The organism is Kiloniella laminariae DSM 19542 (assembly GCF_000374005.1).
Taxonomy (GTDB): Bacteria; Pseudomonadota; Alphaproteobacteria; order Kiloniellales; family Kiloniellaceae; genus Kiloniella; species Kiloniella laminariae.
This window is the reverse complement of record NZ_KB893137.1, coordinates 57,672-114,246: the sequence shown is the minus strand read 5'-3', so window position 1 is coordinate 114,246 and position 56,575 is coordinate 57,672. Positions and strand designations below refer to the sequence as shown.

Annotated in this window: 62 protein-coding genes and 1 riboswitch (2 of these 63 only partly in view); of the genes, 32 read left to right on the top strand and 30 right to left on the bottom strand. The window is 52.0% G+C overall.

Going from position 1 to position 56,575, the window contains the following annotated elements; all coding sequences use genetic code 11:
* From B152_RS25235 to B152_RS0108720, 7 genes are all read right to left on the bottom strand, one after another.
* Positions 1–239 carry the 5' portion of a 4Fe-4S binding protein gene (locus B152_RS25235; protein ID WP_020592033.1) on the bottom strand. The gene continues 502 nt to the left of window position 1, outside the view, so the window shows 239 of its 741 coding nt (coding positions 1–239); its start codon is at positions 237–239; the stop codon falls past the left edge of the window.
* A 278-nt stretch (positions 240–517) separates the two neighbouring features.
* Complete coding sequence (locus B152_RS0108745; RefSeq protein WP_020592032.1) at positions 518–1,507, bottom strand: ABC transporter ATP-binding protein; 990 nt, start codon at positions 1,505–1,507, stop codon at positions 518–520.
* Positions 1,504–2,481: an ABC transporter ATP-binding protein gene (locus B152_RS0108740; RefSeq protein ID WP_020592031.1), complete on the bottom strand. Its 978-nt coding sequence runs from the start codon at positions 2,479–2,481 to the stop codon at positions 1,504–1,506. The genes B152_RS0108745 and B152_RS0108740 overlap by 4 nt, the downstream gene beginning before the upstream one ends.
* A gap of 13 nt (positions 2,482–2,494) precedes the next feature.
* The gene (locus B152_RS0108735; RefSeq protein WP_020592030.1) at positions 2,495–3,394 is read right to left on the bottom strand and encodes an ABC transporter permease subunit; all 900 of its coding nucleotides are present in this window, start codon (positions 3,392–3,394) and stop codon (positions 2,495–2,497) included.
* Positions 3,394–4,314 (bottom strand): oligopeptide ABC transporter permease OppB, encoded by a 921-nt coding sequence (gene oppB, locus B152_RS0108730; RefSeq protein WP_020592029.1) that lies wholly within the window; start codon positions 4,312–4,314, stop codon positions 3,394–3,396. The genes B152_RS0108735 and oppB overlap by 1 nt, the downstream gene beginning before the upstream one ends.
* 80 nt (positions 4,315–4,394) lie before the next feature.
* On the bottom strand, positions 4,395–5,993 hold the full coding sequence (locus tag B152_RS0108725) for a peptide ABC transporter substrate-binding protein (protein WP_026261405.1): 1,599 nt from the start codon (positions 5,991–5,993) through the stop codon (positions 4,395–4,397).
* 351 nt (positions 5,994–6,344) lie between these two features.
* Entirely contained in the window at positions 6,345–6,692 is a 348-nt protein-coding gene (locus B152_RS0108720; RefSeq protein WP_020592027.1) for a RidA family protein, read from the bottom strand.
* 148 nt (positions 6,693–6,840) lie between these two features.
* A riboswitch (TPP riboswitch) is annotated at positions 6,841–6,957 on the top strand.
* Positions 6,958–7,036: 79 nt separating this feature from the next.
* Between B152_RS0108720 and thiD the strand changes: the two genes are divergently transcribed.
* Genes thiD through B152_RS0108700 form a run of 4 tightly spaced genes read left to right on the top strand, consistent with a single transcriptional unit; the run spans position 7,037 to position 10,388 of the window.
* A complete protein-coding gene (thiD, locus tag B152_RS0108715) occupies positions 7,037–7,852 on the top strand; it encodes a bifunctional hydroxymethylpyrimidine kinase/phosphomethylpyrimidine kinase (RefSeq protein WP_020592026.1) in 816 nt (271 codons plus the stop codon).
* Positions 7,849–8,649: an ABC transporter ATP-binding protein gene (locus B152_RS0108710; RefSeq protein WP_020592025.1), complete on the top strand. Its 801-nt coding sequence runs from the start codon at positions 7,849–7,851 to the stop codon at positions 8,647–8,649. The genes thiD and B152_RS0108710 overlap by 4 nt, the downstream gene beginning before the upstream one ends.
* Positions 8,646–9,398, top strand: coding sequence for an ABC transporter permease (locus B152_RS0108705; RefSeq protein WP_020592024.1), 753 nt, complete (start codon positions 8,646–8,648; stop codon positions 9,396–9,398). Before B152_RS0108710 ends, B152_RS0108705 begins: the two co-directional genes overlap by 4 nt.
* A gap of 30 nt (positions 9,399–9,428) precedes the next feature.
* A complete protein-coding gene (locus B152_RS0108700) occupies positions 9,429–10,388 on the top strand; it encodes an ABC transporter substrate-binding protein (RefSeq protein ID WP_020592023.1) in 960 nt (319 codons plus the stop codon).
* Between the two features lie 83 nt (positions 10,389–10,471).
* Here the strand turns inward: B152_RS0108700 and B152_RS0108695 are convergent, their stop codons facing one another.
* From B152_RS0108695 to fdhD, 3 genes are all read right to left on the bottom strand, one after another.
* The gene (locus B152_RS0108695; protein WP_020592022.1) at positions 10,472–11,785 is read right to left on the bottom strand and encodes an MFS transporter; all 1,314 of its coding nucleotides are present in this window, start codon (positions 11,783–11,785) and stop codon (positions 10,472–10,474) included.
* 122 nt (positions 11,786–11,907) lie between these two features.
* Positions 11,908–12,549 (bottom strand): molybdenum cofactor guanylyltransferase MobA, encoded by a 642-nt coding sequence (gene mobA / locus B152_RS0108690; RefSeq protein WP_020592021.1) that lies wholly within the window; start codon positions 12,547–12,549, stop codon positions 11,908–11,910.
* On the bottom strand, positions 12,546–13,514 hold the full coding sequence (gene fdhD / locus B152_RS0108685) for a formate dehydrogenase accessory sulfurtransferase FdhD (RefSeq protein WP_020592020.1): 969 nt from the start codon (positions 13,512–13,514) through the stop codon (positions 12,546–12,548). Before fdhD ends, mobA begins: the two co-directional genes overlap by 4 nt.
* A gap of 236 nt (positions 13,515–13,750) precedes the next feature.
* Here fdhD and B152_RS0108680 point away from each other — a divergent pair, with 236 nt between their 5' ends.
* The 11 genes from B152_RS0108680 to moaA all read left to right on the top strand — a co-directional run bounded on the left by B152_RS0108680 (position 13,751) and on the right by moaA (position 24,461).
* A complete protein-coding gene (locus tag B152_RS0108680) occupies positions 13,751–14,455 on the top strand; it encodes an ABC transporter permease (RefSeq protein WP_020592019.1) in 705 nt (234 codons plus the stop codon).
* Complete coding sequence (locus B152_RS0108675) at positions 14,452–15,168, top strand: ATP-binding cassette domain-containing protein (protein ID WP_020592018.1); 717 nt, start codon at positions 14,452–14,454, stop codon at positions 15,166–15,168. The genes B152_RS0108680 and B152_RS0108675 overlap by 4 nt, the downstream gene beginning before the upstream one ends.
* A 65-nt stretch (positions 15,169–15,233) precedes the next feature.
* Positions 15,234–16,049, top strand: coding sequence for an ABC transporter substrate-binding protein (locus B152_RS0108670; protein WP_211212171.1), 816 nt, complete (start codon positions 15,234–15,236; stop codon positions 16,047–16,049).
* Between the two features lie 300 nt (positions 16,050–16,349).
* Complete coding sequence (locus B152_RS0108665) at positions 16,350–17,324, top strand: ABC transporter substrate-binding protein (RefSeq protein WP_033405937.1); 975 nt, start codon at positions 16,350–16,352, stop codon at positions 17,322–17,324.
* Positions 17,325–17,471: 147 nt separating this feature from the next.
* Complete coding sequence (locus B152_RS0108660) at positions 17,472–18,368, top strand: ABC transporter permease (RefSeq protein WP_020592015.1); 897 nt, start codon at positions 17,472–17,474, stop codon at positions 18,366–18,368.
* A gap of 1 nt (position 18,369) precedes the next feature.
* The gene (locus tag B152_RS0108655; RefSeq protein ID WP_020592014.1) at positions 18,370–19,164 is read left to right on the top strand and encodes an ABC transporter ATP-binding protein; all 795 of its coding nucleotides are present in this window, start codon (positions 18,370–18,372) and stop codon (positions 19,162–19,164) included.
* Between the two features lie 5 nt (positions 19,165–19,169).
* The gene (locus tag B152_RS26530) at positions 19,170–19,991 is read left to right on the top strand and encodes a M23 family metallopeptidase (RefSeq protein WP_020592013.1); all 822 of its coding nucleotides are present in this window, start codon (positions 19,170–19,172) and stop codon (positions 19,989–19,991) included.
* 103 nt (positions 19,992–20,094) lie between these two features.
* The gene (locus B152_RS0108645) at positions 20,095–21,507 is read left to right on the top strand and encodes a mechanosensitive ion channel family protein (protein ID WP_020592012.1); all 1,413 of its coding nucleotides are present in this window, start codon (positions 20,095–20,097) and stop codon (positions 21,505–21,507) included.
* Between the two features lie 76 nt (positions 21,508–21,583).
* Positions 21,584–22,432 (top strand): C40 family peptidase, encoded by an 849-nt coding sequence (locus B152_RS0108640; protein WP_020592011.1) that lies wholly within the window; start codon positions 21,584–21,586, stop codon positions 22,430–22,432.
* 5 nt (positions 22,433–22,437) lie between these two features.
* The gene (locus B152_RS0108635) at positions 22,438–23,304 is read left to right on the top strand and encodes a hypothetical protein (protein ID WP_020592010.1); all 867 of its coding nucleotides are present in this window, start codon (positions 22,438–22,440) and stop codon (positions 23,302–23,304) included.
* Between the two features lie 110 nt (positions 23,305–23,414).
* Positions 23,415–24,461 (top strand): GTP 3',8-cyclase MoaA, encoded by a 1,047-nt coding sequence (gene moaA / locus B152_RS0108630; protein WP_020592009.1) that lies wholly within the window; start codon positions 23,415–23,417, stop codon positions 24,459–24,461.
* A 54-nt stretch (positions 24,462–24,515) separates the two neighbouring features.
* Here the strand turns inward: moaA and B152_RS23060 are convergent, their stop codons facing one another.
* Positions 24,516–25,754: an MFS transporter gene (locus B152_RS23060; protein WP_020592008.1), complete on the bottom strand. Its 1,239-nt coding sequence runs from the start codon at positions 25,752–25,754 to the stop codon at positions 24,516–24,518.
* 59 nt (positions 25,755–25,813) lie between these two features.
* On the bottom strand, positions 25,814–26,284 hold the full coding sequence (locus B152_RS0108620) for a hypothetical protein (RefSeq protein ID WP_020592007.1): 471 nt from the start codon (positions 26,282–26,284) through the stop codon (positions 25,814–25,816).
* A 193-nt stretch (positions 26,285–26,477) separates the two neighbouring features.
* On the opposite strand from B152_RS0108620, the gene B152_RS0108615 reads away from it, so the two are divergent.
* Positions 26,478–27,272 (top strand): NAD kinase, encoded by a 795-nt coding sequence (locus B152_RS0108615; RefSeq protein WP_083921846.1) that lies wholly within the window; start codon positions 26,478–26,480, stop codon positions 27,270–27,272.
* Positions 27,273–27,544: 272 nt separating this feature from the next.
* On the opposite strand, the gene B152_RS0108610 is transcribed toward B152_RS0108615, so the two are convergent.
* Complete coding sequence (locus tag B152_RS0108610; RefSeq protein WP_020592005.1) at positions 27,545–27,781, bottom strand: DUF1127 domain-containing protein; 237 nt, start codon at positions 27,779–27,781, stop codon at positions 27,545–27,547.
* A gap of 142 nt (positions 27,782–27,923) precedes the next feature.
* On the opposite strand from B152_RS0108610, the gene B152_RS0108605 reads away from it, so the two are divergent.
* Both B152_RS0108605 and B152_RS25225 read left to right on the top strand, forming a co-directional pair.
* Positions 27,924–28,901, top strand: a complete 978-nt coding sequence (locus B152_RS0108605) for a transcriptional regulator GcvA (RefSeq protein ID WP_020592004.1) — start codon at positions 27,924–27,926, stop codon at positions 28,899–28,901.
* A gap of 696 nt (positions 28,902–29,597) precedes the next feature.
* Entirely contained in the window at positions 29,598–30,119 is a 522-nt protein-coding gene (locus B152_RS25225) for a gamma-glutamylcyclotransferase family protein (RefSeq protein WP_157230993.1), read from the top strand.
* 104 nt (positions 30,120–30,223) lie between these two features.
* Here B152_RS25225 and B152_RS0108595 read toward each other — a convergent pair whose 3' ends face one another.
* The 6 genes from B152_RS0108595 to B152_RS0108570 all read right to left on the bottom strand — a co-directional run bounded on the left by B152_RS0108595 (position 30,224) and on the right by B152_RS0108570 (position 34,767).
* Positions 30,224–30,559 carry a PilZ domain-containing protein gene (locus B152_RS0108595; RefSeq protein ID WP_020592002.1) on the bottom strand — a complete coding sequence of 112 codons (336 nt, stop codon included), beginning with the start codon at positions 30,557–30,559 and terminating at the stop codon, positions 30,224–30,226.
* A gap of 324 nt (positions 30,560–30,883) precedes the next feature.
* Positions 30,884–31,612 carry a competence/damage-inducible protein A gene (locus B152_RS0108590; RefSeq protein WP_026261393.1) on the bottom strand — a complete coding sequence of 243 codons (729 nt, stop codon included), beginning with the start codon at positions 31,610–31,612 and terminating at the stop codon, positions 30,884–30,886.
* Between the two features lie 10 nt (positions 31,613–31,622).
* A complete protein-coding gene (locus B152_RS0108585) occupies positions 31,623–32,093 on the bottom strand; it encodes a YtoQ family protein (protein ID WP_026261392.1) in 471 nt (156 codons plus the stop codon).
* Between the two features lie 136 nt (positions 32,094–32,229).
* Positions 32,230–33,597, bottom strand: coding sequence for a PepSY-associated TM helix domain-containing protein (locus tag B152_RS0108580; RefSeq protein WP_020591999.1), 1,368 nt, complete (start codon positions 33,595–33,597; stop codon positions 32,230–32,232).
* A 61-nt stretch (positions 33,598–33,658) separates the two neighbouring features.
* Entirely contained in the window at positions 33,659–34,072 is a 414-nt protein-coding gene (locus B152_RS0108575; protein WP_157230992.1) for a hypothetical protein, read from the bottom strand.
* A gap of 140 nt (positions 34,073–34,212) precedes the next feature.
* Positions 34,213–34,767 carry a hypothetical protein gene (locus tag B152_RS0108570; protein WP_026261390.1) on the bottom strand — a complete coding sequence of 185 codons (555 nt, stop codon included), beginning with the start codon at positions 34,765–34,767 and terminating at the stop codon, positions 34,213–34,215.
* A gap of 257 nt (positions 34,768–35,024) precedes the next feature.
* Between B152_RS0108570 and sfsA the strand changes: the two genes are divergently transcribed.
* The 4 genes from sfsA to B152_RS0108550 all read left to right on the top strand — a co-directional run bounded on the left by sfsA (position 35,025) and on the right by B152_RS0108550 (position 37,911).
* The gene (gene sfsA, locus B152_RS0108565) at positions 35,025–35,726 is read left to right on the top strand and encodes a DNA/RNA nuclease SfsA (protein ID WP_020591996.1); all 702 of its coding nucleotides are present in this window, start codon (positions 35,025–35,027) and stop codon (positions 35,724–35,726) included.
* A gap of 63 nt (positions 35,727–35,789) precedes the next feature.
* Complete coding sequence (gene map, locus B152_RS0108560) at positions 35,790–36,599, top strand: type I methionyl aminopeptidase (protein ID WP_020591995.1); 810 nt, start codon at positions 35,790–35,792, stop codon at positions 36,597–36,599.
* A gap of 38 nt (positions 36,600–36,637) precedes the next feature.
* Positions 36,638–37,321, top strand: coding sequence for a RadC family protein (gene radC, locus B152_RS0108555; protein ID WP_020591994.1), 684 nt, complete (start codon positions 36,638–36,640; stop codon positions 37,319–37,321).
* 50 nt (positions 37,322–37,371) lie between these two features.
* Entirely contained in the window at positions 37,372–37,911 is a 540-nt protein-coding gene (locus B152_RS0108550; protein ID WP_020591993.1) for a cysteine hydrolase family protein, read from the top strand.
* A gap of 11 nt (positions 37,912–37,922) precedes the next feature.
* Here B152_RS0108550 and B152_RS0108545 read toward each other — a convergent pair whose 3' ends face one another.
* From B152_RS0108545 to B152_RS25220, 6 genes are all read right to left on the bottom strand, one after another.
* Positions 37,923–38,645: an ABC transporter ATP-binding protein gene (locus B152_RS0108545; protein WP_020591992.1), complete on the bottom strand. Its 723-nt coding sequence runs from the start codon at positions 38,643–38,645 to the stop codon at positions 37,923–37,925.
* Positions 38,626–39,390 (bottom strand): ABC transporter ATP-binding protein, encoded by a 765-nt coding sequence (locus B152_RS0108540; RefSeq protein WP_020591991.1) that lies wholly within the window; start codon positions 39,388–39,390, stop codon positions 38,626–38,628. The genes B152_RS0108545 and B152_RS0108540 overlap by 20 nt, the downstream gene beginning before the upstream one ends.
* Positions 39,387–40,259, bottom strand: a complete 873-nt coding sequence (locus tag B152_RS0108535) for a branched-chain amino acid ABC transporter permease (RefSeq protein ID WP_020591990.1) — start codon at positions 40,257–40,259, stop codon at positions 39,387–39,389. Before B152_RS0108535 ends, B152_RS0108540 begins: the two co-directional genes overlap by 4 nt.
* Complete coding sequence (locus B152_RS0108530) at positions 40,256–41,116, bottom strand: branched-chain amino acid ABC transporter permease (RefSeq protein WP_020591989.1); 861 nt, start codon at positions 41,114–41,116, stop codon at positions 40,256–40,258. Before B152_RS0108530 ends, B152_RS0108535 begins: the two co-directional genes overlap by 4 nt.
* Before the next feature lie 84 nt (positions 41,117–41,200).
* Entirely contained in the window at positions 41,201–42,349 is a 1,149-nt protein-coding gene (locus tag B152_RS0108525; protein ID WP_020591988.1) for an ABC transporter substrate-binding protein, read from the bottom strand.
* A 290-nt stretch (positions 42,350–42,639) separates the two neighbouring features.
* Complete coding sequence (locus tag B152_RS25220) at positions 42,640–43,386, bottom strand: hypothetical protein (RefSeq protein ID WP_157230991.1); 747 nt, start codon at positions 43,384–43,386, stop codon at positions 42,640–42,642.
* A 362-nt stretch (positions 43,387–43,748) separates the two neighbouring features.
* Between B152_RS25220 and purB the strand changes: the two genes are divergently transcribed.
* A complete protein-coding gene (gene purB / locus B152_RS0108510) occupies positions 43,749–45,140 on the top strand; it encodes an adenylosuccinate lyase (RefSeq protein WP_020591985.1) in 1,392 nt (463 codons plus the stop codon).
* 164 nt (positions 45,141–45,304) lie between these two features.
* Here the strand turns inward: purB and B152_RS0108505 are convergent, their stop codons facing one another.
* Together B152_RS0108505 and B152_RS0108500 are read right to left on the bottom strand one after the other, a co-directional pair.
* The gene (locus B152_RS0108505) at positions 45,305–45,628 is read right to left on the bottom strand and encodes a DUF1476 domain-containing protein (RefSeq protein WP_020591984.1); all 324 of its coding nucleotides are present in this window, start codon (positions 45,626–45,628) and stop codon (positions 45,305–45,307) included.
* A 231-nt stretch (positions 45,629–45,859) separates the two neighbouring features.
* Positions 45,860–46,180: a DUF1476 domain-containing protein gene (locus tag B152_RS0108500; protein ID WP_020591983.1), complete on the bottom strand. Its 321-nt coding sequence runs from the start codon at positions 46,178–46,180 to the stop codon at positions 45,860–45,862.
* A gap of 228 nt (positions 46,181–46,408) precedes the next feature.
* Here B152_RS0108500 and B152_RS0108495 point away from each other — a divergent pair, with 228 nt between their 5' ends.
* The 9 genes from B152_RS0108495 to B152_RS0108455 all read left to right on the top strand — a co-directional run bounded on the left by B152_RS0108495 (position 46,409) and on the right by B152_RS0108455 (position 53,111).
* A complete protein-coding gene (locus tag B152_RS0108495; protein ID WP_020591982.1) occupies positions 46,409–47,173 on the top strand; it encodes an NRDE family protein in 765 nt (254 codons plus the stop codon).
* A gap of 207 nt (positions 47,174–47,380) precedes the next feature.
* On the top strand, positions 47,381–48,127 hold the full coding sequence (purC, locus tag B152_RS0108490; RefSeq protein WP_020591981.1) for a phosphoribosylaminoimidazolesuccinocarboxamide synthase: 747 nt from the start codon (positions 47,381–47,383) through the stop codon (positions 48,125–48,127).
* A gap of 106 nt (positions 48,128–48,233) precedes the next feature.
* A complete protein-coding gene (gene purS / locus B152_RS0108485) occupies positions 48,234–48,476 on the top strand; it encodes a phosphoribosylformylglycinamidine synthase subunit PurS (protein WP_020591980.1) in 243 nt (80 codons plus the stop codon).
* Between the two features lie 94 nt (positions 48,477–48,570).
* Entirely contained in the window at positions 48,571–49,260 is a 690-nt protein-coding gene (purQ, locus tag B152_RS0108480) for a phosphoribosylformylglycinamidine synthase subunit PurQ (RefSeq protein WP_020591979.1), read from the top strand.
* A 12-nt stretch (positions 49,261–49,272) separates the two neighbouring features.
* The gene (purL, locus tag B152_RS0108475; RefSeq protein WP_020591978.1) at positions 49,273–51,462 is read left to right on the top strand and encodes a phosphoribosylformylglycinamidine synthase subunit PurL; all 2,190 of its coding nucleotides are present in this window, start codon (positions 49,273–49,275) and stop codon (positions 51,460–51,462) included.
* A gap of 150 nt (positions 51,463–51,612) precedes the next feature.
* On the top strand, positions 51,613–51,849 hold the full coding sequence (locus B152_RS0108470) for a BolA family protein (RefSeq protein WP_020591977.1): 237 nt from the start codon (positions 51,613–51,615) through the stop codon (positions 51,847–51,849).
* 43 nt (positions 51,850–51,892) lie between these two features.
* Positions 51,893–52,234, top strand: coding sequence for a Grx4 family monothiol glutaredoxin (gene grxD, locus B152_RS0108465; RefSeq protein ID WP_020591976.1), 342 nt, complete (start codon positions 51,893–51,895; stop codon positions 52,232–52,234).
* A gap of 95 nt (positions 52,235–52,329) precedes the next feature.
* Positions 52,330–52,692 (top strand): hypothetical protein, encoded by a 363-nt coding sequence (locus B152_RS0108460; protein ID WP_020591975.1) that lies wholly within the window; start codon positions 52,330–52,332, stop codon positions 52,690–52,692.
* An 80-nt stretch (positions 52,693–52,772) separates the two neighbouring features.
* Positions 52,773–53,111, top strand: coding sequence for a hypothetical protein (locus B152_RS0108455; RefSeq protein ID WP_020591974.1), 339 nt, complete (start codon positions 52,773–52,775; stop codon positions 53,109–53,111).
* A 100-nt stretch (positions 53,112–53,211) separates the two neighbouring features.
* Here B152_RS0108455 and rpsD read toward each other — a convergent pair whose 3' ends face one another.
* The 3 genes from rpsD to cimA all read right to left on the bottom strand — a co-directional run.
* Positions 53,212–53,829, bottom strand: coding sequence for a 30S ribosomal protein S4 (gene rpsD, locus B152_RS0108450; RefSeq protein WP_020591973.1), 618 nt, complete (start codon positions 53,827–53,829; stop codon positions 53,212–53,214).
* Between the two features lie 305 nt (positions 53,830–54,134).
* On the bottom strand, positions 54,135–54,932 hold the full coding sequence (locus B152_RS0108440) for an RNA methyltransferase (protein ID WP_020591971.1): 798 nt from the start codon (positions 54,930–54,932) through the stop codon (positions 54,135–54,137).
* A 69-nt stretch (positions 54,933–55,001) separates the two neighbouring features.
* Positions 55,002–56,575, bottom strand: partial view of a citramalate synthase gene (gene cimA / locus B152_RS0108435; RefSeq protein WP_020591970.1) — the 3' portion only. It continues 25 nt past the right edge of the window; the window shows 1,574 of its 1,599 coding nt (coding positions 26–1,599); its start codon lies off the right edge, out of view; its stop codon occupies positions 55,002–55,004.

Sequence of the window (56,575 nt, the reverse complement as noted above, 5' to 3'; positions counted from 1 at the left end):
TGCCAGATCCAGAGGCTGTCTTCTGTAATCGGAATGGCAAAACAGGTAACGACAGATTCCTGATAAGGCCGCATTTTCTGCGCAGGGCTCGTCGGCATCTCGTCAATGATTTCCCCGGACAACCTAAAACTTCCCACTTCTGCATTGGGAATTACCCCGATCAATGCATCGACGGCATGTTTAAATTCTGGATGGAAATCCTGCAGACCTGCTTCCTGTTGTCGAATCAACCAGGTCATGGATTGGCATGTCTCGTCTCAGGAAAAGACATATGAGGAAAAAATATATGTAAAATTAGATACATGATAAGCAATGCCCCACCCAATCCAATAAACATTGGCTCCGAGTATAACTGCAATCCACTTCAACACAAACATAAATTGTATAAATAATATAAATACAACTTTAAATTAGAAAATTTAATTTTAAGTATCAGGCGGCCTGTTCCTCCATAAAAAAATGGCTGCCTCACAAGGAGGCAGCCATTTTTTTACCTAATCCTGCCCCGCAGCAGGAATCAGCCCTCGACAAAGTGGCAGGCCGCTTCCCGTTTGCCGTCATATACCTTGAGCTCAGGTACATCGGTTGCACAGATCTCCTTGGCAAAAGGACAGCGTGTCCGGAAAACACAACCCGAAGGCGGGCTGAGCGGACTGGGAAGATCCCCCTTCAGGGCAATATGCTCCTTGTTCCTCTCCACCTTGGGATCAGGAATGGGTACAGCTGAAATCAGCGCCTTGGTATAGGGGTGAAGCGGTTCACTATAGATCTGGTCCCGGTCTGCCAGTTCCATCATTCGGCCAAGATACAGCACCATAATACGGTTGCTGATATGCCGGACAATACTCAGGTTGTGCGAGATAAAGATCAGACTGAGATGAAACTCTTTTTGCAGACGCATCAGCAGATTGACAATCTGGGCCTGAATAGAAACATCCAGCGCACTGACCGCTTCATCACAGACAATCAGCTTGGGTTCCAGAATCATCGCGCGCGCGATACCAATCCTTTGACACTGCCCGCCCGAGAACTCGTGCGGATAGCGGTTCAGTTGATCAGGTAGCAGACCAACCTTCGCCATGATCGCCTTGACCGCCTCCTTGACCTCTTCCTTCGAAAGATGAGGCTTATGGGTAATCAGCGGCTCTGCAATAATCTGCCCGATGGTCATGCGCGGGTCGAGAGATGCAAGTGGATCCTGAAAAATCACCTGAAGATCAGCCCGGGCATTTCGCAGGGTTTCGGATTTCATCCCGCCCATATCCTGTCCCAGCCAGGCGACCTGCCCGGCTGTTGGTTCCAGCAACCTCAAAACTGCCCGGCCCAAAGTGGACTTGCCACAACCGGACTCCCCCACAACACCGAGTGTTTCACCCGCACGGACCTGAAAGGACACGCCGTCAACAGCCTTCAGCAACCTGGCTTTCTGAAACATTCCGCGACCAGGAATGGAAAAATGAACCTTGAGATCTTTTACATCCAGAAGGACATTATCTGATATCGTCATGACCAACCCTCTTCCATATGGCAGGCATTGAAGCGATCAGGCAAAGCCTGATGCAGGGCAGGCCTTTCCCCAAGACAACGATCCCTTGCGTGAATACAACGCGGAGCAAAAGAACATCCTTTGGGCAAGCGCTGTAAATTGGGCGGTTGCCCCGATATGGTTACCAGCTCGTTATCATGAATTTTTTCATCAAGACGCGGGGTCGAAGCCAGAAGCCCCTGACTATAGGGATGACGGGGTTCGTCAAAGACGAAGTCCACTGGCGCCCGCTCGACAATCCGTCCAGCATACATAACGTTGACGGTATCACAGAGACCGGCCACCACGCCGAGATCATGGGTAATCATGACAATCGCCGTATTGAACTCGTCTTTCAGTTCCCGCATCAGATCCAGAATCTGGGCCTGAACAGTAACGTCCAGTGCTGTTGTCGGTTCATCCGCAATCAGCAAAGCTGGCTCACAAAGCAGCGCCATAGCAATCATGACCCGCTGACGCATCCCGCCGGAAAATTCGTGCGGGTACATGTCAAACCGCTTTGCTGCTTCTGGTATCCCCACGCGGTCCAGCATATGCAGCGCCTGTACCCTTGCTTCTTTCTCGGTTGCCCCCTTGTGCTGGACCAGAACTTCGGTCAGCTGCCGGGAAACCTTGAGATAGGGATTAAGCGAGGTCATAGGGTCCTGGAAGATCATCGACATTGTATGACCACGGATCTTGTTGATCTCGTCCATACTCAGTCCGATCAGCTCCTGCCCCAGCAGCTTTGCACTGCCGGTTGTCGTTCCATTCGTGGCCAACAGCCCCATGATCGCGAGGAATGTCTGGCTTTTGCCTGATCCTGACTCTCCGACGACCCCCATGGCTTCACCGGCACGAATGGTAAAGTTGAGATTATTCACCGCGTTAACCGGCCCCTCTGGTGTCGAGAAGCTGGCGCAGAGGTCCTTTACTTCAAGAATAATATCACTCATGAATTTGACCTCCCTAGCGATCACGCGGGTCAAGCGCATCACGCAGACCATCGCCGATAAAGTTGAAACAAAACAAGATAATCGCCAGCGCACTCGCCGGGAACAACAGAGCCCAGGGCGCAGATTCCATTTGTTGGGCGCCTTCGGAAATCAAAACCCCGAGACTGGTCATCGGCTCCTGTACCCCCAGACCAAGGAAAGAGAGAAAACTCTCAATCAGAATTACCTGTGGAATGGTCAAGGTCACATAGACAATAACCGGTCCCAGGGCGTTGGGAATGATGTGGCGACGGACGATATTAAAACCGCTGACACCTGCAGCTCGGGCGGCTTCAACAAATTCCCGGTTTTTGATCGAAAGGGTCTGCCCCCGGACAATTCGGGCCATAGTCAACCATTCAACGGCCCCAAGAGCTGCAAAGATCAGAAAAATGTTCCGCCCGAAAATCACCATCAGCAGGATGACGAAAAACATGAAAGGCATGGAGTACATGATATCGACGAAGCGCATCATGAGATTATCTGTGGTCCCGCCAACATAGCCGGCAATTGCCCCGTACGTAACCCCGATCAACAGGGAAACACCGGTCGCAACCAGACCGACCAGCAAGGAAACTCTAATGCCATAAAGCGTCCGCACATACAGATCACGGCCATTGGTATCCGTACCAAAATAGAACCCTGCCTCCACATCAGGTGCAGACTGGATGTAATCCCAGTAAACTTCATCAAAGGGATGAGAGTGCAACAACGGGCCAATAAGAGCGATGAGAACAATCGTGATCAGTACAACAAAACTTGCGACTGATGCCTTGTTATTCAATAGGCGGCGAAAAGCATCCTGCCACAGACTGCGTCCCTTGACTTCAGGCTCGAGATCCATGGCGCTTTTTATTTCCATATCGATCGCCATTATCCCATCCTCACTTTTGGATCCAGCATGCCGTAAACGATATCAACGATCAGGTTAAAGACAATGATCAGGGTTCCGTAAAAAATCACCACCCCCATCACCAACGTATAATCGCGGTTCAAGGCCCCCTGGACGAAATAACGCCCGATCCCGGGAATGCTAAAGATCTGCTCGACAACAACAGAGCCGGTAATAATGGCTGCAGAGGCCGGGCCGAGATAGGAAACGACTGGCAGCATCGCAGCCTTCATTGCATGGCGTGTCAGCATGACCCTTTCAGGTAATCCCTTGGCCCGAGCTGTCCGAACAAAGTTCGACCGCAAGACCTCGATCATGGATCCCCGGGTCAGGCGCGCAATATAGGCAATTTGAGGCAAAGCCAGAGCCACCACGGGCAGAATAGCCTGGGACACACCATCACCCCAGCCGCCAACAGGCAACATGCCAAGATAGACGCCGAAGACCAGCGTCAGCAAAGGCGCCATGACAAAGTTGGGAATAGTGATCCCGGTCATGGCTGTCGCCATCACCGCATAGTCAATGGCCGAGTTTTGCCGGAGTGCAGCAATCGCGCCAAGGGACATACCGATTGTGATCGCAAAAAAGATCGCCGTCAGACCAAGCGTCAGGGATACAGGAAAACCGGATCCAATCAGATCAGTTACCGAAAAGTCCCGGTACTGGAAAGAAGGCCCGAAGTCTCCCTGGATGACATTGAACAGATAGTGTCCGTATTGTTCATAGAGTGGCTTGTCCAGATGATATACAGCATTAAGATTTGCCTGAACCTCTGGGGGAACTGTCCGTTCCTTGTCGAACGGGCCGCCTGGTGCCGTACGGATGAGAAAAAAAGCCAGGGTAATGATAATAAACAGCGTCGGAATAGCCCCGGCAAGACGCTTGAGAATAAACGAAAACATTACATTTTGTCCTGATAAAGAGTCCGGCGCGTCATCATCCTGACAACGCGCCGGTCTATTATAGGGAAGCCAGGGGCTTCCTACTTCTCAACAGTAATGTACTGAGAACGAATGTGATCCATAACGTTGCTCTGCCAGCCTTTTACATAAGGCTTGACCATACGCTTGGTCACATAGTGATAAATCGGCGCAACAGCGTTGGACTCAAGGAAAATACCTTCAGCCTTCATCAGGAGCTCTTTACGCTTTGGCGCATCCTGTTCCAGCGACGCCTGTTTCAGGAGGCTGTCAAATTCCGGATTGTTAAAACCGGTATCATTCAGGCCTGAGTCAGACAACCACAGCTCAAGGAAGGTATTCGGATCGTTATAATCGCCGATCCAGCCTGCACGGAAAGCCTGGGTTACTTCTTTCTGCTTACGGGTTTCAAGGAAAACCTTGAACTCTTCATTAACCAGATTCACTTTGGCACCAAAAACCTTTTTCCACATGCTGGAAATCGCAATGGCAATTTTCTTGTGGTTGTCGTTGGTGTTGTAACGCAGTTCAATCTCTAGCGGCTTGTCTTTGGAGTAACCGGCTTCTTCATAAAGCTTGAGAGCTTCAGCATCACGGTCAGCCTGAGTCTGATCTTTAAAGTCAGCATAGACCGCATCATAGGCTGTTACACCCGGAACCACGAAAGCATAGGCAGGAACTTCACCAGCGGTCACGATTTTCGATGTCAGAATGTCGCGATCAATCGCCAGCGAGAAAGCTTTACGCAATTTTGGATCGTTGAACGGAGGCTTGGTCAGGTTAAAACCATAATAGTAGGTACCAAGATAGTTGGATACATGGAATTCATCGCCCATGTTTTCCTTGATCCAGCTGATCTGGTCATTTGGTACTTCATAGGTCCAGTCCAGCTCACCTGCGCGATAGCGTTTCAGTTCTGTCGTCGTGCTTTCAGTCGGATAGTAGACAACCTTGTCCAGCTTGACGGAATCCTTATTCCAATAACTATCTGATTTAACAGCAACAATACGGGATTGCGGCGTCCATTCAATCAGATTGAACGCTCCGTTCGACACCATATTTTCCGGACGTGTCCAGGCTTCTCCATGCGCCTCAACTGTTGCTTTGTGCACAGGATAGGCTACAGAGTGTGTCAGCATTCCCAGGAAATAAGGTGCAGGACCTTCGAGTTGAACTTCGAGTGTCTTGTCATCAAGTGCTTTGACACCAAGTTTGGAAAGGTCCTTTTCTTCGCCATTTGCGATCGCCTGGGCATTCTGCAGCGGATAAAGCAGGAAAGAATACTCGGAACCTGTTGTCGGGTTCACACCACGCTGCCAGGAATAGACAAAATCCTGTGCCGTGACCGGATCACCATTACTCCAGACAGCATCACTGCGGATTTTGAAAGTATAGATCAGACCGTCCGGGCTGACCGTCCAGCTTTCGGCCTGGCCAGGAATGAGCGAACCATCCGTGAATTCAGCCGTCAGCCCCTCAAACACATCACGAAGAATGGTTGAGGAGTTTACGTCCTCGGAAATTTGCGGGTCAAGACTGCCCGGCTCTGTGCCGTTGCCCCGGTTAAAAACCATTTCCGCCATGGCAAGGGACGGCGCAACCAGTGCGGATGTGCCTGCGAGAAGTGAAACCCCAAGTGCAACAGCACGTGTTGTCTTCACAAACGTTCCCTTCGTGAGGAAACGAGAAATACCTGTTGAGAACTCCATAACTTTTTCCCTGTCGTTATCGTTCGTTGTGCTCGCCGAAGCCTTATACACCTTCGCGTGCAAACACGGAGAGTGGCCTTCTTTTCGCTCAATGACAAGAGGCGGTCTTTGCTTTAGATCAACTGCGCAATAAATTAAGGAAAACAGCCATTTTTCATTACGGAAGTGATCAAAACAGGCGAGCATCGCGATAGTATACTTTAACGAAAGGTCCGAATCCAGCCTAACTCATTTAGGACACAAAAAAACTGTCCGGCAGGCGACACCGGACAGTTTGATAACACCATTTCTCTCTATAAAAGCCTATTTTGCAGCTGTAATAATGATCTCGACATTATAATCAGGAGTCGCCAGACGTGCTTCACCAGTCGCCCGCGCCGGGCTGTGACCTGCGGGTACCCAATCATCCCACACCGCGTTCATATCCTGGAAGTGTTTCATGTCATCAAGCCAGATGATTGCCTGAAGGATTTTGGTTTTGTCACTGCCCACCGTCGCCAACAGGCGATCGATATTAGCCAGAATAACCCGTGTTTGTTCGACAACCGACGCGCCAGCGGTTCCAACCTGACCAGCAAGATATACCGTGTTGCCGTGAACAACTGCCTGGCTCATGCGAGGGCCAGTTTCAAATCGCGTAATTTCGCTCATAATAACCTCATTCTGTTTTCTGAAATATGATCCTGATAAATAGCGGAAACAGAGAGCTTCCGAATTTCGACACATCATCTATAGAGCAGCCCACAACAAAGTAAACTTTCCCTCTTGTCAATTCGCCAAAGCCCTCCATAATCCCAGCGGAATCTCGTCGGGGTGCCCTTCCTTCACCGGAACCGGGGCTGAGAGGCTTGCAACAGCCAACCCGTTGAACCTGATCCGGTTAATACCGGCGGAGGAAAATGAGATGCAAAGGGTACTTCTTCTGTTCCTGAAACCTGGACAGCTCCCCCAATTGCATTGATCTTGCCTCCGCAATTTTTAAAAGGGAGGCAAGAATGGCAGTACCTATCGCTCTTACCATCGCAGGCTCTGACAGCGGCGGCGGCGCAGGGATACAGGCAGACATCAAAACCCTGTCGGCACTTGGTGTGTATGCGGCCTCTGTCATCACCGCACTGACAGCCCAAAACACCCGCAAGGTACAAAGCATTTTCCCGGTTTCTCCTGATTTCATTCAAGACCAGATCCATACCGTTTTTGAAGACCTTGATATCCGCGCCATAAAAATCGGCATGCTGGGAGATACAACAGTCATCGAAGCCGTGGCCACGGCTCTGAAACTATACCCCTCTGTCTCCATCGTGCTCGATCCGGTCATGGTCGCGAAAAGCGGCGATAAACTGTTACAGCCCGATGCCATTGACAGCCTGCGGGAACAACTTCTGCCCCTGGCCACTATTCTCACACCTAATCTTCCTGAAGCAGCCGTTCTCGCTGGACAGAATGAACCTCGCAACCTCGTCGAGATGAAGGATCTGCTCGAAAAGCTGATGCAACCGAACGGTCCGGCTATTCTGTTAAAAGGCGGGCATCTTGCTGGCGCAAGCAGCGACGATCTCTTCTTTGACGGGCAAGAAACGATCTGTCTGGCCAGTCCCCGCATTGAAACCAGGAACAGCCACGGAACTGGCTGTACTCTCTCTGCCGCCATTGCCGCAGGGCTGGCGAAGAACCTGTCTCTCTATGAAGCTGTAACAACAGCAAAAGAGTATCTGACCAAAGCCTTGCAGGGCGCAGATAGTCTTTCAGTAGGGAAAGGACATGGCCCGGTTCATCATTTTCACGCCTTCTGGGAAAGTCCGGGAAAGTGAGCTCTCTCGAAAAAGCTATGCATCGAACCGAAGCATTTCCTCCCCCTCTCATTCAGTTTCGGGATTTCTCTTTTTCCTATAAAGGGCAGGAGCTGTTTGACAAACTTGATCTGGATTTGACGACAGGCTGCTGGAATCTGTTACTCGGTCGGAGTGGCGTCGGCAAAACCTCCTTGCTCAAAGCTCTCGCCGGGCTTCTTCCCGATAAAAATTACAGTGGTGAGATCCTTTTTGGTGGCAAAAAGCTTGCCCCCGATCAGGTAAGCTGGATGACCCAGGATGATTTATTGCTTCCCTGGCTCTCGGTACTGGAGAACAGCCTGCTTGGTAATCGTTTAAGAGCATGGAACAGATCCCCTTCCCCGCCGATTGCCATACAAGAGGCTGAAGCGCTACTCTGGAACCTGGGATTGGGGAGGCATCTTGATAAACGCCCCGCCGAACTTTCGGGCGGCATGCGACAGCGCGTCGCTCTTGCCCGGACCCTGCTGGAAGACCGCCCCGTCGTTTTGCTGGATGAACCCTTCTCGGCTCTTGATGCCCTGACCCGCAACGAGATGCAGAATCTGGCTTACGAGCAACTGATGCACAAGACAGTGATCATGATCACACACGATCCACGAGAAGCGCTCCGTCTGGGTCATCACATCTACCTGCTCAAGGGCTCGCCCGTTCAACTTACCCGGATCATCCCCCCGGAAGAAGCCCCTCCGCGCGCAGGGTTCTCCGCAGAGCTGCAATCCTGCGAAGACCAGATCATCGCAGAACTGACTCTTTCCGGAGAAACAGCAAAATGAAGATACTCCGAAGTCTTCTGGTTATGTTCGGACTGACAGCAGGTTGGCAGTTCCTTGTCACTCTCACAGAGGTTCCTCCCTATATTTTGCCCGGACCTGTTGTCGTTGCTGAGGCACTTCTGACCCGCTTTTCCACCTTGTTGCCCCATGCAGCCTACACCCTGGGCGAGATCCTGCTTGGCTTCAGCCTGGGCGCTCTCCTCGGTATGATTTCGGCGTTGCTACTCGCAACGGTCAAACCCCTGCAGGTTTGGCTGAGTCCGATCCTGATCATGACTCAGTCACTGCCTGTTTTTGCCCTGGCTCCCCTGCTGGTGCTCTGGCTTGGATACGGCCTTGCTTCCAAAATCGCTATGGCCGTTCTCATTATTTACTTTCCTGTGACCTCAGCCTTTTATGACGGATTGCAACGCACCCCAAAAGACTGGCTCGACCTTGGCCGGGTCATGAAAGCAAGCAGACTGGCTTTCCTCTGGCATGTCCGTATTCCTTTTGCTTTGCCCTCCCTCGCATCCGGATTGCGGGTTGCCATGGTCAGCACCCCGATCGGGGTCATTGTCGGGGAATGGGTCGGCTCTTCACAAGGACTGGGATACCTGATGCTGCACGCCAACGGGCGAATGCAGATTGACCTGCTGTTTGCCGCCCTTGTCATTCTGATGACCATGGCTCTGGCTCTCTACCAGATCACGGACCTACTCCTGAAACGTCTGCTCAGGCACTTCTCGCTCGAAGAACACAAAACCTGATACTCCCTTCTCAACCTGAGGATTTTATAAATGAAGAGACTCACTTTCCGGCTTGTCCACCTGGCCCTGCTTGCAGGTCTGGCTGGCACAACACTCTCCACCCCAGCCATCGCGAACGACAAAATGACCGTTCTGCTTGACTGGTTTGTCAATCCGGATCACGCCACTCTGGTCATTGCCAAGGAAAAGGGCTTTTTTACTGCTGAAGGCCTCGATGTCACCCTTGAAGCTCCGGCAGACCCCAATGCCCCGCCAAAGCTGGTCGCTGCCGGACAGGCTGAACTTGCCGTGTCGTATCAACCGCAGCTTCACATCCAAGTTGCCGAAGGCTTGCCTCTCAGCCGGGTTGGAACACTGGTGGCTACACCGCTGAATTCTCTGGTCGTACTCAAAGACGGTCCGATCCATTCCCTCGCAGATCTCAAGGGCAAGAAGGTTGGCTATTCTGTCGGCGGCTTTGAAGATGTCATCCTTGATGCCATGTTGGAAAACCATGGCCTGAGCGTAAAAGATGTTGAGCTGATCAATGTCAACTTCTCGCTCTCGCCTTCCCTCGTTTCCGGTCAGGTCGATGCCGTGATCGGTGCCTTCCGTAATTTTGAACTCAATCAGATGGATATCATCAAACAGCCGGGACGGGCGTTTTATGTCGAGGAAGAAGGTGTACCGAGTTACGACGAACTGATCCTCGTGGCCCACAAAGATAAAACAGGGGATGAAAAAATCTCCCGCTTTCTGCGGGGGCTGGAAAAAGCCACGACCTATCTGATCAACCATCCTGATGAAAGCTGGGCCCTGTTCATTCAGGCTTACCCGGATCTTGACGATGAACTTAACAAACGCGCCTGGCGGGACACCCTGCCCCGTTTTGCCCTGCGTCCTGCCGCCCTGGACCAGCGGCGCTATCGTGAATTTGCAGACTTCCTGCACAGCAGAAAATTGATCGAAAGCACCGGTGTCGTTTCCGACTATGCAGTGGAAGTAAAATAATCCGTTCTGGACTTACAAGGCAAAAAGGGATGCCTGTGCCTTCACACACGCATCCCTTTCTATTGTCAACAACGTTGTGGTTCTCAGCTGCCGAACTTCTTTTCCCGGGCAAAACAGATCAAGACAGCCGCCAGTAACAGCCAGACGATCATCGGGATAAAACCAACCTGAAATGTCGTGAGGTCGTAGACCCTTGTACCATTATCAAGTTTACCATCCCAGTTCACGTCAATCAAAAACCCCGTCAGAGGTTGCAAGATCATGGGACCGATCATCACCCCCATATTGCACCAGCCCAGCGCTGTTCCCTGTAGTCGCCGAGGCACGGACTCCCGGGCCAGTGACAAACCGACAATCATAATGCTGCTGCCAGCCGCGGCAACAACAAGGGCAAGATACAGCAGCCAGTGCGGCAGATCCGCAATCTGGGTGACCACCGCCCAACCGAGCGCAGCAACAAGAGCACCGACAATGAAAGGAACTTTACGTTTGCCCGACTGATCGGACCAAAAGCCAAGAAGTACCCCGCTCCCGGCCCAGACCAGAAGCATGATCGTCGTAATCGTCGCAGCCTCCGGACTGGAAAAGCCATAGGCCGTGCGCAGAAAAGGAACACCCCAGAGGCCACCAAAGGTCAGGGCTGACCCTGCCGCAGCCCCACAAGCCAGTGTCAAAAGCAGAACATTTCGATGACAGATCGCATCTTTCATCGTCGAAAGCACCGAGCCATGGGGTTCGTGCCGCGCTCCCTTGAGGTCATAACTTTTATAACCAAGATCTTCGGGATCATCCCGAACCCAGATCCAGGTTGCGACCGCGAGCACTCCCGTTAGAGCAGCCAGCCCCAGCAAGACAGGACGCCAGCCGATTTCCCCGATCAGAAACTGCAACGGCACCCCGGCACCAACTGCGCCAAGATTTCCCGCCAGAAGCCCCAATCCAGTCAGAAGCGAGAACTTTTTCAGATCAAACCAGTGCTGGGCAATTTTCATCATTGTGACAAAAGCGACGGCAACAGCACCGCCAATCAGCAGTCGCCCCAATCCCAGCATCCAATAGTTGGTTGCCATAACAAACAGAACGGTCCCAAGGGCGGTTATTGCCGCGCCACAGGTCAGCAGTTTTCTGGGGCCAAAGCGGTCGGCCATAATACCGACCGGCACCTGCATGGGCATATAGCTGTAATAATAGAAACTTGCCAGGGTCCCAAGTGTCGTCGCGGTCAAGGCGAACTCCATGCGCAAGGGATCTCCCATCACTCCGAAAGCGATCCGGTGGAAGAAGCCGATCAAAAACAGCAGCCCCCCCAGAGTCCACATCAGCCAGGCAAGGCTGGCTGGCGGATGTTGCAAATCCTGCTCGACAAGATCGTCATTGGAAGAAACCGAAACTGACACGATAATATTTCCCGATACAGAAATAAGAAAAGCACACTTGCGACACCCAGATCAGGATGCCGTCAGAAAAGCAAGCATAGTGGGCAACAACTATGGCAAAGGCAAAGCCTATTCCCACACAATCAGGTGAGCAAAAATGCCTCGATCTCGGTCAAATCACCAGGCTTGTTTGCATTGAAAAAAGGATCAACCTTTTGCCCGGCAATATCCAGATCTTCGAAACTGGCTTCCGCAACACCGTGCCGTGCAGTCCAAAGATCTACTTTACGCAACTCATCCTCGACCATTGCCCGGCGAAGGTCTGCCCGCAGATCAACGGACCAGAGCCCGACAACAGGATGATTTCGCCCTCTTGAAACGGCACAAGCCAGAGGTAACTTTTCCCGTCCAGCAGCTGATTTTAATTGCCGAACCAGATCAAGCGGAATCAAAGGGGCATCACAGGGAACAGAAACGAGCCATTTTATCTCGGGATGATGTTCTGTAACCCACTCCATACCTGTCAATATCCCTGCAAGAGGACCAGGGTTTCCCTCAAGCACGTCCGCAGCCACGGGCAGATCATTATCCGCAAAGCGTGACGGATCCCCATTGGCATTGATGGCCAAAGGACCAATTTGGGGCCTGATCCGATCCAAAACTCTTTGCAGTAATGTCTGTCCCGCAAGTAATTTGAGACTTTTATCTCCGCCCCCCATACGGCGGGCCAGCCCGCCTGCCAGAATGATTCCAGCCACATCACCGTGTTGCCCCAGCTTGATCATGACTTTTCCGATCCGCGACTGGCTGCCCGTTGATGGCGACTGTCTTCTTCTTGCAGATCATTTTCATCATGATCAAAAATAATCCGCTCCTGTCCGGCCAGCGCTGTAAACCGCCGTCCCTTCGCCCGTCCGATCAGGGTCAGTCCGGCCTGACGCGCCAGATCCACCCCCCAGGCCGTAAAGCCGGAGCGGGAAACCAGTATCGGTATACCCATATGAACGGTCTTGATCACCATTTCCGAAGTCAGGCGCCCGGTGGTATAAAAAATCTTGTCTTCCGCAGAGATCCCCTTGAGGAACATATAACCGGCGATCTTGTCCACCGCATTGTGACGGCCAACATCCTCGACATAGATCAGGGGTTTGTCGCCATGGCACAGAACACAGCCGTGAATGGCCCCCGCCTCCAGATAAAGACTGGGCGCAGCATTGATCTTGCGGCTGAGGGTATAGATCCAGGAAGTATGAATACGTGCCTCTGCAGAAAGCACAACATCCTCGAATTTTTCCATCAAATCCCCGAAAACTGTTCCCTGGGCACAGCCAGAGGTTCGGGTTTTCTTTTTCAGCTTTTCTTCATAGTTGGTCGCCCGCTCGGTCCGCACAACCACCAGATCAAGTTCTTCATCGACCTCAATCGCCGTGATTACGTCATCTGGCTTGAGCATATTCTGGTTCAGCAGATACCCCAAAGCAAGATAATCAGGGTAATCCCCGATGGTCATCATGGTGACAATTTCCTGACCATTGAGAAAAAGCGTCAGAGGCTTCTCGACCACAACCGGTATTTCTAGCGTCTTGCCATCCTGATCCGTTCCCAGCACACGTTCAGTCAAACCGCTGTTCTGCGGGTCTGGTCGCAACAGAAAATCTTTCAACAGGGCAGGATCAGCCTTGGCAACACCCCGTTTAACCAGGGATGTTTCAGGCTTTGCATTCTGGGGAACAGCAGGTTTTTTGGTCATCAAGATCTCTAAAAAATTCTCACAGCCTGGGTATGTCTCCTTGGTATTTGATAAAGGAAACTCATACAACAAGATAGAATCACTATGTCTTCTGCCAGAAGATCAAACAAGAGTGGCTCTATTCGCGAAAAGCTATCTGATATTAGAAAATTCCCATAAGGCTTTTCTCTGCGGATATAGTAGACAGGCACGCACCATTTAACCCCTTCAAAAATTTAGGGACTGTCCATCCGCGAATGAACGATTTTTCCCAGGCATTCAGTCTCTCTCTCGATCTGATTTTTTCGCTCGACGCCCGTCTGGCCGAAATTGTCCTGCTCAGTCTGCGGGTCAGTCTTTCCGCAGTGCTCATTGCAACCCTTATCGGCCTGCCTCTGGGTGCCGCACTGGCAACATTGCGTTTTCCCGGTCGGCGTACAGTGAATGCCTTTCTCAGCTCGCTCATGGGTTTGCCCCCGGTGGTTGTCGGTCTTGTGGTCTACCTGCTTCTTTCCAGATCCGGTCCTATGGGGTCCCTGGGATTACTTTTCACCCCCACAGCGATGATCATCGCCCAGAGTCTGCTGATAACCCCCATCATTGCCAGCCTTGCCCGTCAGGTCAGCGAAGATCTCTGGGGCGAATATCGCGACCAGTTGACCTCGCTGGGCTGTGAACCCTTACGCGCGGTTCCGACAATCCTCTGGGATGGACGCTATCGCCTGACTACAGCCGTTTTGGCCGGGTTTGGCCGCGCAACAGCAGAGGTCGGCGCTGTGATGATCGTCGGTGGCAACATTGATCATGTCACCCGAGTTATGACCACGACCATTGCCCTGGAGACATCAAAAGGGAACCTGTCACTGGCACTGGCATTGGGCATGATCCTGATTACCCTGTCCCTGACCATCAATGTGGCGACCTTTATGATCCGTGACCAGGTGAAGGGAGAAAGCCTGTGACTTTGCCCGGCTCCATTCTTCCTCTGAAACTGGTCGATTTGACCTATGCCGTTGATGGTCAGAAGCTGGTGCACAACCTGTCACTGGAATTTATCCAGGGGCCCAAAACCCTGATCCTTGGTCCAAACGGTGCGGGTAAATCCCTAACCCTGCGCATGGCGCATGGTCTGCTCAAGCCAACCTCCGGCAAGGTCCAGTGGCAACAACGTCACCCCCAGCGTCATCAGGCCATGGTATTTCAGCGCCCGGTCATGCTCCGAAGATCCGCTGCTGCAAACATCGATTACGCCCTGAACCTGAAAGGTCTGGGGAAAGCCGAAGCAGCGGAGCTTCGCAACGAGGTTCTTGCCAAAACCGGTTTATCAGGCATTGCCGCACGTCCTGCGCGCGTACTTTCCATCGGCGAGCAACAACGTCTGGCCATTGCCCGCGCCTGGGCACTCAGACCCCAGGTGCTGTTTCTTGATGAACCCACCGCCAGCCTTGACCCCAAGGCGACAAGGGCGATTGAGGACTTGATCGAGACCATCCATGCGGCCGGAACAAAAATCATTATGTCTACCCACGATATGGGGCAGGCAAAACGGCTGGCCGATGAAGTCATTTTCCTCAACCAGGGTATGCTTTCAGAGCGCACAGCCGCCAGCGATTTTTTCTCCAGCCCTCGCAGTGCAGAAGGGCGTGCTTTCCTGGAGGGAGAACTCCTTCTCTGAGCATCAGCCCTAGGAAAACTCCCTCACCGACTCAACCATTGATCAAGATTGAAACAATTATGAAAATGAACAGGTTTTCCGCTTCCCTGCTTGCTACCCTTCTGATTTTAAGTGCAACTATCGCTTCCGCTGCAGACCGCTATATCGTTGTTGCCTCGACAACTTCCACTGAAAATTCCGGCCTGTTTTCCTATATTCTCCCGATTTTCACTGAAAAATCCGGCATCGAAGTACGGGTTGTCGCCAAGGGAACCGGGAAAGCCATCCGCATGGCACAAGATGGGGATGCCGACGTTCTTTTTGTCCACCACAAACCTTCTGAGGAAAAATTTGTTGCCGAAGGCTACGGCCTCCAGCGCTTTGATGTGATGTACAACGACTTTATTCTCGTCGGACCAGACAGCGATCCTGCTGGTATTTCAGGAAACTCTGATATTACAGCTGTCTTCAAGAAAATCGGCGATAAAGAAGCTCTTTTCGCTTCGCGCGGGGACGACAGCGGTACCCACAAGAAAGAGCAGGGCCTGTGGAAAGAAGCAGGCATTGATCAGGAAGCAGCTTCCGGTACATGGTACCGTGCAACAGGCCAGGGGATGGGAGCAACTCTCAATGCTGCTGTCGCGATGGGGGCCTATGCCCTTTCAGACCGCGCCACCTGGATTGCCTATAAAAACAAGGGTGACTTCACAATTTCGTCCGAAGGAAGCCCCCTGCTTTTTAACCAGTATGGTGTCATCATGGTAAATCCGGAAAAACACCCCCACGTCAAAGCAGAAGACGGTCAGGCCTTTATCGACTGGGTTCTTTCCAAAGAAGGTCAGGACGCTATTGCCTCCTTCAAACTGGACGGACAGCAGCTGTTTTTCCCGAACGCCCAATAAAAAATGATCCGTAAAATTATTCCCGATTTAAAGTAATTCGATAAATAACTTGCACAGCAGCCTTTGTGAAGAATCACAGAGGCTGCTGTTTTTTGATTGGGATCATGGTTCCCAGCAGCTAAAGCCTGTCGAAAACATGCTGGTGCTCTTGGAATTCGTCAGCTCAAACAGATTATGAACTTGCTTTCAGCGAAGCGAACCTGATTATTACGGGATAACAACGCAGGGGAGAATCCCCTCACTTCCCTACAGGGGGCTCTCTTGGCACCAATGAATGATATTCTGAACTGGAGGCATATTATGAATTCCAAGCGCTTTGGATCAAAAATCCTGGCCGCAGGCGTTGCTCTCGGTCTGTCCCTGCCATTACTGGCACAGGCAGCAGACGTGACAGTGGCCACCACAGCTATTGTTGAACACCCTGCTCTTGATGCCGTACGTGATGGTGTACGTGACGAACTTAAAGCCAATGGCTTTGAAGAAGGTAAAAACCTGACCTTCATCTATAAAAGCGCCCAGGGAAATCCGGCGACAGCGGCGCAGATCGCCCGTGAATACGTTGGCGACGCACCAGATGTAATTGTGCCGATTGCAACGCCTTCCGCCCAGGCCGTTGTTGCAGCAACCAAGGATATTCCGATTGTATTTTCTGCCGTAACCGATCCTGTCGCTGCCAAACTGGTTGCGGATGAGGAAGCTTCCGGCACCAACGTGACCGGTGTCAGCGATCTTTCGCCAATTGACCAGCACATCGCCCTGATCAAGGAACTGACCCCCGATGCAAAAACCATCGGTGTTCCGTACAATCCGGGTGAAGCCAACTCGGTTGTCCTGCTTGATCTTGTCAAAAAGCATGGCGAGGCTGCCGGATATAAAGTTATCGAATCTCCTGCGACAAAAACCGGGGAAGTCCTGACTGCTGCCCAGAACCTGATCGGGCAGGCTGATGTAATTTATGTCGCAACCGATAATACTATTATTTCCGCGTTTGAGGCTGTTGTGAAAGTCGGCGTCGAGAACCAGATCCCTGTTTATGCTGGTGATACGGATTCCGTGAAACGTGGTGCCATGGCTGCCCTTGGTTTTGATTACTACGATGTTGGTCGTCAGACCGGAAAGATCGTGGTTGATATCCTCAATGGCAAGAATGCTGGTGACATTGCCTTCCAGGGAGTCAGTAAAACCAACCTCTTCGTTAATCCTGCCATGGCTACAAAGATGGGCGTAACTCTGTCGGACGAAGTTATCGCCCGCGCAACAGAAGTTGTCGAATAAGTCATTTTCCGCTTCTTGCTTGTCTGGAAGCCGGTGATGCGTTTAAAAAGTGACGAAGTTCTTTCACCGGAATTTCGTCACTTTCTTTAAAATTAAGACCCTGAACTTCATGTACGTCGTTATCTCGAAATCCAGAGGCCAGTCCTGATGAATATCGTTTCCTTGATGGGGGCCGTAGAACTGGGCCTTATTTTTGGTTTGATTGCCCTGGCAGTCTTCCTTTCCTTTCGGGTTCTGGATTTTCCGGATCTGACAATTGACGGCAGCTTCCCGCTCGGTGCCGCGGTCTGCGCAACCCTGATCATCAGTGGCAGCAGCCCCCTTCTAGCAACAGTCATCGCTTTTATTGCTGGCGGCTGCGCAGGTCTGGTCACTGCCTTTTTGCACCTGCGCTTCAAAATCATGAATTTGCTGGCCTCCATTTTGACCATGATCGCCCTCTATTCGATCAATCTGCGGATCATGGGGCGCCCCAATCTCGCGCTGATTACCGAAGACACCATCCTGACTCCTTTTCTGGGGCTTGATGTTAAAATGTACCTGCTCAAGCCACTGGTTGCTGGTGTTATTGTTTTGATTGTCGCGCTGATTGTTGCCCGCTTTCTCAACTCGGATTACGGACTGTCCATGCGCGCAACTGGTGCCAACCAGAAGATGGCCCGTGCCCAGGGCATCGACACCAACCGGACGACCTATGTCGGCATGGCCCTTTCCAATGCGCTGGTCGGACTGGCTGGCGCCCTCTTTGCCCAAATGAACGGCTTTGCCGATATCACCATTGGCACAGGTACCATTGTCATTGGTCTGGCTGCCCTGATTGCAGGGGAAGCTCTCTTCTCGACCCGCGGTATGCTCCTGGCCGTTCTTGCCTGTATTCTTGGTTCCGTGGTTTACCGTCTAGCCATCGCCTTTGCCCTGAAAGCCGATGTTATTGGTCTGCAGTCTTCAGACCTCAATCTGGTTACCGCTGTTCTGGTGGTTATCGCGCTGGTTCTGCCCGGGGCAAAAAACCCTCTCAAAAACCTTATCAAGCGGGGGAAATAACATGATTGACGTACAGGACCTCCGCATCACCTTTGGCAAGGGCACCGCGATCGAGAACAAGGCCTTGCAAGGTGTTAATCTCACGGTTGCCGATGGAGAGTTTGTCACCGTTATCGGCTCGAACGGTGCGGGAAAATCTACCCTTATGAACTGCCTGACCGGAGAGCTGATTGCCGATAGCGGTTCTATAGTCATCGGTGATCAGGAGGTATCGCGCTGGAATGCTGCCAAACGCAGCAGCCTGGTCTCGCGGGTATTCCAGGACCCTCTGGCAGGAACCTGTGAGAACCTGACCATTGAGGAAAACCTGGCCCTGGCCCATTCTCGAGGTATCAATCGTGGTTTTGGTCGAGCCATCAATCGCCACAAACGCGAGCTTTTCCGCGAGCGCCTGTCCCGTCTGCGGCTCGGCCTTGAAAGCCGCCTTGAAGACAAGATGGGCCTGCTCAGCGGGGGACAACGCCAGGCCGTCAGCCTGATCATGGCAACACTGCAGCCAACAAAAACCCTGTTGCTTGACGAACATACTGCCGCCCTTGACCCGCGCATGCAGGCCTTTGTTCTGGAACTCACCCACGAACTGGTTGAGGAAGAAGGCATGACCACCCTGATGATCACCCATTCCATGGGGCAGGCCCTGCAGTTCGGCAGCAGAACCGTGATGCTCCATGAAGGTCAAGTGGTTCTGGATGTTTCCGGCGAAGAACGCAGCAAGATGACCATCCATGATCTGGTTGACATGTTCGCCTCGGTACGCGGCGAACAGCTCGACAGCGACAGCTTGCTGCTGGGATAAAAATCGTGATATCTCCGAAGATAACAGGAAGGATAATCTCGCAGGGGATCATCCTTTTTTGTTTTCTGTTCCTTCTGACTTCAATTGCCCAGGCAACAGAAAACAACCGTACCGAATGTTTCAAGCAAGTACTCTGTTATACCACGGCAGAAGATGACCGTTCTGCCCGGCTTGCCCTGCAGAATAACTTTCCTTTCCCCATCCGCATCTCGCTGGAGCTAACTGGACATAATACGGAACCCGCAGCAGCTGCGATCAACTTAGCCGTTCCTGCCCTGGGCACTCAGGCTCTTTTTTCCCTGAAGGCGAAACGCGGAACAACCTGGCGCTATCGCTGGACTTCTGAAGTTCACCCCGACCTCCCCTTCAAAGGGCACGATCCGGATCTGCTCTACGACCTGCCCTTTGCATCACAACACGTCTTCCCTGTTATCCAGCCCCCCGGTGGCCGCTTGAGCCATTTCGGCCCTCAGAAATGGGCCATTGACTGGGCCTTGCCGGAAGGAACGGAAATTTTGGCAGCCCGGGAGGGCCGGGTGATCGCCTTGCGAGAAAACTCTGATCAGGGCGGCCCGACCGAAAGCACCAAGGGGGAGGAGAATTTTATCTGGATTGCCCATTCGGATGGTACCGTTGGCAATTACCTGCATCTCCGGCAAGCTGGCGTTGTTGTTTCTGTCGGTGACGAGGTCCAAAGAGGTCAGTTGATCGGCTACTCGGGCAACACCGGTTTTTCTACCGCTCCCCATCTTCACTTTCATGTTTCCAGTGCCCGGAAAACCGGCCCGGCTTTTCAAAGTCACCCGGTTCACTTCAAAAATCCATAACACTCCCGACAAGAAGTAAAACTACGCGTTTTGCGATAAAGTTGTTAAGCTGCTGGAAACCGGGCTTCCCTTCCCCGGCCCTTTAAACACGAACCAGGAGATCATGTTGGACGAGATCGAGCTTCCAAATCTGCAAGAAGTTGAACAGTCCATCTGGAAATTGCTCGAATGGCTCAGCCATAATCTGCTCAGCTGGCCTGTGATCCTCCAGCTTGCTCTGCTGATCTTACTGTTGCCCGCAAGTCGATATCTGGGAAAAAAAATCAGTCCGATTGCCTCGGAATGGAACCATAAGTCCCGCACGCCCCTGCTCTTGCGCTCAATCCTGAGTAACCTGCGCCCCCTGATCCCCTGGGTTCTCTATCTCATTGCTCTCTGGATTACATTGGGTGTTCTGTTCCAGATCGATGCTCCTCTGCGCAGCCGTTTCCTGATCAACACCGTCGCCAGTTTGACCCTGGCCTGGGTCATTATCAGCCTGACCACCAGCCTGATCAAAACCCGGATTGTAGCCAAGATGGTAACCCTGTTCATCTGGGCCATTGCCGCACTGAACATTCTTGGCCAGCTTGATCTGGCCAAGGAAATTCTTGATTCCGCAGCTCTCGATATAGGGGGTTTGCGGATTTCCCTGTTGATGGTTCTCAAGGGCGTGATTTCTCTTGCCGTTTTGCTCTGGGGGGCCATTGCCTTCAGCTCCCTGTTAGAACGGCGGGTCAAGGCAGTCCCTGAATTGACCCCCTCGGTCCAGGTTCTCCTGGGCAAGTTGCTCAAGGTTACGCTGATCGGTCTGGCAATTATCATCGGTCTGAAAAGCGTCGGCATCGACCTCTCCGCCTTTGCTCTCTTTGGTGGCGCCCTCGGTGTTGGTATCGGTTTTGGTTTGCAAAAGGTCATCGCCAACCTTGTCTCGGGCATCATTCTGTTGATGGATCGCTCGATCAAACCGGGCGATGTTATTGCCGTCAACAATACCTATGGCTGGGTAAAATCTTTTGGCGCGCGTTATGCCTCGGTCATCACCCGTGATGGAACTGAACACCTGATTCCCAACGAGGAATTTATCACCCAACGGGTTGAAAATTGGTCCTATTCCAACAGCTGGATCAGGGTTCGGGTTCCGGTTGGCGTATCCTATGGCTCTGATATACACAAAGCGATCGAGCTCTGTATGGAAGCGGCCAAAGAGAACCCCAGAATTATGAACGACCCGGCACCCAACTGTCTGGTGACAGGCTTTGGCGACAATTCGGTCAATCTCGAAGTGCGCTTCTGGATTCCGGACCCTCAGAACGGTCTGGGTAATATAAAAAGCGCCCTGATGCTTGCTATCTGGGACAAGTTCCATGCCTCTGAAGTCGAATTTCCCTTCCCGCAACGCGACCTGCATATCAAGGGCCCGGTGGAAATTATCACCCGGTCGGAACCTCTTTCAGAATCTGTCGCTAAACCAGCGGCCAAGTCGGGTACAAAATCCCCAAAAACCTTGCGAGATCAGGATACGGGAGACGATTAGATATTGAAAAAAATCTGGCTCTTAAGAACAGCCAGCGTTACCCTTGGAACAGCCCCGAACGGACTTGAAGCGAACCATGACAGAAACACTGAATCCCCGGCTCCACCCCTATCGTGATGACCTTGCCGCCGAATACCTCAAGGGCAAAGTTTCCGCAGCGCGATACAGCAAGGGTTACCCGGCACAGGTCATCGTTGGTCACAGCTCCTTGCGTCGCCACCCCGCCGCAGAAGCGGTGCAGGACAGCGAGCTTCTTTTTGGCGAAAAACTGACGGCTTATGAAGAAAAAGACGGCTGGGCCTGGGTTCAGAATGCCCGCGACAGCTATGTCGGCTATGTCCTGATGGCCGGGCTGAGCCGGGAAGTCCGTGCGACAACGCACCGGGTAACCGCTCTGCGTACCTATGTCTATCCTCAGCCGGATATGAAAACACCCCCGCTCGACCTGCTTTCGATGCAGAGCGCGGTGCTGTCGCTGCGACAGGAAGGTCGTTTTACCCAGATACAGGGCGGCGGTTGGGTCTTTACCGACCATATCGTCTCCCAGAGCGAAACCGCCACCGATCATGTCACTGTCGCCAAACGGTTTCTCGGCACGCCTTACAGCTGGGGTGGAAAAACTTCGGTCGGCATAGACTGTTCCGGATTGGTTCAGATCTCCCTCGGTGCCTGCGGGCATTCTGTACTGCGCGACACGGGCATGCAGGAACAAACTCTCGGTACACCGATCAACTCGGACCAGGTAACCACAGGCGATCTGCTCTACTGGCCCGGTCACGTTGCAATTGCCCTGGACAGCAAGACCGCGATCCATGCCACGGCCCACAGCATGGATGTGACAATCGAGCCGATTTCCCATATTACCGAACGGGTCGAAATGGACACCGGCGGCACCGGCATGACCGCCATCAAACGCATCAGCTGACTTCTATGCTGTTTACAATCCTGCTCGGGCCTTTTTATACCCGGCGCTCTCTCCTTGCCTTGTTCACTGCGCTCCTGCTGGTTATCCTCCTAACGGTGCTGACCCAGATCGGCGGGGTACTTCTCTGGCTGGCTTTGGGCATGGGGCGGCTTTTCGTCGCCCGCTATGGCTCAGGTTGGAAAAGCAGCAGCCTCCTTTGTTTCCTGTTGCTCTATGGCAATATCAGCTTTTTGATCCTACCCCAGATCGCTCCCGGGTTTGGCCGGGTTCCCCTGAACTGTTTTGCTTCGGACCAGACACCCTACGCTGCCAATTCACCACTCTATTGTCTGCTCAACCGCCACTATGTCGTCCCGGAAATGAAGATATCGCTCGAAGATATCTCTCGCCAGATGGCCAGGCAGTATCCCGGCAGCATCACCACCTATCTCGATGCCAACTTTCCCTTCATCGACGGTTTCCCCCTGCTGCCGCACAAAAGCCATCAGGACGGAAAAAAACTCGACCTCGCCCTGTTCTACCAGAAAAAATCAGACGGAGAGAAACTCCCCGGGGCTGGCGGCTGGTTCCTCGGGTACTGGATTTTTGCTCCCGCCAGATCTTATGAAACACATCCCGCCTGTGCCCGAGACGGCATGCTGCGCTGGTCGATGGAGGGATTACAGGGCCTCTTCAGGGATCTTGCACTGGACCGTGAGCGCAACCGTGCCCTACTCGGTTTTCTGACAAGTGGCAAGACGCGGGACCAGATCGGCAAGATCTTCCTCGAGCCTTACCTCGAAAGCTGGCTCGGTCTGAACAACAGTAAGATCAGACCCGCAGGCTGCAACGCCGCCCGCCACGACGACCATATTCATATTCAGTTGAAGTGAACTCTCTCGCGCCCAAATAGGACTAACAAGGTTAGCCTCGCGACAAAGTGACAGGTGCATCGAGGGAAAAGAGGTGATAGTCTGACCTTTGTTCAGGAGACAGAAAAACAATGACACAGACAACAGCGACAGAATTGTCCAAACAAACGGCAACGGGACATCCCAGCATGGTCGACCCCTTTGGCCGCATGGTTGATTATCTGCGGATTTCCGTAACAGACCGCTGTGACTTTCGCTGTGTCTATTGCATGTCGGAAGACATGAATTTTCTACCTAAAAAAGAACTGCTGACCATTGAGGAACTGACCCGGGTTTCCAATGCCTTTATCCGGCTTGGGGTCAAAAAATTGCGCTTTACCGGGGGCGAGCCGCTGGTGCGCAAGAACATCATGGCACTGTTTAACAGCCTGACGCCGCAACTCGAATCAGGGGCTTTGCGTGAAATGACCCTGACCACCAACGGCAGCCAACTGGGCAAATACGCTCAGCAGCTGGCCGATGCGGGCATGCGCCGGATCAATGTCTCGCTCGACACCCTCAACAGCGACAAATTCACCGCCATCACCCGCTGGGGCAAGTTCGATCAGGTAATGGAGGGTCTGCAGGCGGCGAAAAAAGCTGGACTGAAAGTCAAAATCAACACAGTCGCCCTTCAAGGGGTAAACGATGACGAACTGCACACCCTGGTTTCCTGGTGTGGTGATGAAGGCTTTGATCTGACCTTTATCGAAGTCATGCCCATGGGCGATATCGGCAACGAGGACCGGGTCGACCAGTATCTGCCCTTGACCAAAGTACGCGCTCTGCTGTCAGACCGCTGGAGCCTGAACGAAATCGACTATCAAACCGGGGGCCCGGCACGTTATGTTGAGGTCCGGGAAACCGGTGGCAAGATCGGCTTTATCACCCCCATGACCCATAATTTCTGTGAAAGCTGCAACCGGGTACGCATGACCTGCACCGGGACACTCTATCTCTGCCTCGGGCAGGATGACGCTATGGACCTGCGTGCGCCCCTGCGCAGCAGCGACAGCGATGCCCCCTTGGAACAGGCTATATTCAAAGCCATCGCCCGCAAACCCAAAGGCCACGATTTCATTATCGACCGCGACGCCCTGCCATCAGTCGCCCGCCATATGAGCGTCACCGGCGGGTAATAACAAAAGGAATTAGCCTAGAGCTTTTACCCTATTCTGATCGGCTGCCCTTGCTTAACCAGCCTCGGCTGAGGGGCTGGTTTTATTCACGATCAGCGGCTGGAGATAATACCAGGCCACAGCCAGAATCTGGGCACAAAGCAGCAGGATAATACCGGCCTGATATCCTTCGACCGCATAGCCCCCGCTTTCCTGTAACGGCCAGAGTTCGATAATTTCACCGACAACCCACTGCGCAGCAAAAGCCATGGTAAAGACCATGGAATTCAGCCCTGTGTTCACCCGCCCGGCAAGGTCGGCCGGGAAGTGCTGGGAAAGTCCAGGGTAAACCAGATACCCCCCGGTACCGAACAGAGCAAAGCTCATCCAGACGGCTGAAAGCTGCAGGTAAGAAAAGTCATCCGCAACCAGCAACAGCGCATGGGGCAGAAGACAGAGCTGCATCCCGATACAGCCGACTGTGATCGGGCTGATCTGATGACGGCGCAGCCAGTCTGTCAGAAAACCACCGACCAGAAATCCGGCAAAAACCGCGATGGCAATAAAGCCCAGTGTCGAGGCGACAAGGTCGCGTTCCAGACCGGCGACATCACGCAACCAGGGTCCGGACCAAAGCGCCTGCAGGGCAAAAAATGCAGCCTGCGACATGATGGTAAAGGGGGCTATGCGCCAGAAATAACGACTTCGGAAAATCTGGCCGTATTCCCGAAACTGCTGTCCCGCCGACAGAAGAGGCGGAATTTCGCCCCGGCGCGGAATAACAAAATAGATCAGAAACGAAATCACAACAGACAGGCCGGCAAACACCAGGAAAATCCCTCGCCAACCGATTTCACCCGCAAGGAACTCCACCGGAGCCGTGCCCGCGATGGCGCCAAGCCCCCCAGCCGCGAGATGGCAGCCATTGATCAGTGGCAACCTTTCCTTTGGTACCCAGCTGACATAGGCCTTGAAAGCCGCCATCATACAAGCCGACACACCAAAACCGATCATGGCCCGGCCAAGCAACAGCAGGGGAAAAGCTTCGGCCCAGAAAAACAGCAGGCAGCCCGCCGCGGTAAAGAGCATCAACAGACTTTCCACCTTGCGCGGACCATAACGATCCAGCAGCAATCCCAGCGGTAACTGGGTTGCAGCAAAGGCAATAAAGAATGTACTGGTCATCAGGCCCAGATCAGAGGCATCAAGGTCCAGTTCACTGACCAGGTCAGGTGCAATGACGGCATTAACTACCCGTAAAAGAAAAGACAGGAAGTACCCCAGGGCGAAAGGCAGGAACACACGCAAGATCATGATCGGATATAATCTTTCACAAGGTTTCTCTTCTGGTTATCTCTTTTGGGGAATTCTATTCACTGCAAGACAACCTGATGGGTAAAATTGCGACCATTGGTGATGGTGACTTGCTTGAAGCCCATCAAAGCCGCCAAATCAAAGAAGGTGAAAACATCCTGCACGCCCAGCTCCTGAAAGATCGGCAGGGTACGTACAGCAGCAGTCATATTGGCGAAAATCGCTCTCGCCCGATAAATCGTATCAAGACGACCATCGACCAGCCCGACAATAATCAGTTTCTCGGCATCTTCGCCTTTGGCAAAAATTGCGGCTTCCGGCGGGAACTCCCGCTTCATGTTCTCCTGGGTGATCGCCGTAACAAAAGCAACACGGGTTTTCCGGCTCGCTGTTTCCAGTGGCTTTGCCCGGGCATGATAGATCTCCCGGTAAATCGGCTCGGGATAATAATAACCGGCATGGCGGTCTTCCGCCTGTGCTGACTGGAAAATAATCAGCAAAGATAACAGGGCAAAGAATATGCGAAACACTATGGGATTCCCCCTTAAGGCCTAAAACTCAATCTCGCTCGAGTCAGAGTTCTCCTTACAACCCCTTGAAACTGCAACAAACCGGGAAAAAGGAATTTTCACAGACTCGAACACCGAGACATTTTGACAGTGCTTCTCCCCGCTGTCAGTCTATTGTTATCCTTTGTGAAAATGAATGTTGTGGTCCTGCACCATGACAGCCGGGAGTAAGGCAGTAGCCATGAGCAGAAAGCATCTTGCATTTGTTGCCTCCGACAGCGAAAAAGCAACCAATGCGCTGGAGCGTCTAACCAAACGCTATCAAGCGGTCGCCCCCGAGCAGGCCGATGTTATCGTCGCCTTGGGAGGCGATGGTTTTATGCTGGAAACGCTGCATCAGTACATCGGGCTTGAAATACCAATCTATGGTATGAACCGGGGAACTGTAGGATTTTTGCTCAACCGTTATGATGAAGACGCTCTGGATACCCGCATTGAACAGGCCGTCACGGTTACCCTCCATCCCTTGCGCATGTCCGTGCTTACTGTAAGTGGTCAAAGACATGAGGCCCTCGCCATCAACGAAGTCTCGCTGCACCGGGAAAGCCGTCAGGCAGCCGGAATAGGAATTGATATCGACGGCATAGAACGGATGGAAGAGCTTGTCTGTGACGGGGTTATTGTTTCAACCCCTGCCGGAAGTACGGCTTACAACCTCTCTGCCCACGGCCCCATCATTCCAATCAGCGCATCCCTGCTGGCCATGACACCAATCAGTGCCTTCCGCCCTCGCAGATGGCGCGGTGCTCTCCTGCCAGCAACGGCAGAGGTTTCCTTTCGCACGCTGGATACCGAAAAACGGCCCCTCTCTGCCGCCGCTGACTTTACCGAGATCAAACATGTCAAACAGGTCACAGTCCGCCAGGACACTTCTGTATCCTTAAACCTGCTGTTTGATTTGGAACACAATCTGGAAGAACGCATTATCCGCGAACAATTTTTGCCCTGAAAGCCTGGAACAGATTGAAACGCCCCAAGTCCCCGCTTATCGGACCAGTGAAATCATCACCTAGTGGAGCTTTTGATCCCAACATTTGCACCTGAACTTGCCGAGAGGGGATGCAAATGTTGGAACCGAACCACTAGTCCTGAAACCACAAAAGCCTGACACAAGCGTCGGCCGCTTTTGTCAGGCTTTTGGGTATTCCTCAAAGAGGAAAGATTTACGCTATCCCCGGAGGGTACCCGGTAGCGTGCCGGGGCAGGGTCGACTTTGAAATCCTAGATCGACCAAAAAGGTTTGGCGGCTTCCTTCTGCGCTTCTTCGGCTGAAATCCCCATATCCCGCAGCAGATGGCTGTCGATTTCGCGCAGCGCTGCACGCTCGTTCAAGCGCTCTTGCCAAGCCAGAAGGACGGAGGCAATAAAGGTTACCGGGGTCATCAGAAAAGTCATGCCTGGCTTGTTGATACGCAACTCACCCAAGGCATAACCTTTGTGCATTGTTACATTTGCCATGACAATTCTCCTTATCCGAAAATGCGAACCACGCTGGATCGCCTGTCTCAATTATCTTTGGTACAACTAAGGTAGGAGCAATTGCTTTGTTTCTCAAACGATGTTATTTCATATATCAGATTAGTTTTTTTGATGTGAAATCATGCTCAGACCCCTGCCCCCACTGAACGCGCTCCGCGCTTTTGAAGCTGCTGCAAGGCACCTTTCCTTCACGAAAGCCGCCCAGGAACTGTTTGTGACACAGGCTGCCGTCAGTCATCAGATAAAATCGCTCGAAGATCATCTGGGCATCCAGCTGTTTCGGCGGATGAACCGTCGCCTTATTTTAACTGATGAAGCCCAGATTCTTTTACCTGCCGTCAGCAAGGCTTTTGACATCATAAAATCCACCACCCAGAAACTCTATGATGGTGGGGATCGTGGCGCCCTCAAGGTGTCTGTTATGCCTTCTTTTGCCGCAAAATGGCTTTTACCGCGCCTGCCGAAATTCCGCCGCCTGCATCCCGAAATCGATATTCTGGTTTCGGCCACGATCAACAAGGTCAACTTCAACCGTGATGATGTTGATATGGCAATCCGCTTTGGCAGCGGCCAATACCCCGGACTCCAAGTTGATCAGATGATGAAGGACGAAAGTCTGGTTGTCTGTAGCCCACACCTGCTCAAAGGACCTCTGCCTCTCAAGACACCGGAAGATCTCAGATTCCACACCCTGTTGCACGATGATGTAGGCGAGGAGCCTTTTGCCGTGAACTGGCGGCGCTGGTTGCAGCTGGCCGGGGTCACGGGCGTTGATCCAAACCGAGGCCCCGGCTATAGCGATTCAAGCCTGATCCTTCAGGCGGCAATCGAGGGCCAGGGCATCGCTTTGGGGCGAACATCTCTGACCTATGACGACCTCAAGGCCGGGCGGCTGGTCTGCCCCTTTGGCCCCCGCGCGCCTGCGAACTATCAGTATTATGTGGTTTCACCCTACAGCACCTCGGAAATCACCAAGATCAGAGCTTTTCGGGAATGGTTGCTTTCCGAAGCCAAAGCTGATGATTTTGTCCCCAACATCGAAGTTGATCTGGACCGCGCCCGCGAAAGAAAACTGCTGAGCAGCGGGGAGACCTCCTGAAAAGCCGCTGTTAAAATAAGAGAGCACAAAAGGAACCCGGTCATCCACTCCTTCCTTGCTTGAAACCCCACAGAAAATCTAATTCGAAGCCAGGATGTTTACTTCGTCCTTCTTCTGGAAAAATTCCTGATACAGGAAACGAATCATTGACACCTCTCTTCTTTCGGGCGAGAGAATTCCCCGTAGAGTGTCGAAGACAACACGTGCGGACGTGGTGGAATTGGTAGACACGCCGGACTTAAAACGTTGAGTGCCCTTGGGGAAACCCTTGGAGTAGAACTGCTCAAATTCGGGGAAAGCTGAAACCTAAAGGTCTATGCCAATCCCGAGCCAAGCCTGAACTTCGCAAGAGGAACAGGAAGGTGTAGAGACTAGACGGGCAGCACCTAAGATCAGGCAACAGTGTGGTATGCGCTGATTATGGTGAAGGGATAGTCCAGACCCCAAACGCCGGGTGATCTATTGTCACACGGTGGCGGTGAAAACCGTAGCAGGTAAGAAAATCCGTTGACTTCGGTCGTGCGGGTTCAAGTCCCGCCGTCCGCACCACTCTCCTTCTTTCAACAACAGATGAGCAAGTCCCCTTTTCCGAACTGACTGTGATCCCTCCTCCAGAGATCACCTGCAGCGGATGAAAAAGAACTTTTTGCAAAAAATGATAACTGCCGGTCCTTCTGGCACGACGGAGTAATGCTTATGCTAGGTCAGCGCCTTTTCTTCTTTGGTTCCTTGATGGATCCCGATGTACTCGAAACAGTAACCGGTCGAGCTATTGATCAGACCCAATTGAGACCAGGCATCCTGGAAGGCTATCGCTGTGAACGGGAAGTCAAGGAAAGCTATCCTGTGCTGGTACCCTGTCCCGGCGGGAAAGCAACAGTCATGATTGCAGAGGGATTGAGCGAAACAGATGTCGACAGAATTCTGTTTTATGAAACAGGAGAATACGACCTGGTGCCCTTCACCCTTGATGACGGGAACAGCAAACTGGAGGCTCTCGGTTTTGCAACAGGGGAAGGTATCAAGACTTCTGGTGATATCTGGCGTCTGAATGTCTGGCAGACCACAGAAAAAGCGGCCTTCCTGCCCCTGGCCAGCGCGTTTATGGACGCCTACGGGAAAATGTCGATCCCGGAAGCTTTAAAATACTGGGATCAGTTGACTGAAGAGTTTGAAGAAAAAAACACGCGCCCCCTCAAACGCGGACTGTCCCACTAAGCAGCGTACATGCCATCTCAAGAAACTTCACAAAAACAAAGCCTCTGTGATCATACACAGAGGCTTTATTAATCTGTAGAATAGACAGTATTAATCCATCATGCCTAACTGTGAAGTTGTCGCATTGTGTCCTGGTTCAGAACTCCGGCCAGTCGCTCGGCAATTTTCTCGGGCGAGTTCCGGAACTTGAGGCCAACCTTCAGACCATGGCGCCAGACGACCTCGCCACCAAAGTGAACCGAGCCCGGTAAAATCAGGGTTACATCACTGTTCAGCGGTACTGTATCAGTCAAAAGAACCTGTACACCGGTTACAGAAACATCAAGAACTTCACAATCCGTCGTCAATTCAGGCCCAAATTTAAGACAGCCGTTCAGACCCGCATTCACCCTTGTACGGCCGCGGCGTTCATCAATCTTTGCATTCAAAGCATCTTGCATATCGACCGATCCCCCATCGATTTCAGTGCATTTACATAAAATCCCATCTATACAAAGTGACTTGATTTACAAAAAATAACAAGAAAATAAACAGATTTAAGGCTGACAGAGCTATTGCCTTCAGCAACACAGCAGTCGTTTATTGTCTCGGGATCGAACTATTAAACCGAAGTGCCAGGAATTACTCAATTTGAACTGAGAATTATTATTATTCTCCTTCAACTTTCCAGCCAATAAATCCAAAAAATTGGAATTCCCCAAAGGCTATTAAATTTATTTTTAACTTATATTCCAAAGCCATACCCATTTTCTACTTTCGAAAACCTACCCATGACGCATCAGGATTTCCGCAATCTGTTCGGCACAAAAATCAAGCAGTTGCTGATCAGTTGAACGCATCACAATCCGCACCCCCGTGCCTCCTTTTCCCATGAAAGGGTAACTGCCGATATCTACCGCAGGAAATTTTTCCTGAACGGCTTTGAGATCCCCTGCAATCTCTCCCTCCTTGGCTGAACTGCTCAAGGTCTTCGAGATCATCGGCAATCCACCGGTCAGGCCAGGTGCAAGCTTGGCAAACATCGACTGCATGATCTTCGGCACACCGGCCATCACAAAAACATTGCCCATGCGATAACCCGGTGCAATCGAGATGTCATTTTCGACCAGTTCAGCCCCCTCCGGCACATGGGCCATGCGCAAACGCGCCTCTGTCAGCTGTTCCTGCCCATAAAAATCAAGCATCAAGCGATGTGCTTCCGGATGAAGGATTAGAGGGACTGCAAAGGCATCGGCAATGCACTGTGATGTAATATCATCATGGGTCGGTCCGATCCCTCCGGTCGTAAATACATAATCAAACCTGTCGCGAACGTCGTTCACCGTGGCAACAATGCGCTCGGCAACGTCGGGAATAACCCGGGCTTCATCAAGCCGTATTCCGAGATCATTCAGCTTTTCCCCAAGAAACGCCATATTGGCATCCTGGGTCCGGCCAGAGAGAATTTCGTTACCGATAATCAGTAAACAAGCCTTGTAGATCCGCTCCATCATGTGCTCCTGCTCAGGCCTGAGATCTTGCTGCTGGGAGTTTTCCGGTCAAGACATACCGCAGGATCTCGACAATCTGTTCCGGTGTTTCGGCGACAGCCAGAGCAGCCGCATCAACTTCTTTCAAAGCATGCTGATGATCAGCCCCATGCAGAATAACCAGGCTTTTGCCCAGAGCTGCCGCATACCCGGCGTCAAAAGCAGCGTTCCACTGTTTATATTTTTCACCAAAACAGACCACGACCACATCCGCCTTTTCGATCAGACCACGGGTTCGAATGGCATTAAGCTTTGCTCCCTTGTGATCATGCCAGAATTTGTCCGGCTCAGCACCAAGAATGGCCACGCCACAATCATCTGAGGCTGCATGATTGGTGACTGGTGCCTGAAACACGACATCAAGCCCTGTTTCTTCGGCTTTTTGCACAATCACATCCCGCCAATTCGTATGAATTTCCCCTGAAAGATAAACCTGTAACGTCATGTCAGCTCCGATAATCAATTTTAAAAATCATCGTTATGATCGCATCCGTTCACGGACAAAACCAGGGAAACAACCATAAAGGGCCAGAGTTTCCTCCGGCCCTTCTTATCAGCAACAAACCTGCTTCTCCGCAAGATCATGATATTTTTGCAGGTGAAACCCTCGTAACCACAAAGTCAATAATCAGCGCGACAATCAGGGAAGCCCCCATCAAAGGGAAGATCAGGCAAAGCGCCAGTGCGATAAATAGAACTCCCTTGGCAAGACGATAATCAGCAGGAACGCGCGGTACCCCAAGGCTGCCCGCCGGGCGACGTTTCCACCACATCACCGCCCCGGAAACCGCCATCATGATAATCGACAGACAAACCACAAGCAGAACCAGTTGATTAACAAGGCCAAATTCCTGCCCCATATGAACATTTATTCCCCATTCCATGGCCTTGGCAACCGGACCGTAGTCTTCATACCTCAGATCAATCAGGGCTTCTCCCGAATACTGATCCAAATGAATCATCCGCTGATTATCAAGCTGGTCAGGGAAAATCGAGGCAGAATAAACTCCCTCAGCATCTGAAGGCAGGTCAATGGAATAACCGGGAGTGATAGAGTGTCCGTCAAAAATCTTGACGGCGGCATCCAGACCAATGGCAGCGGCGGCGCCCTCTACGGCTGTCGACAATGGCATCGGCGCATTTTCAAGTGACCAGGATATTTGTCCCATCGCATCCTTCGACGGAACGGTCGAGCTTGGCACCTCATCCCACAGATTGGGCGGGTATCCCAAGCCGGATTCTGCCGCCAGCCTGTTGGTTTCTGCGCCCCACCAGACTGACCAGGGCAGGCCTGTCATCGCCAGAAAAGTAATAAAGCCCGCGGTAAACAGACCGAGAACAGCATGGATATCACGCCAAAACATTCGCTTCTTGGGTGTCCCCCGAACGGTTACAACACCCCCGGCCTGTCCGCGTGGCCACCAGAGGTAAACGCCTGTGATCGTCAACATAATCGCCCAACAGGCAACAATCTCGATAACATAATTTGCCACCTCACCAAAATAGGCCAGGCTGTGAATTTTTTGTACCATGCGCATGATATGGCCCTCACGCGGAACCACACCCAGAATTTCCGCGTCATAGGGGTTTACATAAACAAACAGTCGTTCTCCTTCGCTGTTTTTCACCCCAACCTTGGCACTGGAGTTTTCTGAAGCCGGAGGTGAATAGCTGAACGACTTCCCTTCCGGCACCGCAAGCACAGCTGCGGCAACCAGATCAGTATGGCTTATAGCTTCTCGGCCCCCCTGCTCAACCTGCAGCTGAGCCCGATACAATATCGAATCAAGCTCATCATCAAACAGGTACAGAGCCCCTGTCACCGCCAGAGAAATCATAAAGGGCAACACCAGCAACCCTGCATAAAAATGCCAACGCCAAACGGCTTTATAGAGCCCGGAATAGGCTTGGCTTGCGACGGGCATGTTCGTCGCGGTCATATCAGTCATGGAACACCTCGGCTTCAGGTCGCTCCTCTGCAGGAACGACGACATATCAGATCAAAATAATTCAGCTGAAACTTGAACTGATAACCGGAGGCGCGCGCGGATGAGATTGACGATTGAGTAAAAACCCGGTCAGACCAAGGTCTTCGTGACCGGGTAGCGCTCCTGCCAGATAATAGGAGCGGGGAGCTGTTTTTGTTAACTCTGCCTGGGCAAGCCTGTCACCAAGCGAGGAAAAACAGATATTAAAACAGCAGCCATCCACCAGAGGATCGTGGTCTGGCGCAGCCGGTGTCTTGCTGCCAAGAGAGACAATACCATCCGGAGTACAGATGACGAGATCGGAAAAAAGTCTGGAAGGGTTTGCCTGTTCACCGGGGTGACAGGCGGCAACAAGCCGTAAAAACAGCAGAGACAAGGCAAGAAAAGCAACAGCTCCCTGCCTGTTCCACAGTGTTTTTCGTCTATCGCCCGTCAAAATACCAGCTTCCCCAAGCAGAACATTCAATTGAAGAAAGCTATCTAGGGCAACAGAGTTTTTGTCAAGCTATCTGCTCCCCAGACACAAGAAAACCGAGGGTATCCGTCTTTAGAGATCACGCAAAATTCGATAACTTTCTAGCGCTGATAATAACCCTTGGAGCGCATGCAGCGGCTAAAGTGCACGGCCTGGCGCTGTTTGGGTTCTTGCGTGTCGATGCTGCTGCGCAGCTTGAACAGAGAAGATCCTCCCCCGCCGAGGCTGTCATTAAAGCTTCCTCCACGATCATCCTCAACCCGTGCATCATGGGCAATCAGGGCCTCGGCATAATAATGACAGGAGGCCACATCGGACTGGTACTCCTCTTCACTTTTGGGCTCTGTTGCAGAATAGAGCTGTCCGTCGCTGCCCTCGATCAGGACCGAAGGGTTGCTACTCCCATAGGGGTTGTTTTCAGCTGCAGGCTGATCACTTATGGTGAGGCCATCCGGAGTGTTGCTGACCGTACCGGAAACAGCGCTGTTATTTACAGCCCCGCCAGTATCGCTCGGCGGCAGAGCAAGGGTCGAAGAGCTGGTGGCAGGGGCTGTCGTTTTTTCAACCGGAGTTTCCTTTTGACCGTTCCCACCAAAAGCACAGCCTGACAAAAGAATGACAGATGCAAAAAAAGCAGCAGTTTTAAGGTTCGGCATAAAAAAATCTCCCAGTAGAACAGTCTTTGACAATGGTTCAGCCTGCGATTTCAACAGGCTTGCCCTTTTCTGGACCAGCGAACAGAATGACTTGGGCAATCTGCACCGTCTTCAGAGTCTTTTACAAGTGTTATAAATGGTACCATGCACCCTACCCACTTAACAAAACACAAATAAGTCACCATAGTTGTATGACAGCAACCTTTTTTCTCCCATGACTCACAAAGTACATTCCCACCTTCGCCCCGGATCTCCTTATGATTTTTGCAACACCGCTTATTCAAGGCACCCTGATCAAACGCTACAAGCGTTTTCTGGCTGACATAAAATTAACAGACGGCACGATTGTCACAGCCCACACAACCAATACCGGGTCCATGCTGACACTTGTTGAACCGGGTTCGCCGGTCTGGCTGTCTGAATCCGATAACCCGAAACGCAAACTCAAATACACCTGGGAAATCGGTTCCACAGGGCCAACAGCTGTTGGCGTCAACACCGCCGTGCCTAACTTGTTGGTTTTCGAAGAGATCACCAAAGGCAAGGTAGAGAGCTTGACGGGATACAGCACCATCAAACGGGAAGTGAAGTACGGGAAAAACTCACGCATTGATGTCTTCCTGCAACAGGAAGATCGGGCAGATTGTTATGTCGAGGTCAAATCCGTCACCCTGAGCAGAAAACCGGGCGTTGCCGAGTTTCCAGATGCTGTTTCAAGCAGAGGAACCAAACATCTGGAAGAGCTGGGCGATATGGTTGAACAGGGACATCGGGCAGTGATGTTCTATCTTGCCCAGCGCGGCGACTGTACCGACTTTACCACAGCCGGCGATATCGATCCGGTTTATGCCGAGGCTCTGAAGCAGGCAATCAAACGCGGGGTCGAGGTGCTTGCCTATAGCTGTCTGGTCGGTCCGGAGGGAATTTTCTTGGATAAGCCCCTTGTGGTGCGTATATAAGCGGGAAACTTTTAAAAGCGCTGATAGCGCTACACTGATAAATCTGGAAATGGATCAGAGAACGTGATCGACAATCTGACAAGAGAAGAACGACAGTTTGTAACCTACACCGAAGAAGACTTTGCCGGGATGCGCAAAGCAGGGAAACTTGCCGCTGAAACGCTAGATTTCATCACCCCCTATGTAGAACCTGGTGTCTCGACAGGCAAACTGAATGACCTCTGTCATGAGTTTATTGTCTCGCACAATGCTGTTCCCGCACCTTTGAACTACAAGGGTTTTCCCAAATCAATCTGCACATCAGTCAACCACGTGGTCTGTCATGGTATCCCCGGCGAAGACAAGATTTTGCGCGACGGTGACAGCCTGAACATCGATGTCACGGTCATTCTTGACGAATGGCATGGCGACACCAGCCGCATGTTTTTTGCCGGCAATCCGAACGTCAAATCCAAACGCCTGTGCGATGTAACCTATGATTGCCTGATTCGGGGCATCGAGGTGGTAAAGCCCGGTGCAACACTTGGTGATATTGGTCATGCAATCCAGACCTACGCGGAAGAAAATCGCTATTCCGTTGTCGAAGATTTTTGTGGTCATGGCATCGGCCGTAGCTTTCATACACCACCAAGCGTGCTGCATTACGGAGAACCCGGCAAAGGCGCCCGTTTGCTTGAAGGCATGATCTTTACGATCGAGCCCATGATCAACGGCGGAAAATATGCCGTTAAAATTCTCAACGACGGCTGGACGGCCGTCACCAAGGATCGTTCTCTTTCCATGCAGTTCGAACACACCATCGGCGTAACCACCAACGGCTGCGAGATATTCACCCTCTCCCCCAAGGGATGGCATAAACCACCTTACGATTAGGACAGTTAAACAATCGGGAAACCACCCCGGGAGGTCGCGTGCAACAGGACAAACCTCACTTTCATGGCCACCGCGAAAGACTGCGCCAGCGTCTGCTCGACAACGGCACGGAAAGCCTGGCGGATTATGAAATACTGGAATGCCTGCTGTTTGGCGCCAATCCTCGGGGAGACACAAAACCGCTGGCCAAGAAACTGATCGCGGAATTTGGCTCATTGGCCGGGGTTTTTGCAGCTTCCGGCGAAGAACTACAAAAAATAACGGGTATGGGGATCGCCGCAACGAGCATCCTGAAGATTGTTCCCGAAGCAGCCCGCCGGATGAGCAAGGCGGTATTGCTCGAACATCCCGTGATCAATTCTTGGGAAAAGCTCGTCGACTATTGCCAGATTTCCATGGGTCACGAGCAGATAGAACAATTTCGCCTGCTGTTTCTCGATCGCAAGAACCGTCTTATAGCCGATGAGGTCCAGCAAAAGGGTACCGTAGATCATACGCCGGTTTACCCAAGGGAAGTGGTCAAACGGGCCCTCGAACTCAACGCCTCGGCCTTGATCATGGTACACAATCACCCCAGCGGAGACCCGACCCCATCAGCCGCCGACCTGGCAATGACCCGTGAGGTGAAGTCAGTCTGCCAGAAACTGGGGATTGAACTCCACGATCATCTGATCATCAGCCGCAGCGGCCACAGCTCCATGCGCAATCTCCAACTACTCTAAAGCACTTTGTACTTATTTTCTGTCAATCAATAATGAGGTAGCTATCAATCATGAAGTCAGCAGTTTTGGTTATTGATCTTCAATCCGCCCTGCTCGATCCCGATCCGAGACCCGATGAAATAGATGCTGTAATCGAAAGAATTAACAAACTCACTCATCGGGCAAGAAATGCCAAAGTCCCCGTGATCTTCATTCAGCATGAAGCTGAGAACAGCGTCCTGGCATACGACGCTCCGGGATGGCAGTTGCAGTCAAATCTGGATTGCGAGGAAATCGATATTATTGTCAGAAAAACAACACCTGATTCATTCCTGCGCACCAATCTGGAACAAACACTCCAGTATCACGATATCAATAACCTGATCATCTGCGGCTACGCTACAGAGTTTTGCGTCGACACCACCACTCGCAGGGCAGCTGCCCTTGGATACACAGTCCAGCTTGTTTCCGATGCACACACAACCCACGACAAAGACCACGCCAACGCGCGGGAGATTCGGACACACCACAGCGCGACGCTGCCGAATATCACCAGTTTTGGCCCTAAAATTCAGGCAATACAGGCCGTCGATATTGTTCTCAACAATTAGCCCGACGCTATTTAAGAAGCCTCTTTTGTCATGCCGAGAAAGGCCTCGATAAGATCCGGGGCTTTTCGTGCTTCTGTGGCCGTTCCTTGCCAGACAGACTGCCCTGATTCCAGTACACAGACCTGATCAGCCACTTCCAGTGCTCTTTTTGTATTCTGCTCGACCAGTAAGATTGTCACCCCCTGGCTCTTCAGGTGGTTAATGGCATGGTAACAGACATCGACCATTTTGGGCATCAGTCCCAGAGAGACCTCGTCAATCATCAACAGACGGGGCTCTGCCATCATTGCCCGTCCCATGGCCAGCATCTGCTGCTCTCCTCCGGACAGCGTACTCGCCGGTTGCTTCAAACGTTCGGTCAGACGAGGGAAAAGTGTAAAGACAATCTCCTTGTTTATTGTTTCACGGCCCTTGGGCAGACTGTAACCACCGACAGTCAGGTTCTCTTCGATCGTCAGATCAGGGAACAGGCGCCGTCCTTCCGGTGCCACGGCAATACCCAGCCTGACCCGTTCTCTCGCTGACAGGCTTGAGATATCAGTCCCATCAAACCTGATCGCGCCAGACATCAGCTGTACGTGACCGGCAATGCTCATAATCGTACTGGATTTTCCTGCCCCGTTCGGCCCCAGGAGAGCAAAAATCTCGCCTTGTTGAATCGTCAGGGAGAGATCATGTACGGCATGAAAAGCACCATAACCACAGTCCATGTTTTCAAGCTGCAGCATGGCCATTCCCCTCTCCCAGATAAGCCGCCCGGACGACAGATGTATTCATGACCGCTTCCGGATCGCCTTCGCCGATTTTATTTCCATTGTCCTGAACAATCAGGCGAGAACAGATACGCATGACCTCCCCCAAATTATGTTCAATAAGAATAATGCTCTGTCCCGCCTGGTTCAGCGCAACAATCATATCGGCCAGCTTGTGAGCCTCGGCATGATTAAGACCCGCCAGTGGTTCGTCCAGCAGCAGCAGGCTCGGCTTCAACGCGAGAGCACGTGCGACTTCAAGTCTTTTCAGATACCCAAGAGGCAAATTTGAAGGATCTGCCTCTGCCGCATCGGCAATTCCGACCTGGGCCAGAAGCTGTGCAGCCTGTTCTTTTTCCCGCTGTCTTTTCATCCGGAACAGAGCAGAAAAGGGAGAAGCTGTATGGCGGGAACCTGCTGCCAGAGCAACATTTTCCAAAACTGTCATATTGCGAAAGGGCTTGACCAGCTGTTGCGAGAAACCAAGGCCGAGGCGGACCCGTTGATGCACAGGCAATTTTGTCAAAATTTTCCCCAAGAGGCGGATTTCTCCCTCCGTTGGTGTCACGACCCCGGTGATCGCGCGCATCATCGTGGTCTTTCCTGCTCCGTTCGGCCCGATAAACCCGAGCAGTTCCCCCTTGTTCAGGGAAAAGGAAACACCATTCACCGCTGTTACCCCCCCGAACCGGACGGTGACGGCAGAAACGTCAAGAAGCGTCGTCATGATTTTACCCCCCTGGTTTTTGAGGGGAAGATCCGGCGTGCCAGCCCGGCCATGCCCCCTGGACTAAAGCGCATCATCGCAAACAACAGGCCGCCATAGAGCAGCAACTTGTATTCATCAAAAAATTGAATCCAGAGCGGGAGAATACTAAGAAGTGCAGCCGCAAAAATCACACCGGGAACTGACCCGATTCCGCCGATCACGACCATCGCCAGGACTGTAATAGATTCCACAAAACCAAAACTTTCAGGGTCAATAAAGCGGACATTATGCGCATAGAGCGCCCCCGCAAGTCCCGCCAGCGCCGTTCCCATGGCAAAGGCAGCCAGCTTGTATCTGGACACGTCCAGTCCGATTACCCTCGCGGTATCTTCATCCGAGGCGATGGCATCAAAAGAATACCCCATCCAGGAGCGTTTGAGGTGCAGGCTAAACAAAATAGTTAGCGCAACAAACAGCAGGACAAAAAGCATAAAACCTGCTTTGCTCAAACCTGAATCGGGTATGCCAGAGACTCCCATTTCACCGCCGACAAAATCGAGCTGGCGGGTAATCCCGACAAACAGGAAACCGACCCCCATTGTTGTGATTGCCAGGAAATCATGGCGTACGCGCAACGAGGCAAAACCAACAATAATCCCAACGAGACCGGCCAAAATGACCGCTCCCAGCAAACCGACCCCGATAGGCAAACCTGCCTTGGTCAGGAGCGCAGAGGTATAGGCACCAATACCGTAAAACGCCGCATGCCCCAGACTGATCTGACCACAAAACCCTGTAATAAGGTTCAGGCTGAGGGCAAAGATTACCGCAACCCCCATTGCCGTAATCACACTGATTTCATACGCACCAAGTCCCAGCATGATCATGCCCTCCCGAACAGACCCTGAGGGCGCACCATCAGGACCAGAATAAGGAAAGCAAAAGCAATCGCATCGCGATCCAGGAATTTACCAAGATATATGGTGCCAAAAGCCTCAATCACTCCCAGCGCCAAAGCGGCGAGAAGCGTCCCTCTGACATCGCCAAGCCCCCCCAGAACAATAATCGCCAGAGCCTTGTAACTGGGAACACTGCCCATGGTTGGCTCGACCATGTTATTGAGCAAGGCCACCATCACACCGGCAGATGCCGCAAAAGCAGAGCCAATAAAGAAATTCAGATAGCGAACCTTGATAATATCAATCCCGAAGGACTCAGCCATATCAGGATCGGTAACCGTTGCCCGCCATGCTGTACCAAAACGGGTTTTCCCGGAAAACACTGCCAAAGCACCCACCAGAAGCAGGGTCCCCGCAGCAGTTGCAACTTCACCCAGTCGCAACGTCACCCCAAACATCTGAACAACATCCTGCAAGGGGGGATTCTCAAAAGAAATACCATAGGGTCCAAAAACCAGACGGTAGACTTCTTCCATGGCAATAAACAAACCGATCGAGGCAATCAGCGCCACATAAGGAGGCTTATCCAGGATTGGCTGATAACAGAGGCGATAAATCGCCATTCCCACGATCCCAACTGTCACCATGGCAACAAGCAATGCCAGCAACAGGCTGCCTGTCGCGTTGGTCACAAGAACACCAACATAACCACCAAGCGTAAAGAGCCCGGCATGAGCAACGTGGAGTATTCGCAACAGTCCATAGACCAGAGTCAGTCCCACAGCGACCAGCGCATAGATACTGCCCTGCACCAGGCCCTGGGCCAGCAGTTCGACATACAACATCAGGTAAAGTTCCAGTTAGGGTCGTGGAAATGGTGGATCAGCGAACCAGCCTCTTCTTCAGGCCAATCTACTCTTCGGATCAATCTACTCTTCGGGGGGAGCCAGAAGATCCTTGTCATCGATGACAGCATAGTGATGCCATGCACCGTCTTTCACGATCTGGACCTGCACATCTTTTTTCACTTCACCAAGACCATTAAAAGAGATTGTTCCCGTTGAGGCGACCAGATTGGTTTGTGCAATCGCATCGCGGATTGCCGCACGATCTGTTGTTCCAGCTTTGCGCATGGCTTCAATGACAACCTTCGCGGCTGTATGGCCGGACGCCGCAACCATGTCAGCGTTATAGCCTGCCTTTTTCTCGAATGCCTGGATGAAGTCGTGGGTTTCTGCAACCGTTGAATCACGATCAAGCGAAGTGGTAATCAGGACACCTTCAGATGTGGGGCCAGCGATCTCGATGAACTTGTCGGAATCGTACCCTTCCTGACCGATTACAGGCACGTCAATACCCGCGGAACGCAGCTGGTTAACCAGTGGACCAGCAGTAAAGAAATAACCGGAAGCATAGATTGCATCAGGTTGATCTGCTTTTACCTTGGTCACAATCGGTCCGAACTGACGATCCTTGATCGAGTATTCATATTCACTGACGATCTCGATCCCATAATCGGCGGCCTTTTCTTTAAAGCCTGCGGCGAGAGACTGCCCAAAATCATTCTGCAGGGTTATAACGACGACACGCTTCTTACCCAGCATCTCACCGATCAATTTTGCTCCTGCGCGGCCCTGAACCTCACCAACAAAGGAGGTCCGGAAAACGTAATCACCCGATTTGGTAATATCAGGGTGTACAGCATAGGCAGAAACATAGGGCACCCCTTCAGACTGAAAAACCCCTGCAGCAGCGCGGGTTGAGCCTGAATAACTACCAGAGATCGCGACAACGACCTCATCCTGACTGATCAGTCTGTTGGCAATTGGAACCGCTTCTTTTGGAGAGGCCAGGTCATCATATTGAATCAGCTCGATCTGGGTTCCATTGATCCCACCTTCCGCATTCGCCTGCTCGATGGCCAGCTCAGCCCCCAGCAAAGCTGACTTGCCATCAGCAGCAGCAAAACCCGTTAAGGGCACATTCATGCCAATTTTCACGGTATCGGCCAATGCTGATCCTGATATCAATGCCCCGGCAACTGCCAGCACAGCAATCCTGTTGGTTATTTTTGACATAAAGAAACCCCTGTTGTCGTCTATCAATTTTTAATTTGTATATACAAGTTTAAGGGGGAAGATATTTTCACGTCAAGAAGAAATAAAGCTTCACCCAAAGATAACTCGACAAAATATTATTTCACGAAGGGATCCTATTTTCAGTATGAACAAATAATCCCTCTTGATCTCCTTTGAAAAACAACCGCTCCCGATCCTGTTATATTCCAGCAGGAATCACTTTAAAGCTTCCATAAAAAAAGGCCTCCGAAGAAGCCTTTTTTTATCTATCCAAACCAAGCGGACTAGTTTTAGGAAATTTCTTTCTTCGCCTGACGCAATCTGTACCAAAAGGAAAACAGATAGAAGAACAGGAAGCAGGCGACAAAGAATTCGCTCAATTCGTTAAAGTCCATATCAAAATAGGCAAAGTCATCCAGCCGCGTCCACTTCTGGAACAACTGCCGCAGAATTCTTGACGTTAAGCAGTAAATTGTTACTGGCAAGCCCACAACGGTAGGGAAGAGCCAGTAGAGTGCGCTGCCCATAGCCGGTTTTGCCAGAAAACCAAAGCGGATAATCAGCGGAATCAGGATTGTGCCGATTGCCATGCCAATCATGATAACAGACTTGATCGTCGTATCATGGCCATTGAGAGTATTGTGAAAATTTGTCTCGTTATGGTCATTAATTGCTGCAAGGCTTTCCGGTGTTTCCCACTGGAACCAATGCTGGCCCCAGCTGATTTCCTCACCCGCGGCAACAAAAACAGCCAAAGAACAGAGAACAAGCCAGTACCCGAGATACTTTGAAGGTAAAGCCTCGCGCATTCTCCAGGAGAGAACTCCAAACACCACTGCCGGAGCCAACAGGAAGAATGCCGAATTTTCAACGATACCCCGGCGTTCGCTTTCAATATAATATTCGTAGTCTTGCCAGTCCGGAAAGATCGTTCTGCCAACGATCATCACCAGCAACATACACAGGGGTAACCACATCCAGTACAGCCTGGGGAAATCATTCAGCCTGCTGACCAGATTCTGAGAATTTTTGTTCACATCCGCCTCGAGTTTTTTTGTTGGTTTTTTAAAGTTATCAAAATTTTCTGGGGCAAGGATATATCACAGGCGACAACAAGATGAAACAGAACAGCTACAGAGTATTTTTTGATCTTGTCAGCAGAAAAACGAGCTTGAATAACAAGCTCCGTCAGCATCGCGAAGAAATAATAATTAGTAGTCTTTTCAACCCTCTTTCCAATAGAAAGCGCTAAACCCCCGAACAAAAATCATTATGGAGGTTGACAGAAAGCGTCAACTTCGCTTGTTTCACCCTGAAATCTGTGAAATCTGCGATCAGAAAACTGCTGCAGATCCAGCACGCAGATCCTGTGCAAATGTCCTAAAGGAACCGAGGCACCATGATCCCCCGTTACAGTCGTCCGGAAATGACCACCATCTGGGAACCGGAAAACAAATTCCGTATCTGGTTCGAAATCGAAGCCCATGCCTGTGATGCACAAGCTGAACTTGGCGTTATCCCTAAAGAGGCAGCAGCTGTTGTCTGGGCAAAAGGTCAGAAGCCTTACACCCCTGAACGTATTGCCCGGATCGACGAGATCGAGATGGAAGTCAAGCATGACGTCATCGCCTTTCTCACCGAACTGGCAGAACACGTCGGTGATGAAGCCCGCTTTGTCCATCAGGGCATGACTTCTTCCGATGTACTGGACACCTGTCTTTCCGTTCAGATGTCTCAGGCGGCAGACCTGCTTCTGGCTGATCTGGATCGCCTTTTAGCAGCACTTAAAAAACGTGCTGAAGAAACCAAATATATGGTCTGCATCGGTCGCTCTCACGGTATCCACGCAGAGCCTGTGACCATGGGCCTCAAGTTTGCCCGTTTCTATGCCGAAATGCTGCGTAATAAAAAACGCCTGCAGCTCGCCCGTGAAGAAATCGCCACCTGTGCGATTTCCGGTGCGGTCGGTACTTTCGCCAACGTCGATCCACAGGTGGAAGAGCACGTTGCGGAAAAAATGGGTCTAACCCCGGAGCCAATCTCGACTCAGGTCATCCCCCGGGATCGGCATGCCAACTATTTCGCCACACTGGGTATCATCGCCTCTTCTGTCGAAAATGTCGCCACAGAGATTCGTCATCTGCAGCGGACCGAAGTCCGCGAAGCCCAGGAATACTTTGCCCCGGGGCAAAAGGGCTCTTCTGCCATGCCGCACAAGCGCAACCCGATCCTGACAGAAAACCTGACCGGACTGGCGCGTATTGTTCGTTCTGCAGTCACCCCTGCCCTGGAAAACGTCGCCCTGTGGCACGAACGGGATATTTCCCACTCTTCCGTCGAGCGGATGATCGGCCCCGATGCCACAATCACCCTGGACTTCGCCCTGAACCGCCTGGCAGGCACGATTGAAAAGCTGGTGGTTTACCCCCAGAACATGCTCGATCACCTGAATAATTTTGGCGGCATTCACGACGCCCAGCGCGTTCTGCTCTATCTCACACAGAACAATGTCAGCCGTGAAGAGGCTTACCGTATTGTTCAGCGCAACGCCATGCGGGTATGGAAAAGCTATGGTATTGATCCGGACAATCCTGATAGCCCGGCAGAACTGGATGCCGTGGAAAAAGAAGCCCAGAGTCACGCCAACCGCTTCTTCTTCTTTATGTCAAAAGACGAAGGACTGACTCAAATTCTCCCTGTTGAGAAACTGACAGCACTTCTGGAAGAAGACTCGATCAGCTATCACACCAAAAATATCGACCGGATTTTCAAGCGCATCTTCATGCACTAGTGGAGCGAATTTGACATTTGAATCCCATCCGCGGCCGGGTTCGTTTTCAAATGCCATATTCAAAAGTTCCACTAGAAAAACCAGGCCATTCACAAAAACAGAACAGGCTCCGGAAACGGGGCCTGTTCTGTTTTTAACTTCGTCTGATGGGCACAAGGCCGGTATCATGCATTTCTGATCTGGTAATCGGCCTCAGCCATGAGTTCGTGAATGGTACGCTCGATCTGATGCGCTGATTTTTGGACACCACGATGGGAAAAATCTGACAAAATCCGTTGATGGATCTGCTGCCAGCCCGTGTCCTTGATGTGCAGGCCCACAAGCTCTTCAGCATATCTGTGGGCTTCGCCGTTTTTTAACCCCAGAAGTTCTGCTGCCCATAAACCCACCATGTGGTTCCGGCGCGCCTTCGCCCTGAATTGCAGTTCCAGATCATGTTGGAATTTGTTTTCGTGAGCTTTTTCCAGTTCGTTAAACGCTGTGGTCATTTTTGCATTCCTTATAGAAGTAATACAACACGCGAGCTCTTAAGGAAGTATGGCAAGAATACTTTAACAAACCGCTTCCAAGAAGTTTCCCGATCCCTAACAAATTCTAGAAATTACCTAAAATGCATCCCATTTGAATAATCGACCACCAAAACAAAAAAAGAGATCTGGAAGCCCAGATCTCTTTTGCAAATTCCCCTTGAATTGAGGGGAAAATATAACAGGTTGAACCTATTGTTCCATCAGTTGCTTTTTGGCTTCAGCCATCAATTCCGCCATCTGGCGGATAACCTGATGTTCTGATTTGTCAACGTTATGGTCCTGCAGATCTTTCAGAACTTTTCGCTTCACATCGTCTTCACCGGGCTCAGCCAGATCGGCTTTGACCACAGAGGCGGCATATTCACTGGCCGCTTCGCCAGTAATGCCCATAAGCTCCGCAGCCCAGAGTCCAAGGAGTTTGTTACGACGGGCTTCAGTTTTGAACCGCAGCTCCTCATCGTGCTGGAATTTTTCTTCAAACGCTTTTTCGCGGTTGTTTAGATTGGTCATGAGACAAAGACTCCCCGTCTTGAAGTAACGAACTATGTAACCATTCTGTCCGCCTGCCCCTCTTTTGTGAAGATCATCTTCGGACTGAAGGGGGCGACGCAACAAAAACCATCTGTTATATAGATCGTTATAGCCTGTCGTTTCCGCAAGGGAAACTCGTTAATATCAGGTTCGGGTACGAAATCGGCAAGAAAATCAGCAGAAAATTGACAGAAAATCGGCAGAAAAATGTGTACTGTTACCCTTCTCAGACGCCCCGGGCATAAATGGCCGCTACTCTTTGCTGGCAACCGCGACGAAATGAATGATCGCCCCTGGCAAAAGCCTGCCCGGCATTGGCCGGATCGCCCAGATGTTGTTGCCGGACTTGATGAAACCGCAGGAGGGAGCTGGCTCGGCATCAATGACTATGGTCTGCTCTCCTGTATTCTGAACCGCAGGGGCAGTTTGGGCCCGCAAGCTGACAAACGGAGTCGGGGGGAAATTGTCCTTGAAGCGCTGGATCATGCCGAAGCATCGGTCGCCGCCGAAGCCCTGGCCGAACTCAACCCCTCGGCCTACCGCAGTTTCAATCTGATTATCGCCGACTTCAAAGATGCCTACTGGTTGCGCCATGACGAACTTTCCGGGACAGGAAACATAGAAATTTTTCCGATCCCTGAAGGAATTTTCATGATCACTGCTGGCGACGGCAACGATCAAAGCCCCCGTATTCAGGCCCATCGTGCCGATTTCTCCTCAAGTATCCCTGATCCGGACAAGGCTGACTGGTTGGGGTGGCAGGCCATATTGGCGCGTCAGGATCCTGATCCGCACAGGGCCATGTGCTTCACCACAGCAGAGGGATTTGGCACCAGTTCCTCTTCCCTAATTGGCTTGCCTGCTCCAGAGAACACACCCTCTTTTGGCACTTCAGGAAACAAGATAAAAACAAAATGGCTCTTTGCTTCAGGACAGCCGGGGAAAGTCTCTTTTGAAAAGATAAAAATCTGAGATCCACTCTGCCAAGTCCTTTAAGATGAAGATCTTACCCTTTCCTCGACATGCCAGCCTGATAAAAAGCAGGCGACAGAAGAGAAGCGGGATTGTTTTCCATGACCGGGGCTGCTATACGGGGCGCGAATATATGAGGTATGGAAAAGCCTCGGTCTTTCCGCCTCGCGTCACCTCTTACTGGGCCAGGCCCAAGGGACAAATTTCATGCGCGGCAAACAGCTTTATGAAGGCAAGGCAAAGGTTCTTTTTGAAGGACCCGAAGCCGGTACGCTGATCCAGTATTTCAAAGACGATGCCACCGCCTTTAATAATCAGAAAAAAGGCACCATTAGCGGCAAAGGTATTCTGAACAACTGTATTTCCGAATACATCATGCTGCGGCTGGCCGAACTCGGTATTCCCACGCACTTCATCAAACGCCTAGATGACCGTGAACAGCTGATCAAGTCGGTCGAGATTGTCCCGCTTGAAGTGGTGGTTCGCAACATCGCCGCCGGCTCGATTTGCAAAAATCTGGGTCTAGTCGAGGGCACACCGCTCTCCGAATCCCTTGTGGAATTTTGCTATAAAAAAGACGAACTCGGCGATCCCCTGATTTCCCGCGACCACGCCGTTGTTCTGGGCTGGGCGACACAAGACGAGATCGAAGACATCCTACACTACACACACCGGATCAACGATTTCCTTCGGGGATTGTTTTTTGGCATAGGTGTTCGTCTGGTTGACTTCAAGATCGAGTTTGGTCGCTTGCAGGATGATCTGGGTACAATGATTGTCCTGGCGGACGAAATCAGTCCTGATTCCTGTCGTCTGTGGGACGTCAAGACCAACGAGAAGATGGACAAAGACCGATTCCGTCGCGATCTTGGCGCTGTTGAAGAAGCCTATATCGAAATTGCCAGACGGCTTGGTGTATTGCCGGAAAGTTTCGCGGAAAAAAATCCGGCCTAGCGCCGATTGTAACGGGGGCCCGGTGGGTCCCCGAAGTATTTAAGCTATATCAGCTTAGCGGGGTGTAATCATTGCCCCCGTCAGCAACTAAAAATGGAGATTACGGGTGAAAGCGCGCATCCATGTCACTCTGAAAAACGGAGTTCTGGACCCTCAGGGTAAAGCAATTGAACACACACTTGGCTCACTCGGCTTTGAAGGTGTCAGTCAGGCCCGCCAGGGGAAATTCATCGAGCTGGACCTTGAGGAAACCGACAAGGCCAAAGCCCATGAAGCCGTCACTGCCATGTGCGAAAAGCTGCTGGCAAACACTGTGATCGAAAACTATTCCATCGATCTGGAACAGTAAGCTGCCCCTCGCCGCAGATAAAAATATCTATGGCGATCAGAGCAAAAGTATCTGAGATGACTTACTGTAACTTCGAACCACGAGGAACTTGCCAATGAAAGCGGCGGTGATCGTTTTCCCAGGATCCAACTGTGACCGTGATATCCAGGTCGCGTTGCGTCAGTCCATGGGATCTGAACCCCAGATGGTCTGGCATAAAGATGCCGATTTTGATTCTGTTGACCTGATCTGTCTTCCCGGCGGATTTTCCTACGGCGACTATCTGCGCTGTGGTGCCATGTCAGCCAAATCCCCGGTGATGAAAGAAGTCATCGCCCGTGCGAACAAGGGTGTCCCTGTTCTGGGGATTTGTAACGGTTTCCAGATCCTTGCAGAAAGTGGCCTAGTGCCTGGTGCACTTATGCGCAATGCGGGTCTGAAATTTGTCTGCCGTGATCTCCACCTCAAGGTCGAGCGCAACGACAGTATCTTCACCAGCGGCTATGCTACCGGTCAGGCAATCAAAATTCCCGTCGCCCACCATGACGGCAACTACTTTGTTGATGCTGAAGGCCTGAAAGCCATCGAAGACAAGGGTCAGGTCGCTTTCCGTTACTGTGGTGCTGATGGCACTGTGACTGCGGAAAACAATCCCAACGGCTCGCTGAACAACATCGCTGGCGTCTATAACGCCAAAGGCAATGTTCTCGGCATGATGCCCCATCCCGAACGCCTCTGCGAGGCTGCATTGGGCGGGACCGACGGCAAGGCCATGTTTGAAAGCCTCGTTGCGGCTCTTTCATAAGGTGATGAAAAAATGAGTGAAATTACCCCCGAAATCGTCGCCGAACACGGCCTGAACAAGGAAGAATATGCTCTGGTTCTCGAGATCATGGGACGCGAACCCAATCTTCTTGAACTCGGTATTTTTTCTGTCATGTGGTCCGAGCACTGCTCCTACAAGTCCTCGAAAAAATGGCTCAAGACTCTGCCAACCGAGGGCCCCCAGGTTATCATGGGCCCCGGTGAAAACGCCGGAGTGATTGATATCGGTGAAGGTTATGCCGCGATCTTCAAGATGGAAAGCCACAACCACCCGAGCTTTATCGAACCCTATCAGGGTGCAGCAACCGGTGTTGGTGGTATCCTGCGCGATGTCTTCACCATGGGCGCACGCCCGATTGCCAACGTCAACGCCTTGCGTTTTGGCGCACCCGATCATCCCAAGACAAAACACCTGGTTTCCGGTGTTGTTGCCGGTGTTGGTGGCTATGGCAACTGTGTCGGTGTTCCGACCATTGCCGGGGAAGTCGAGTTTGATCCCTCCTACAACGGCAACATCCTTGTCAACGCCATGACGGTTGGCCTGGCCCGTGCTGACCGGATTTTTACTGCCCAGGCTTCTGGTGTTGGCAACCCTGTGGTCTACGTCGGCTCCAAAACCGGGCGCGACGGTATCCACGGTGCGACCATGGCTTCCGCCGAATTTGATGATGATTCCGATGAAAAACGCCCAACGGTTCAGGTGGGTGATCCCTTCACGGAAAAGCTGTTGATCGAAGCCTGCCTCGAATTGATGCAGACCGATACCATCGTCGCCATTCAGGACATGGGTGCAGCAGGCCTGACGTCTTCCTCCTTTGAGATGGCATCTTCTGGTGATATGGGCGTTGAGCTGGAACTCGATCAGGTTCCCCAGCGTGAAGACGGCATGACCCCTTACGAAATGATGCTGTCTGAAAGCCAGGAACGGATGCTGATCATCCTCAAGCCCGGCAAGGAGCATGTCGCCAAGGCCATCATGGAAAAATGGGATCTCGACTTTGCGGTCATCGGGACACTGACCGACAGCAAACGTATGGTGCTGAAGTTCCACGGTGAAGTGGTTGGCGATCTGCCGATCAAGCCGCTGGCGCATCACTCCCCTGAATATGATCGCCCCTGGGTCCCGACACCAGACAGCAAGGATGTGAAGCCAGAAGACGTCAAAGAAGCCGCTGATACCACAGCAGCCCTCAAGACACTAATCGGCTCACCGAATATGTCCAGCCGCCGCTGGGTCTGGGAACAGTATGATCACATGGTGATGGGCGATACCATCCAGCGCCCCGGTGGGGATGCAGGTGTGGTCCGTATTCACGGCACCAACCGTGCCCTTGCTGTCACGTCTGACTGTACACCCAGGTATTGTCTGGCAAACCCGGTTCGCGGCGGGGCACAGGCTGTGGCCGAAACCTATCGTAACCTGACATCGGTCGGAGCCAAACCATTGGCAATTACCGATAACATGAACTTCGGGAACCCCGAGCGCCCCGAAATTATGGGGCAGTTTGTCGGCTGTATCGAAGGCATGCGCGATGCCTGCCTTGCACTGGATTACCCGGTGGTTTCCGGCAACGTGTCTCTCTACAACGAAACCAACGGCAAAGGCATCATGCCAACCCCGGTTATCGGTGGAGTCGGTCTTCTGGAAAATGCGGATCGTCTGGCAACTGTTGCTTTTGGTGCTGAAAACGAGACGCTTGTTCTGGTTGGCGAAAGCAAAGGACACCTCGGGCGCTCCGTCTATATGGATGTGCTCGAAGGAAAACGCGAAGGCAATGCCCCGCTGGTTGATCTGGTTGCGGAACGTCGGAATGGCGAGTTCATCCGTTCCCGCATTGAGGCAGGCTTGCTCACAAGCTGCCACGATCTTTCCGATGGCGGTCTGGCTGCAGCGGTTGCCGATATGGCCCTCGCTTCTGGCATGGGCGCAACAGTTACAAAACCGGCCTCCAGCTCCGTCCCGACAACTGCCTGGCTGTTTGGCGAAGATCAGGGTCGTTATCTGGTGTCCGTCGCCGATGCAGACAGCTTTCTTGCTGCGGCAAAACAGGCTGGTGTCCCTGCCGAGGCCATTGGTCGCACAGGCGGTCAGGGCTTGACCCTGCCCGGCGGCAGCACCATATCGGTAACAGAACTACGTGAAACCAACGAATCCTGGCTGCCAAACTATATGGCAAGCTGATATTCGTTGCCGATTTGAAAGAATTTTCTCCACAGGAGCGGTAAAAGATACCTCTCCTGTGGATCTTTCAGAAAAGGCTTTGTAGTGTTGTAGACGAAACAGGCCGGGACTCCGGTCTGGCTGGAGAGAAAAAGAACAAGGACAGTATTTATGCCGATGAACCCTGCTGAAATCGAAGCACTGATTCGGGAAGCACTGCCCGACGCTGACGTGACCATCGAAGACCTTCGCGGTGACGGTGACCACTATGCAGCCTATGTCGTATCCCCGACCTTTCAGGGGAAAACCAGAGTGCAGCAGCACCAGATGATCTATCAGGCCCTGCAAGGGCGCATGGGGAATGAATTGCATGCACTTGCCCTTCAGACCTCCGCACCCGCGGCCTGATACACCACAGCTGCTTTGAACCAACGAGCAAGGAACAAGCCTTATGGATAATGTTGTCGCAGATCGCATCCGTCAGGAAGTAAAAGAGAACGATGTTGTGCTTTTCATGAAAGGCACCCCTGTTTTCCCACAGTGCGGCTTTTCCGCCACTGCCACCCAGATTTTGACCCATCTGGGCGTAAAATTTACAAGCGTTGACGTCTTGCAAGACCCAAGTATTCGCCAGGGAATCAAGGATTTCAGTAACTGGCCAACAATTCCCCAGCTTTATGTGAAGGGTGAATTTGTCGGTGGCTGTGATATCCTTCGTGAAATGTTCCAGACCGGAGAACTGCAGAAGTTCTTCCAGGAAAAGGGCATTAACGCCGAAGCCCAGGCTTCCTGAGTTTTTCTTGAAGACAAACTCTGTACAAGGGTCGCCTCGGGCGGCCCTTTTGCGTTTTGCAACGGGTGCCTCTTCGCTATCGATAAGGAATAAGATTGAGCATCAAGCTGATCCTCTTGACCACAGCCCTGTTGTTCCTAACAGCCTGTTCCCCCGGAGCAGGTGAAACACACTCAAGACAAGGAACAACTTATTATCCTTCTTATGTTCAGCGTGTCCTTGAGGAAAATGCCATCGATCCAGCAAGAGTAACCTCAATCAAAACCCTTGAGAACCATTCCGCTTTGCCACGATTTTACAGAAACAGGCGTTTTTACCGTTTCAACGATTACAACAGCTATATCCGCTTTGCTGACTGTGGCGGTCACCTGGTAATCCAGCACGGCTATTCAGGGGTCATCAAACAGGTTTACAGCCGCGGAGATTGTCACTTTCCCGGCATCAGGTGGTTTAATTAATCGAGATCGTGCCTATCTCTTATCCAGCGGGAAAAATCACTCCTTCACTTCCTGCAGATCCCTACGTCCAAGGACTTCCCATGTTAAAAAAATTATTTCTAGCTCCCCTGCTTGGCCTCTCCCTCTCCGTAACCGCTCTGTCCGTTCCGGTACAGGCGGGTGTCCCCAATCCCTATCCGGAGCCGCTGGAAGAGCTTCTGACCAAGCTCGGGATCTCTGCCGAGGATATCCGCTCTCAGAACACCCTAGAGAGAAACTCCCGTTCAGAACGGGATCAAAAGCTGATCGGTTACCAGACCTTTTACAGATTTCACAGCTGCACAGGCTACCTGCAAGTGAACCAGCACAGATTTGGCCGTGTGGATTACGTCTATAGCCGCGGTGAATGCCAGTTCCCCGGTGTAGAGAGATTCGATTAACGCGAGTCCGTTCTCCCAAAGCAACAAACAAAACAAAAGGCCATCCGATTTCTCGGATGGCCTTTTGTCTGCCAGTAAACCGGCGGAATTTTCGTCCCGATTAGCGGGAGTAGAATTCGATGATCAGGTTTGGTTCCATCTGAACTGGGTATGGAACGTCAGCCAGCTCAGGAACGCGCACGTAAGTGGCTTTCATGGCTTTGTGATCGGCATCGATGTATTCTGGAATGTCGCGCTCGGAAGATTCTACAGCGTCGAGAACCATCGGTACCTGACGGCTTTTCTCTTTCACTTCAATCACGTCGCCAACTTTAACCTGGTAAGAAGGAATGTTGACCTTCTTGCCGTTTACAGTGACGTGGCCGTGGTTAACGAACTGACGGGCTGCGAAAACTGTCGGTACAAATTTGGCGCGGTAGATCACTGCGTCCAGACGGCTTTCAAGCAGGCCAATCAGGTTCTCACCTGTATCACCCTTGCGACGGTTCGCTTCAGCGAAGTAGCGACGGAACTGTTTCTCGCCGATGTTACCGTAGTAACCTTTCAGCTTCTGTTTCGCCATCAGCTGTGTGCCGAAGTCGGAAGTTTTGCCTTTACGGCGCTGACCGTGCTGACCTGGACCGTAGTCACGACGGTTCAGCGGGCTCTTTGGACGACCCCAAAGGTTTACGCCAAGACGGCGGTTAATCTTGTATTTCGAAGCAATACGCTTGGACATTGTCTTGTATCCTAAAGTCTGTTTATTGTCCCGGTAGTTCCAAAACGGACGGGGCACAGGTCTTTGACCGTCCCACTTTCCCAGGAATGCAGGCGCGACTATAGGGATCGGCGGACAAAAGTCAAACCCCTTTACCCCTCAAAGGCCAACAAAACCGTCAAATCCGGACTTTCTTGTGCCACGACAGGATAAAAGCAGCTTCGCGACATCCCCTGGGCCATCGGCTGATCAGAAACCAAACCCGGAAATCGAATATTTTCTGGAGTCGCGCACTGTTTCACCCAGGCAAGAAAGCGCAAACCTGCTCAGCTTTCCTGGGAGGTCTCAGAACGATCACTGCCCTGTTTCCGGGGACCCTGGCGCAGGGATTTAACGACCCCGTGCAGCGTGTTGACTTCCTGCTGGGTCAGGAGGGCGCGCTGAAAGATATTGCGCAAATTGCGGATCATGTTCGGACGTTTTTCCGGCGGCCAGAGAAACCCGTTTTCGATCAGCGCACCTTCAAGCCGTTCATAGAAGTTCACCAGCTCTGCTTTTGGCGCCAGATCCGAGCTGCCCAAAACCAGTTCCTGATCCGGCACCTCTGTCCCCTGCTGGAACCATTCATAAGCCACAAGTAAAACTGCCTGTGCCAGATTGAGGGATGAAAAGGAGGGATTGAGCGGCACCGAGATCACAGTATCAGACAAAACAACATCATCATTGTGCAAGCCGGCTTTTTCCGGGCCGAACAAGATACCTATTTTCTGGCCCGCCTGATCAAGAGCCCGCATTTCCTGTGCCGCGCGATGGGGCACGACAACCCGTTTGGTCATATCGCGGGTTCGCGCCGTCGTGGCAAAGATATGATTGAGATCAGCAATGGCCTCGGCTGTGGTTTCAAATACCATGGCCTGTTCCAACACTTCGATCGCTCCTGCAGCAGACGCCTCTGCTGCAGGGTTGGGCCAGCCGTCGCGAGGCTTGACCAGACGCAACTCGGTCAGACCGTTATTGAGCATCGCCCGGGCAACCATACCGATGTTTTCGCCCAGCTGGGGACCAACCAGAATAATCACAGGCCCGCCGGCGATCCGGGATTGTGTCCCGTCTGTTCCAGCCATATTTATCTCCGATTACTCATTCCGGCACAATCTCTAGCGTCGCTCTTCACCCAGACAACGGCGACTTGATCAAACGCTCGCCGCTTCTTCATGGAACAGTTTCCAGGTAATGCCGTCATTGATCGCGTTGTAAGAGGCATCAATAATATTGGGTGACACCCCGACGGTGGTCCAGCGCCGCCCTTTTGAATCCCCGGATTCAATCATAACGCGGGTAACAGCCCGGGTTCCGTCCTGCGGTGTCAGGATGCGTACCTTGTAATCAAGAAGCACCATATCTTCAAGAGCAGGATAAAAGGGCAGCAAAGCTTTGCGCAAGGCACAATCCAGCGCGTTCACGGGCCCGTTTCCAGTAGAGACTTCCATGATGTTTCGGGTTCCGACATCAAGCGTCACCGTTGCTTCTGATTCCGTTACCAGTTTCCCCCGGGCATCCCGGCGGCGATCGTCCATGACCCGAAAACGACTGAGGGAAAAATACTTGGGCACCTCGCCAAAGGCCCGACGTGCCAGCAGTTCAAAGCTGGCTTCTGCACCGTCATAGGAATAACCTTCGTACTCCCGGTCCTTCACCCGTTGCAACAGCTTGCCCATTTTGCTACCGTCCTGATCATCGGGAGTGATATCCATATCCCGGAGCATGGCCACAACATTAGAGCGACCAGCCTGATCAGAAACGATAACGTGCCGATGGTTTCCCACCAGTGACGGTTCAATATGTTCATAGGTTCTGGGATCTTTTTCCACAGCCGAGACATGCAGTCCGCCCTTATGGGTAAAAGCAGACTGCCCCACGTAAGCCATGTTGCTCTGCGGCGCGCGATTAAGGCGTTCATTCAGCATATGCGACAGGGATGTCAGCTGGGCCAGCTGCGCGTCAGAAATCCCGATCTCATAGGACGTCTTAAGTTTGAGGGAGGGAATAAGGGAAACCAGATTGGCATTGCCACAGCGCTCTCCCAAACCATTCAGGGTGCCCTGAATCTGCCGGGCTCCGGCTTCAACGGCTGCCAGAGAGTTTGCCACAGCATTTTCCGTGTCGTTATGACAGTGGATACCCAGATGCGTTCCGGGGATTTTCCGGGTAACTTCACCAACAATCCGCCGGATCTCATGCGGTAGTGTCCCGCCATTTGTATCACAAAGTACAACCCAGCGTGCCCCGGCCTGATAGGCAGACAACAGACAATCCATGGCGAAACCGGGATTGGCCTTATAACCGTCAAAAAAATGTTCTGCATCAAACAGGGCTTCCTGTTTGCGGGTTTTCAGGAAAGCAATCGACTCACCGATCATATCAATATTTTCACTGCGTGGGATATCCAACGCAACATCAACGTGGAAGTCCCAGGTTTTGCCAACAATACAAACGGCATCCGCGGCCGAGTTGACCAGCGAAGCCAGACCAGGATCATTTTCTGCAGACCGGCCCGGACGACGGGTCATGCCAAAAGCAACAAACTGGGACGACTTTAGTTGCGGCCTTGTCGAAAAGAACTCATTGTCCGTCGGATTGGCACCGGGCCATCCACCTTCAATATAATCAATGCCAATTCTGTCCAGTCCAGTTGCGATGGCCGTTTTATCGGCAACTGAAAAATCAACCCCCTGGGTTTGCTGTCCATCACGCAGGGTCGAATCAA

Bases quoted from the DNA above. Each gene is read 5' to 3' on its own strand.
- B152_RS0108745 (WP_020592032.1), bottom strand. From the start codon at position 1,507: ATGACGATATCAGATAATGTCCTTCTGGATGTAAAAGATCTCAAGGTT.
- B152_RS0108740 (WP_020592031.1), bottom strand. From the start codon at position 2,481: ATGAGTGATATTATTCTTGAAGTAAAGGACCTCTGCGCCAGCTTCTCG.
- B152_RS0108735 (WP_020592030.1), bottom strand. From the start codon at position 3,394: ATGGCGATCGATATGGAAATAAAAAGCGCCATGGATCTCGAGCCTGAA.
- oppB (WP_020592029.1), bottom strand. From the start codon at position 4,314: ATGTTTTCGTTTATTCTCAAGCGTCTTGCCGGGGCTATTCCGACGCTG.
- B152_RS0108720 (WP_020592027.1), bottom strand. From the start codon at position 6,692: ATGAGCGAAATTACGCGATTTGAAACTGGCCCTCGCATGAGCCAGGCA.
- thiD (WP_020592026.1), top strand. From the start codon at position 7,037: ATGGCAGTACCTATCGCTCTTACCATCGCAGGCTCTGACAGCGGCGGC.
- B152_RS0108705 (WP_020592024.1), top strand. From the start codon at position 8,646: ATGAAGATACTCCGAAGTCTTCTGGTTATGTTCGGACTGACAGCAGGT.
- B152_RS0108700 (WP_020592023.1), top strand. From the start codon at position 9,429: ATGAAGAGACTCACTTTCCGGCTTGTCCACCTGGCCCTGCTTGCAGGT.
- mobA (WP_020592021.1), bottom strand. From the start codon at position 12,549: ATGATCAAGCTGGGGCAACACGGTGATGTGGCTGGAATCATTCTGGCA.
- fdhD (WP_020592020.1), bottom strand. From the start codon at position 13,514: ATGACCAAAAAACCTGCTGTTCCCCAGAATGCAAAGCCTGAAACATCC.
- B152_RS0108680 (WP_020592019.1), top strand. From the start codon at position 13,751: ATGAACGATTTTTCCCAGGCATTCAGTCTCTCTCTCGATCTGATTTTT.
- B152_RS0108670 (WP_211212171.1), top strand. From the start codon at position 15,234: ATGAACAGGTTTTCCGCTTCCCTGCTTGCTACCCTTCTGATTTTAAGT.
- B152_RS0108665 (WP_033405937.1), top strand. From the start codon at position 16,350: ATGAATTCCAAGCGCTTTGGATCAAAAATCCTGGCCGCAGGCGTTGCT.
- B152_RS0108660 (WP_020592015.1), top strand. From the start codon at position 17,472: ATGAATATCGTTTCCTTGATGGGGGCCGTAGAACTGGGCCTTATTTTT.
- B152_RS0108655 (WP_020592014.1), top strand. From the start codon at position 18,370: ATGATTGACGTACAGGACCTCCGCATCACCTTTGGCAAGGGCACCGCG.
- B152_RS0108645 (WP_020592012.1), top strand. From the start codon at position 20,095: ATGTTGGACGAGATCGAGCTTCCAAATCTGCAAGAAGTTGAACAGTCC.
- B152_RS0108640 (WP_020592011.1), top strand. From the start codon at position 21,584: ATGACAGAAACACTGAATCCCCGGCTCCACCCCTATCGTGATGACCTT.
- B152_RS0108635 (WP_020592010.1), top strand. From the start codon at position 22,438: ATGCTGTTTACAATCCTGCTCGGGCCTTTTTATACCCGGCGCTCTCTC.
- moaA (WP_020592009.1), top strand. From the start codon at position 23,415: ATGACACAGACAACAGCGACAGAATTGTCCAAACAAACGGCAACGGGA.
- B152_RS23060 (WP_020592008.1), bottom strand. From the start codon at position 25,754: ATGATCTTGCGTGTGTTCCTGCCTTTCGCCCTGGGGTACTTCCTGTCT.
- B152_RS0108615 (WP_083921846.1), top strand. From the start codon at position 26,478: ATGACAGCCGGGAGTAAGGCAGTAGCCATGAGCAGAAAGCATCTTGCA.
- B152_RS0108610 (WP_020592005.1), bottom strand. From the start codon at position 27,781: ATGGCAAATGTAACAATGCACAAAGGTTATGCCTTGGGTGAGTTGCGT.
- B152_RS0108605 (WP_020592004.1), top strand. From the start codon at position 27,924: ATGCTCAGACCCCTGCCCCCACTGAACGCGCTCCGCGCTTTTGAAGCT.
- B152_RS25225 (WP_157230993.1), top strand. From the start codon at position 29,598: ATGCTAGGTCAGCGCCTTTTCTTCTTTGGTTCCTTGATGGATCCCGAT.
- B152_RS0108595 (WP_020592002.1), bottom strand. From the start codon at position 30,559: ATGCAAGATGCTTTGAATGCAAAGATTGATGAACGCCGCGGCCGTACA.
- B152_RS0108590 (WP_026261393.1), bottom strand. From the start codon at position 31,612: ATGATGGAGCGGATCTACAAGGCTTGTTTACTGATTATCGGTAACGAA.
- B152_RS0108585 (WP_026261392.1), bottom strand. From the start codon at position 32,093: ATGACGTTACAGGTTTATCTTTCAGGGGAAATTCATACGAATTGGCGG.
- B152_RS0108580 (WP_020591999.1), bottom strand. From the start codon at position 33,597: ATGACTGATATGACCGCGACGAACATGCCCGTCGCAAGCCAAGCCTAT.
- B152_RS0108570 (WP_026261390.1), bottom strand. From the start codon at position 34,767: ATGCCGAACCTTAAAACTGCTGCTTTTTTTGCATCTGTCATTCTTTTG.
- sfsA (WP_020591996.1), top strand. From the start codon at position 35,025: ATGATTTTTGCAACACCGCTTATTCAAGGCACCCTGATCAAACGCTAC.
- B152_RS0108550 (WP_020591993.1), top strand. From the start codon at position 37,372: ATGAAGTCAGCAGTTTTGGTTATTGATCTTCAATCCGCCCTGCTCGAT.
- B152_RS0108545 (WP_020591992.1), bottom strand. From the start codon at position 38,645: ATGGCCATGCTGCAGCTTGAAAACATGGACTGTGGTTATGGTGCTTTT.
- B152_RS0108540 (WP_020591991.1), bottom strand. From the start codon at position 39,390: ATGACGACGCTTCTTGACGTTTCTGCCGTCACCGTCCGGTTCGGGGGG.
- B152_RS0108535 (WP_020591990.1), bottom strand. From the start codon at position 40,259: ATGATCATGCTGGGACTTGGTGCGTATGAAATCAGTGTGATTACGGCA.
- B152_RS0108530 (WP_020591989.1), bottom strand. From the start codon at position 41,116: ATGTTGTATGTCGAACTGCTGGCCCAGGGCCTGGTGCAGGGCAGTATC.
- B152_RS0108525 (WP_020591988.1), bottom strand. From the start codon at position 42,349: ATGTCAAAAATAACCAACAGGATTGCTGTGCTGGCAGTTGCCGGGGCA.
- purB (WP_020591985.1), top strand. From the start codon at position 43,749: ATGATCCCCCGTTACAGTCGTCCGGAAATGACCACCATCTGGGAACCG.
- B152_RS0108505 (WP_020591984.1), bottom strand. From the start codon at position 45,628: ATGACCACAGCGTTTAACGAACTGGAAAAAGCTCACGAAAACAAATTC.
- B152_RS0108500 (WP_020591983.1), bottom strand. From the start codon at position 46,180: ATGACCAATCTAAACAACCGCGAAAAAGCGTTTGAAGAAAAATTCCAG.
- B152_RS0108495 (WP_020591982.1), top strand. From the start codon at position 46,409: ATGTGTACTGTTACCCTTCTCAGACGCCCCGGGCATAAATGGCCGCTA.
- purC (WP_020591981.1), top strand. From the start codon at position 47,381: ATGCGCGGCAAACAGCTTTATGAAGGCAAGGCAAAGGTTCTTTTTGAA.
- purQ (WP_020591979.1), top strand. From the start codon at position 48,571: ATGAAAGCGGCGGTGATCGTTTTCCCAGGATCCAACTGTGACCGTGAT.
- purL (WP_020591978.1), top strand. From the start codon at position 49,273: ATGAGTGAAATTACCCCCGAAATCGTCGCCGAACACGGCCTGAACAAG.
- B152_RS0108470 (WP_020591977.1), top strand. From the start codon at position 51,613: ATGCCGATGAACCCTGCTGAAATCGAAGCACTGATTCGGGAAGCACTG.
- grxD (WP_020591976.1), top strand. From the start codon at position 51,893: ATGGATAATGTTGTCGCAGATCGCATCCGTCAGGAAGTAAAAGAGAAC.
- B152_RS0108455 (WP_020591974.1), top strand. From the start codon at position 52,773: ATGTTAAAAAAATTATTTCTAGCTCCCCTGCTTGGCCTCTCCCTCTCC.
- rpsD (WP_020591973.1), bottom strand. From the start codon at position 53,829: ATGTCCAAGCGTATTGCTTCGAAATACAAGATTAACCGCCGTCTTGGC.
- B152_RS0108440 (WP_020591971.1), bottom strand. From the start codon at position 54,932: ATGGCTGGAACAGACGGGACACAATCCCGGATCGCCGGCGGGCCTGTG.